Source organism: Pseudoalteromonas sp. NZS71_1, from assembly GCF_015864305.1.
GTDB classification, from domain to species: Bacteria; Pseudomonadota; Gammaproteobacteria; order Enterobacterales; family Alteromonadaceae; genus Pseudoalteromonas; species Pseudoalteromonas arctica.
This window is the reverse complement of record NZ_JADYXM010000001.1, coordinates 346,029-403,699: the sequence shown is the minus strand read 5'-3', so window position 1 is coordinate 403,699 and position 57,671 is coordinate 346,029. Positions and strand designations below refer to the sequence as shown.

50 protein-coding genes (2 of these 50 cut by a window edge) are annotated in these 57,671 nt (G+C 38.2%); 27 read left to right on the top strand and 23 right to left on the bottom strand.

Annotation, left to right across the window (positions count from 1 at the left end):
* From I6F43_RS01695 to I6F43_RS01670, 6 genes are all read right to left on the bottom strand, one after another.
* Positions 1 to 1,002 carry the 5' portion of a HupE/UreJ family protein gene (locus tag I6F43_RS01695; protein WP_197100649.1) on the bottom strand. Its footprint begins 111 nt before the window's first position, so only the first 1,002 of its 1,113 coding nucleotides appear in the window; it begins with the start codon at positions 1,000 to 1,002; its stop codon lies off the left edge, out of view.
* Positions 999 to 2,024, bottom strand: a complete 1,026-nt coding sequence (locus I6F43_RS01690; protein ID WP_197100647.1) for a hypothetical protein — start codon at positions 2,022 to 2,024, stop codon at positions 999 to 1,001. Before I6F43_RS01690 ends, I6F43_RS01695 begins: the two co-directional genes overlap by 4 nt.
* 53 nt (positions 2,025 to 2,077) lie before the next feature.
* Positions 2,078 to 2,587 carry an Ig-like domain-containing protein gene (locus I6F43_RS01685; RefSeq protein ID WP_024600513.1) on the bottom strand — a complete coding sequence of 170 codons (510 nt, stop codon included), beginning with the start codon at positions 2,585 to 2,587 and terminating at the stop codon, positions 2,078 to 2,080.
* A gap of 11 nt (positions 2,588 to 2,598) precedes the next feature.
* Entirely contained in the window at positions 2,599 to 4,191 is a 1,593-nt protein-coding gene (locus tag I6F43_RS01680) for a DUF4331 domain-containing protein (RefSeq protein ID WP_197100645.1), read from the bottom strand.
* Between the two features lie 157 nt (positions 4,192 to 4,348).
* The gene (locus I6F43_RS01675; protein ID WP_197100643.1) at positions 4,349 to 5,032 is read right to left on the bottom strand and encodes an anti-sigma factor; all 684 of its coding nucleotides are present in this window, start codon (positions 5,030 to 5,032) and stop codon (positions 4,349 to 4,351) included.
* Positions 5,029 to 5,553 carry a sigma-70 family RNA polymerase sigma factor gene (locus I6F43_RS01670; RefSeq protein ID WP_197100641.1) on the bottom strand — a complete coding sequence of 175 codons (525 nt, stop codon included), beginning with the start codon at positions 5,551 to 5,553 and terminating at the stop codon, positions 5,029 to 5,031. The genes I6F43_RS01675 and I6F43_RS01670 overlap by 4 nt, the downstream gene beginning before the upstream one ends.
* A gap of 349 nt (positions 5,554 to 5,902) precedes the next feature.
* Between I6F43_RS01670 and I6F43_RS01665 the strand changes: the two genes are divergently transcribed.
* The gene (locus tag I6F43_RS01665; protein ID WP_197100639.1) at positions 5,903 to 7,522 is read left to right on the top strand and encodes a diacylglycerol kinase family protein; all 1,620 of its coding nucleotides are present in this window, start codon (positions 5,903 to 5,905) and stop codon (positions 7,520 to 7,522) included.
* Positions 7,523 to 7,572: 50 nt separating this feature from the next.
* On the opposite strand, the gene I6F43_RS01660 is transcribed toward I6F43_RS01665, so the two are convergent.
* Positions 7,573 to 7,881 carry a VF530 family DNA-binding protein gene (locus I6F43_RS01660; RefSeq protein WP_165735918.1) on the bottom strand — a complete coding sequence of 103 codons (309 nt, stop codon included), beginning with the start codon at positions 7,879 to 7,881 and terminating at the stop codon, positions 7,573 to 7,575.
* Positions 7,882 to 7,935: 54 nt separating this feature from the next.
* Positions 7,936 to 8,238: a DUF1496 domain-containing protein gene (locus I6F43_RS01655; protein ID WP_008134362.1), complete on the bottom strand. Its 303-nt coding sequence runs from the start codon at positions 8,236 to 8,238 to the stop codon at positions 7,936 to 7,938.
* A 138-nt stretch (positions 8,239 to 8,376) separates the two neighbouring features.
* Here I6F43_RS01655 and I6F43_RS01650 point away from each other — a divergent pair, with 138 nt between their 5' ends.
* A complete protein-coding gene (locus tag I6F43_RS01650; RefSeq protein ID WP_007582405.1) occupies positions 8,377 to 8,610 on the top strand; it encodes a TIGR02647 family protein in 234 nt (77 codons plus the stop codon).
* Positions 8,611 to 8,621: 11 nt separating this feature from the next.
* Here I6F43_RS01650 and maiA read toward each other — a convergent pair whose 3' ends face one another.
* Both maiA and hmgA read right to left on the bottom strand, forming a co-directional pair.
* Entirely contained in the window at positions 8,622 to 9,251 is a 630-nt protein-coding gene (gene maiA / locus I6F43_RS01645; RefSeq protein WP_197100637.1) for a maleylacetoacetate isomerase, read from the bottom strand.
* 2 nt (positions 9,252 to 9,253) lie between these two features.
* Positions 9,254 to 10,555, bottom strand: coding sequence for a homogentisate 1,2-dioxygenase (gene hmgA, locus I6F43_RS01640; protein ID WP_197100635.1), 1,302 nt, complete (start codon positions 10,553 to 10,555; stop codon positions 9,254 to 9,256).
* A 151-nt stretch (positions 10,556 to 10,706) separates the two neighbouring features.
* On the opposite strand from hmgA, the gene I6F43_RS01635 reads away from it, so the two are divergent.
* Positions 10,707 to 11,138 (top strand): MarR family winged helix-turn-helix transcriptional regulator, encoded by a 432-nt coding sequence (locus I6F43_RS01635; RefSeq protein WP_197100634.1) that lies wholly within the window; start codon positions 10,707 to 10,709, stop codon positions 11,136 to 11,138.
* A gap of 52 nt (positions 11,139 to 11,190) precedes the next feature.
* Here the strand turns inward: I6F43_RS01635 and I6F43_RS01630 are convergent, their stop codons facing one another.
* The 3 genes from I6F43_RS01630 to I6F43_RS01620 form a co-directional block, all read right to left on the bottom strand.
* Positions 11,191 to 14,334 carry a TonB-dependent receptor gene (locus I6F43_RS01630; RefSeq protein ID WP_197100632.1) on the bottom strand — a complete coding sequence of 1,048 codons (3,144 nt, stop codon included), beginning with the start codon at positions 14,332 to 14,334 and terminating at the stop codon, positions 11,191 to 11,193.
* 336 nt (positions 14,335 to 14,670) lie between these two features.
* Positions 14,671 to 17,844 (bottom strand): TonB-dependent receptor, encoded by a 3,174-nt coding sequence (locus I6F43_RS01625; RefSeq protein WP_197100630.1) that lies wholly within the window; start codon positions 17,842 to 17,844, stop codon positions 14,671 to 14,673.
* Between the two features lie 43 nt (positions 17,845 to 17,887).
* Entirely contained in the window at positions 17,888 to 18,742 is an 855-nt protein-coding gene (locus I6F43_RS01620; protein ID WP_007582418.1) for a S1/P1 nuclease, read from the bottom strand.
* Between the two features lie 251 nt (positions 18,743 to 18,993).
* On the opposite strand from I6F43_RS01620, the gene I6F43_RS01615 reads away from it, so the two are divergent.
* Together I6F43_RS01615 and I6F43_RS01610 are read left to right on the top strand one after the other, a co-directional pair.
* Entirely contained in the window at positions 18,994 to 19,860 is an 867-nt protein-coding gene (locus I6F43_RS01615) for a hypothetical protein (protein ID WP_197100628.1), read from the top strand.
* A complete protein-coding gene (locus I6F43_RS01610) occupies positions 19,853 to 20,797 on the top strand; it encodes a hypothetical protein (protein WP_197100626.1) in 945 nt (314 codons plus the stop codon). Before I6F43_RS01615 ends, I6F43_RS01610 begins: the two co-directional genes overlap by 8 nt.
* 26 nt (positions 20,798 to 20,823) lie before the next feature.
* On the opposite strand, the gene ushA is transcribed toward I6F43_RS01610, so the two are convergent.
* Together ushA and I6F43_RS01600 are read right to left on the bottom strand one after the other, a co-directional pair.
* On the bottom strand, positions 20,824 to 22,455 hold the full coding sequence (gene ushA, locus I6F43_RS01605; RefSeq protein WP_121953579.1) for a bifunctional UDP-sugar hydrolase/5'-nucleotidase UshA: 1,632 nt from the start codon (positions 22,453 to 22,455) through the stop codon (positions 20,824 to 20,826).
* Between the two features lie 87 nt (positions 22,456 to 22,542).
* Complete coding sequence (locus I6F43_RS01600; protein ID WP_024591811.1) at positions 22,543 to 22,728, bottom strand: hypothetical protein; 186 nt, start codon at positions 22,726 to 22,728, stop codon at positions 22,543 to 22,545.
* A gap of 248 nt (positions 22,729 to 22,976) precedes the next feature.
* Here I6F43_RS01600 and I6F43_RS01595 point away from each other — a divergent pair, with 248 nt between their 5' ends.
* Positions 22,977 to 23,717, top strand: coding sequence for a peptidylprolyl isomerase (locus I6F43_RS01595; protein ID WP_101163565.1), 741 nt, complete (start codon positions 22,977 to 22,979; stop codon positions 23,715 to 23,717).
* 64 nt (positions 23,718 to 23,781) lie between these two features.
* On the opposite strand, the gene I6F43_RS01590 is transcribed toward I6F43_RS01595, so the two are convergent.
* Complete coding sequence (locus tag I6F43_RS01590; protein ID WP_024593147.1) at positions 23,782 to 24,198, bottom strand: MAPEG family protein; 417 nt, start codon at positions 24,196 to 24,198, stop codon at positions 23,782 to 23,784.
* A gap of 240 nt (positions 24,199 to 24,438) precedes the next feature.
* Here I6F43_RS01590 and I6F43_RS01585 point away from each other — a divergent pair, with 240 nt between their 5' ends.
* A complete protein-coding gene (locus I6F43_RS01585; protein WP_197100624.1) occupies positions 24,439 to 27,321 on the top strand; it encodes an insulinase family protein in 2,883 nt (960 codons plus the stop codon).
* A 248-nt stretch (positions 27,322 to 27,569) separates the two neighbouring features.
* On the opposite strand, the gene I6F43_RS01580 is transcribed toward I6F43_RS01585, so the two are convergent.
* From I6F43_RS01580 to I6F43_RS01565, 4 genes are all read right to left on the bottom strand, one after another.
* Positions 27,570 to 28,952: a Na+/H+ antiporter NhaC family protein gene (locus I6F43_RS01580; protein ID WP_024591807.1), complete on the bottom strand. Its 1,383-nt coding sequence runs from the start codon at positions 28,950 to 28,952 to the stop codon at positions 27,570 to 27,572.
* Positions 28,953 to 29,409: 457 nt separating this feature from the next.
* Entirely contained in the window at positions 29,410 to 30,018 is a 609-nt protein-coding gene (locus tag I6F43_RS01575) for a PqiC family protein (RefSeq protein WP_007582431.1), read from the bottom strand.
* Positions 30,018 to 31,673, bottom strand: a complete 1,656-nt coding sequence (gene pqiB, locus I6F43_RS01570) for an intermembrane transport protein PqiB (protein WP_007582433.1) — start codon at positions 31,671 to 31,673, stop codon at positions 30,018 to 30,020. The genes I6F43_RS01575 and pqiB overlap by 1 nt, the downstream gene beginning before the upstream one ends.
* Complete coding sequence (locus I6F43_RS01565) at positions 31,670 to 32,836, bottom strand: paraquat-inducible protein A (protein WP_010553945.1); 1,167 nt, start codon at positions 32,834 to 32,836, stop codon at positions 31,670 to 31,672. The genes pqiB and I6F43_RS01565 overlap by 4 nt, the downstream gene beginning before the upstream one ends.
* 164 nt (positions 32,837 to 33,000) lie before the next feature.
* On the opposite strand from I6F43_RS01565, the gene I6F43_RS01560 reads away from it, so the two are divergent.
* Positions 33,001 to 33,747, top strand: a complete 747-nt coding sequence (locus tag I6F43_RS01560; RefSeq protein WP_197100622.1) for a substrate-binding periplasmic protein — start codon at positions 33,001 to 33,003, stop codon at positions 33,745 to 33,747.
* Here I6F43_RS01560 and I6F43_RS01555 read toward each other — a convergent pair.
* Positions 33,736 to 34,551, bottom strand: a complete 816-nt coding sequence (locus I6F43_RS01555; protein ID WP_010553943.1) for a thioesterase family protein — start codon at positions 34,549 to 34,551, stop codon at positions 33,736 to 33,738. The genes I6F43_RS01560 and I6F43_RS01555 overlap by 12 nt on opposite strands.
* A gap of 239 nt (positions 34,552 to 34,790) precedes the next feature.
* On the opposite strand from I6F43_RS01555, the gene dnaK reads away from it, so the two are divergent.
* The 12 genes from dnaK to I6F43_RS01495 all read left to right on the top strand — a co-directional run bounded on the left by dnaK (position 34,791) and on the right by I6F43_RS01495 (position 47,955).
* The gene (gene dnaK / locus I6F43_RS01550; RefSeq protein WP_008171317.1) at positions 34,791 to 36,704 is read left to right on the top strand and encodes a molecular chaperone DnaK; all 1,914 of its coding nucleotides are present in this window, start codon (positions 34,791 to 34,793) and stop codon (positions 36,702 to 36,704) included.
* A 202-nt stretch (positions 36,705 to 36,906) separates the two neighbouring features.
* Positions 36,907 to 38,046, top strand: coding sequence for a molecular chaperone DnaJ (gene dnaJ / locus I6F43_RS01545; RefSeq protein ID WP_010553942.1), 1,140 nt, complete (start codon positions 36,907 to 36,909; stop codon positions 38,044 to 38,046).
* A 97-nt stretch (positions 38,047 to 38,143) separates the two neighbouring features.
* Positions 38,144 to 38,605, top strand: a complete 462-nt coding sequence (ybaK, locus tag I6F43_RS01540) for a Cys-tRNA(Pro) deacylase (RefSeq protein ID WP_197100620.1) — start codon at positions 38,144 to 38,146, stop codon at positions 38,603 to 38,605.
* A gap of 150 nt (positions 38,606 to 38,755) precedes the next feature.
* Complete coding sequence (locus I6F43_RS01535) at positions 38,756 to 39,160, top strand: DUF1761 domain-containing protein (protein WP_024591801.1); 405 nt, start codon at positions 38,756 to 38,758, stop codon at positions 39,158 to 39,160.
* A gap of 92 nt (positions 39,161 to 39,252) precedes the next feature.
* A complete protein-coding gene (locus tag I6F43_RS01530; RefSeq protein WP_197100615.1) occupies positions 39,253 to 39,621 on the top strand; it encodes a response regulator in 369 nt (122 codons plus the stop codon).
* A 143-nt stretch (positions 39,622 to 39,764) separates the two neighbouring features.
* The gene (locus I6F43_RS01525) at positions 39,765 to 40,016 is read left to right on the top strand and encodes a hypothetical protein (RefSeq protein WP_007585454.1); all 252 of its coding nucleotides are present in this window, start codon (positions 39,765 to 39,767) and stop codon (positions 40,014 to 40,016) included.
* 203 nt (positions 40,017 to 40,219) lie between these two features.
* On the top strand, positions 40,220 to 40,483 hold the full coding sequence (locus I6F43_RS01520; RefSeq protein ID WP_010553937.1) for a CBU_0592 family membrane protein: 264 nt from the start codon (positions 40,220 to 40,222) through the stop codon (positions 40,481 to 40,483).
* Positions 40,484 to 40,654: 171 nt separating this feature from the next.
* Positions 40,655 to 42,385, top strand: a complete 1,731-nt coding sequence (locus I6F43_RS01515; RefSeq protein ID WP_024591800.1) for a sensor histidine kinase — start codon at positions 40,655 to 40,657, stop codon at positions 42,383 to 42,385.
* Positions 42,378 to 43,742 (top strand): sigma-54-dependent transcriptional regulator, encoded by a 1,365-nt coding sequence (locus I6F43_RS01510; protein ID WP_024591799.1) that lies wholly within the window; start codon positions 42,378 to 42,380, stop codon positions 43,740 to 43,742. The genes I6F43_RS01515 and I6F43_RS01510 overlap by 8 nt, the downstream gene beginning before the upstream one ends.
* Positions 43,743 to 43,916: 174 nt before the next feature.
* Positions 43,917 to 44,873 (top strand): porin, encoded by a 957-nt coding sequence (locus I6F43_RS01505; RefSeq protein WP_024609207.1) that lies wholly within the window; start codon positions 43,917 to 43,919, stop codon positions 44,871 to 44,873.
* A 9-nt stretch (positions 44,874 to 44,882) separates the two neighbouring features.
* On the top strand, positions 44,883 to 46,358 hold the full coding sequence (locus tag I6F43_RS01500) for an SLC13 family permease (protein WP_024609206.1): 1,476 nt from the start codon (positions 44,883 to 44,885) through the stop codon (positions 46,356 to 46,358).
* 178 nt (positions 46,359 to 46,536) lie between these two features.
* Positions 46,537 to 47,955 (top strand): coniferyl aldehyde dehydrogenase, encoded by a 1,419-nt coding sequence (locus I6F43_RS01495; protein WP_197100614.1) that lies wholly within the window; start codon positions 46,537 to 46,539, stop codon positions 47,953 to 47,955.
* A gap of 148 nt (positions 47,956 to 48,103) precedes the next feature.
* Here I6F43_RS01495 and I6F43_RS01490 read toward each other — a convergent pair whose 3' ends face one another.
* Positions 48,104 to 48,829, bottom strand: coding sequence for a tetratricopeptide repeat protein (locus I6F43_RS01490; RefSeq protein ID WP_007582012.1), 726 nt, complete (start codon positions 48,827 to 48,829; stop codon positions 48,104 to 48,106).
* Between the two features lie 687 nt (positions 48,830 to 49,516).
* Here I6F43_RS01490 and I6F43_RS01485 point away from each other — a divergent pair.
* From I6F43_RS01485 to I6F43_RS01455, 7 genes are all read left to right on the top strand, one after another.
* Positions 49,517 to 50,380, top strand: a complete 864-nt coding sequence (locus I6F43_RS01485) for a DUF6279 family lipoprotein (protein ID WP_197100613.1) — start codon at positions 49,517 to 49,519, stop codon at positions 50,378 to 50,380.
* 85 nt (positions 50,381 to 50,465) lie between these two features.
* Positions 50,466 to 51,494, top strand: coding sequence for an XdhC family protein (locus tag I6F43_RS01480; RefSeq protein ID WP_197100612.1), 1,029 nt, complete (start codon positions 50,466 to 50,468; stop codon positions 51,492 to 51,494).
* Positions 51,488 to 52,081 (top strand): nucleotidyltransferase family protein, encoded by a 594-nt coding sequence (locus tag I6F43_RS01475; RefSeq protein ID WP_197100611.1) that lies wholly within the window; start codon positions 51,488 to 51,490, stop codon positions 52,079 to 52,081. The genes I6F43_RS01480 and I6F43_RS01475 overlap by 7 nt, the downstream gene beginning before the upstream one ends.
* A 199-nt stretch (positions 52,082 to 52,280) precedes the next feature.
* On the top strand, positions 52,281 to 52,769 hold the full coding sequence (locus tag I6F43_RS01470; RefSeq protein WP_007582016.1) for a (2Fe-2S)-binding protein: 489 nt from the start codon (positions 52,281 to 52,283) through the stop codon (positions 52,767 to 52,769).
* 12 nt (positions 52,770 to 52,781) lie between these two features.
* Entirely contained in the window at positions 52,782 to 55,073 is a 2,292-nt protein-coding gene (locus I6F43_RS01465) for a xanthine dehydrogenase family protein molybdopterin-binding subunit (RefSeq protein WP_121955117.1), read from the top strand.
* 186 nt (positions 55,074 to 55,259) lie between these two features.
* Positions 55,260 to 56,231, top strand: coding sequence for a GTP 3',8-cyclase MoaA (moaA, locus tag I6F43_RS01460; RefSeq protein WP_007582018.1), 972 nt, complete (start codon positions 55,260 to 55,262; stop codon positions 56,229 to 56,231).
* 169 nt (positions 56,232 to 56,400) lie between these two features.
* Complete coding sequence (locus I6F43_RS01455; protein ID WP_165783612.1) at positions 56,401 to 57,438, top strand: GGDEF domain-containing protein; 1,038 nt, start codon at positions 56,401 to 56,403, stop codon at positions 57,436 to 57,438.
* 10 nt (positions 57,439 to 57,448) lie between these two features.
* Here the strand turns inward: I6F43_RS01455 and I6F43_RS01450 are convergent, their stop codons facing one another.
* A protein-coding gene (locus I6F43_RS01450) for a LysR family transcriptional regulator (protein ID WP_197100610.1) crosses the window boundary here: on the bottom strand, positions 57,449 to 57,671 show its end. 716 nt of this gene lie beyond the right edge of the window; only the last 223 of its 939 coding nucleotides appear in the window; its start codon lies beyond the right edge, outside the window; the stop codon is at positions 57,449 to 57,451.

Genomic DNA, 57,671 nt, shown 5'->3' with positions numbered 1-57,671 from the left:
TAAGGCTACTAGTAAGATACTAAGTTGGCCGATTTCGACGCCTAAATTAAACGCCAATATACTAAGCAGTTGATAGTCGCTCGACAAGCCAAGTTCGCCAAGTACGCTCGCAAATCCCATCCCATGTAGTAAACCAAAAGCAAAAGTAAGCCAACCTAAACGAAGTACCAACGGCCACACATTATTTAATGCTGCAAATAAAACCGATATAGCAATTCCAAGCTCTACCCAGCGGCTATTTGGTGAGACTAAGCTCATAGCTGTTGCGGTAAGCGTAATAGAGTGCGCAAGTGTAAACGCGGTTACTATCCATGCTGTGTGTTTAATAATTTGTTTTTTAGAGCTAATACCTTGCCATGCTTTATCGCTGCGTTTTAAAACACAGGTAAGTAACAGGGCGATTAAAAATAAAATATGATCAATACCAATCCAAATATGTAAAACACCCTGATACACGTATTGATTAAACGTACTTAAATAACTTGTTTGCTCAAAGCTGAACGTTTGTTGTGCCTCGTTGATATTAAATACACGAGATACACCGTTTATATTTACGATGGATTTATGATTGGCATCGGTATTAAAAAAAGCAGAATACGAAAGAGAGATTGTTTCACTATCATTGCAGCTAAACAGCAGCGGAATAACCAAATAAGGCTGGTTAAAATGGTTATCTAGCTGATAGATACCTTCACTTTTTAAAAGGCATGATTGCGCGTTTTGCGTGATATTTAAATTTTCTTCAATGAAGTTATTAATTGAGCTGCGTTTTGCTTTTATTTCTGCCCACGAAATTTGCCCGTTTTTATCTAAATCCAGAGGCACTGCGTGCTCTAAGTCGGCTATATTAATTTGCCAAGTACCCGTGTATTGGTTTTTGTTGGTGTCGTTATTGTTCTCGCTATTTAAGGTTATATAACTTGTACTTAGTTGATGGGCAAAGCTGTAAGTTGAAAAAATGCACAGCATTAAAGTGAGTATAAATAGATAAGGCGTTTTCATAGTGTATCTCGTTGCATCGCTTTTGCTTGAATAAGTAATTGCTCATCGGTGCTCATTTTAGCCTGCTGCCAATTAATATGAGCCCAGTAAAGTGCTTTTTCGCGATTTGGTTGTACATCAAGGTAATATTTAGCTAAGTCACTTGCATGAAAAGAATCTTTGCGAAGCTCTCGTAGTGTAACTCTTTGCGCCATTGTATTTTGCCATTTTTTATCGCGTTTATTTAGTTTTTTTTCTGCGATTGAAAGTCTTAGCAAAATAGCATCCTCTAAATTACTTTTATCAGGAAGCAGTACGCTTAATGTGTTTAATACTTGTTGTGGTTGATTTAGAGCAATTTGAATATCGGCCCATAAAACAATAAGGCTCACAGGGGCTTGAACTAAATCTACACTTTGTAAGTGAGACATAGCTTGTTTGTAGTTACTTAGACGGTAGCTCATTTCACTTAAAACATGGTTTGTAGCTAAACTAGTTTGGTTATTGTTTATAATTTTAACTAATGTTTGGTAGCTGTCTAAAACACTTTCATGCTGGCTTTGTACGTCTAGCACACAAGTGCTAGCAGTAATGGTGCTTACTTGACCAATCAAGGCAACACAGTGTTGTTTTGCTTTTGTAAATTCACCTTGGGTCATCAATATATTGGCCAGCAACAAATGGCTATTACTGTGCTTTGGTTCGGTAATCAAAACGTTGTTGGCAACGTTAATTGCTTCGTCAAAAAGGTGCTCTTTTTGTAAAACACGAGCATATAAGTAACCAATTTGAGACGTGGGTGTTTGGTTATATAACTGAGCTAAGCGGGTTTTAAGTAGCCCTTGTAAGCGCTCTGTTTGGCCTGCATATTGGCTATTATTTACTAAAGTATTTATTTCGTCAACAGAGAGAGAGGCACTAAGTGTTGAATTGCTTGAGGCAATAACTGCGTCATCTTTTGGAGTATAAGGAGCCGCACTCACCGCGAAAGAGGTTAAGCAAATAGCAATAATAGTGAGGGGTTTAAGTACTGATAAATGCATTATAAATATCCTTTGAAAAAAGCCATCCGTGGCCTGTCAGCTTAATGACTTGGTTAGTTACCGCTTGTAGAAATTAATCCATCAACATCGGTATCAGTGTTTGTAAACACCCGACCATTAACAGTTAACGGCTCTGCATTTGGCGCTTGATTAAATGCATCGGTTGCAAATTGAGCAAAGTCAACTTGCAGCGCCTCAATTGTAATACTTACTGTTGCAGTAACTTGCGAATTAACGCCATCACTTACACCAAACATAAAGCTATCTGAACCTGTTGCTTCTTTATTAGGTGTATAAGTAAAGTTACCATCACTGTCAACATTAACAGTACCGAGCATTGGCTCGCTTGTTAACGAGTAAGTAAGTGAGTCGCCATCATTATCGCTTGCGTTAAGCATATCGGTAATGCTTACTTCAGTTTGTGTTGTTAGCATTGCATCGCTTGCTGTAGGTGCGGTGTTTACAACCGGTGTAGGTTGTTTTTTATCGTCATCGCTACTACATGCACCCAATGTTAATGCACTGAGGAGAACACAAATATGGGTAGTTTTTAAATTACGCATCAGTTAACTCCTTATTTAGATCCTGCAATAGGTGTTGCAAGGTATGGGAATGTTGAGTCCATCATTGTTGCATCAATAGGTGCGCCATCAGTGAATGGAACTGTACCCGTATTAGCATCCTCTGGTGTACAAAGACCTAAGTCAGTGTCTTCGCCATTTACAGGAATAGGGTGACATAAGCGACCCATCACAACGCGCAGTGCAATATCAACTACATCATCACCCGGGCGACGACCATTTGGGAAACCAGCTAAGTCATTGCCAGCTACACCAAATGCAGATTGATCAGCTTGTGCTGTTGCTGCAATGGCTGTGTTTAAACGCAGCATTTCTGAAGGTGTGACCGTTGCTTGTTGATTAACGCCTGCAAAACCCGTTAAAAATGCAGTGATTAAATCAGTACGCGGGAAGTTAGTGGGTGCCAAAGTTTCTAAGTTTGCGCCAAGAGTGGTATTAACAGCATCTTTAAACAAAATATTTAATAACTCTGGTAGTGCTGGGTGAGATACATAATCTAAAAATTGTGCATCGTCTTTAGGGTGCGCAGTAGAAAATGTGTCTTTGTCTTTAATGCCAATTACAAGCTCATTTACAAGCGGGCTACCTAGGCGTGAAACCTGAGTTAATGCACCACCGTTTACCGCATTATTAGCAAATTTAGCATTGGGGTTTAATACACGTGCTTGAGGTAAGCTTGCTGTTGTCCACGAACCTATTACGCCGTTACCTTCACCGACAATACAGCTTTTAGGTATTTCGATAGCGATTGATGTTACGTTTTTATCTGCAAGGTCGTCATTATCAGCTGATTGCGTTATACCACCTGGAAAACCACCGCCGTCACCAGCACCAGGGGCGCTATCACCTTCTACAGGTACATAGTTAACTAAATCAAATGTTTTACCTAGGTTAACTACAAACGGGTCTTTACGCTGTCCTACAAAAACTTGTGCCATGCTCTCACAGTTAGGAATTGAAACCTGATAAACAAATTGATCTGCATAAGTTTGATAATCACTCATCGATCCAAATGTTTTATCACCTACATAATCAAGCGGTTTAGAAAATGAGCTTGAGTTTGATGCAGTGTTATTTAATACCGTTGTTTCGCCAGTACGCTGCGCGCCGCTAATCATGCTCATTGTGTATGATTCGCTAAAATTTGCAGCGCTGTCATCACCGGCAGATACACCGCCTACATTTTTAAGCGGTACAGACACGGTGCGTTGATTACCTTCAGGTCCAACTGTTAATTGCACACCTTGGTTATCATTAGGAAGCATGCTTTTAAAGTTAAACGCAAATGTAATATCTTCAACAGCATCGCCGTCGTTATCTATATGAATGCTGTAGGTAGCATCTGGGTCCATTGCAAAGTAATTAGGACCGCCGTATGCATCTTGCAGCGGGATATAGTTAGCAATTAATGTTACAAAATCATCACGACCTTGCTCGTAACTATTAAATACATAAAAATCGGTTGAATCTAAAGTCGGGAAACGGCTTATATTTGGCGCTTCTCTGTGGCTAGATGCTTCACTTGGTGCACTTACAAATGTACTACATATTACTACTGCGAGTATTGATGGAGTTAAAGCTTTCATGACTTTGTCCTTTAGTTTTGATTGAAGTCATAGCTAATAACGGGGCAGGATTTAAATTGGATGCAAAAAAGTTAAATTAATTTTATATTTTGTTAAAAACTTAAATTGAGGATTGGCTGCTTTATACAAGCAGCCAATATTAGTCGTAATAGTAAGGTTATAAAAGTACTAGCTCTGTGGTGTATAACACCTCGGTCGGTGATCCATTTGGCGAGCCACCAATAGGTTCTAAACTTACTGCTAGCAATGCAATATCACTTGCGTTGAAGCGGTTATCTTTTAATAATGTTTTACTTCCTTGCTTGGGAAGTAAACCTAATGAAATAGGCGCATCTTGCCCTTTTAAAATCATCCAAAGCTCATAATCTTTATTTGTTTGAGCAACCAATTGGCTACTGGCTTTGATAGAAAGCCCTTTATCGTTAACATCAATAAACCATAATGATTGCTTATCTTGATTTTGGACCAAGGCAATTTGTTGCGTTTGAACAACATTATTAGAAGGTTGAATAATTAAAAAGGCTAAAACAATACACGCGGCTGTTGCAACAAAAGACCATGTACGCCAAATAGATGGCTTAGTATGTATAACCGTTTTACTTGTTTGTGGCCTGTTTTCAATGCGCTGTAGAATATTTACCCATACATCGTCATGTGGCGTTTGCGGTGTAATAGCACTCGCTAAGTTATTTAGGTTTTGCTCCCACATACTTGTTGCTTCACGTGCTTGGTTCGAACTAAGCAAAAGACGCTGAAAGCGCTTACGTGCAAGTCCTCTAAGTGTGCCAAGAACATACTGCCCAGCAAGTGCGTCTAATAATTCGGGTTTATTATAATTCATAATGTTAAACACCTTTGTAGCTGCATGAGCCCACGCCTGATCCAGCTTTTAACTGTACCTAATGGCGTTTCGATATGATCCACTAACTCGCTATGGCTCAGCCCTTTGTAATAAGCTAAGTGAATAGCTTGTTTTTGTTGCGGCTCAAGTTGTTCGATACAATTAACCAGTTTTGTTTCTTCGTCGTAATTAACGTCGATGCTTTCATTCTCATATTCGTCATCGCCTAACGACTGCTCTTTTCGTACTTTGTGATAGCGCAGCGAGTCGAGACTTCTATACCTAACTATACTTATCATCCAGCTTATAACAGTGCCTTTTGAAGCATTATACTCAGATGCGTTATGCCAAATTTTTATAAAAGCATCTTGTAATGCTTCCTCGGCATGGGCTCTATTTGTGAGCATGTTTAAACTAATAGCAAAAAGTTTGCCGCTAGTTTGCTGGTACAAACTCGAGAAAGCATTTTTGTCACCTTGTGCTGTTGCGCACAAAAGAGGGAGTAAATCATCGTTATCCATAGGGGTCCTGTTTTTCTTATTATCATTGAGTAAACGGTTGAGGGCGTGATTTGGATGCAAAAAATTTTAATTGATTTTTAGGTTAGCTGCTTTATACGTTAGTACAAGCAATAACCGATCAGTATTTGAAATTTAGACGTGTAAGTATAATTTATTCACATGTTTGTAAAAAATGCACAAAGAGCAGATTGCACTTAAATTTATTTATTATTAATATTATATATCAATAGCTTATGGTTTTAATTTGAATTTAAAATGCCGTTTATATGGCGTGATATTTGCAAAAGAGTACATAAAGCCGTTTAAATTAAAATTAGAAAATCGGAATTATTTACACAAAGGAGAGACTATGTGGGCTGCAATTGGTTATTCACTTTTAGCATTACTACTTATTTTTATTGGTTGGGAAGTAAACTCTGTTTACTTTGCTATTGTTTTTTATTGGACTGCGCTGTCACTTTTATTAGTGAGTACCGCATATATTTTTAATACAGCAAAAATATTTAGAAAACGTGAAAATGGAGTGATCCCATTTTATATACGTTGGGCGTTTGTGCCATTTTTATTTGGTGTGCAAATTTATAATGCCTGGTCGCGTAAGCATGACAAAGTACCGCCCATACAACAAATAAACGAAAATCTATTTTTAGCTTGCCGATTATTTCCCTCAGACATAGACACATTAAAAGATAACGGAATTACGGCGATTTTGGATGTGACGTGCGAGTTTGACGGTCTAGAGTGGAGTTCAACGCAAGAGAACTTTAATTACTTAAATATTCCGGTGCTTGATCATAGTGTCCCTTCACATTCGCAGCTGAATCAGGCTATTAATTGGATACATCACCATATAAAAGAAAATCGTCGCGTAGTTGTACATTGCGCCTTAGGCCGTGGGCGGTCTGTTTTTGTAATGGCGGCTTATTTATTGAGCCAAAACAAAAATGCAGATGTACATGAAGTACTTGCGCAAATAAAAGAAACCCGCGAAACCGCAAACTTAAATAAGCATCAACTTCGTCATTTAGCTAAGCGTCATAAAAAAGGCGAGTTGCTGATTAAAAACAAAGCTGTTTTAATTGCAAACCCTGTTTCGGGTACGCGATTATGGCAAGAAAAAGAGCATTTAATTGTTGCGCGGTTATCCGCCTATTACGATTTAACAGTATTGACTACTTCACAATACGTTAACGGTATTGAGCTTGCTAAACAAGCAATAGCGCAAAATCCGGATATTATTATCGCATGCGGGGGAGATGGTACAGTGGCCGAAGTTGCAAGCGTACTTGTAAATACACAATGTAAGCTAGGAATCATCCCAATGGGGACTGCAAACGCACTTGCGCATGTATTAATGGGTATAAGCTCTAAGTTTATTCCAGTAGAACAAGCCTGTGACCTAATTATAGATGGTCAAACAAGCACAATAGATACGGCTTATTGTAATAATGAATTAGTACTTTTATTAGCGGGTATTGGTTTTGAGCAATCAATGATTGAAAAAGCAGATAGAGAGTCAAAAAATAAATCGGGACAACTTGCCTATTTAAATGGTTTTTTTGAAGCTTTTGGCGAGCAAAAATCACAGCTACTTAATGTAAAACTCGACGATAATGAGCCCAAAGAAATATGCACAAATAGCTTTATTGTGGCTAACGCTGCGCCTTTTACAACATTATTGGCTCAAGGTGGTGGGCAGCCAGATCATAGTGACGGGCTTCTTGATGTAAATTGGCTAACACCAAATGACGAAAACTCAACCACAGTATTGAGTATTGCAGAGCTGATGTTTAGCAGCTTAACGCAAACACATTTAGCTATAAACTCGCACCATACAAATGCTAAAAGAGTCGAGGTTACAGGCGATGGTGAGCTTAAATACGTACTTGATGGTGAAATTAAAACTGCTCACAAACTCGTTATTACTGTTGAGCCGGCCTCATTAAAAGTGATTTGCAAAGAACAATAAATCGCGCTTGTTACAATCAAAAAAGGAGCTAAATTAGCTCCTTTTTTACATCATTTTTTAATTGATGGCCAAACAAACCCTGTTGTATCCGGCGCTTGAGAAGGTGTTTCTCTCGGTGCACTTTTTGGTCTACGAATAGGTTTATTATTTATAGTGTGAATATAAAGTGCTTCCACTTTATCGCGAGCCCAAGGCGTTTTACGCAAAAACTTTAAACTCGATTTAATGCTGGGTTGATCAGTAAAACATTTAATTTTTACTTGTTCGCCAAGTGTTCTCCAGCCAAGTCGCTGTTCTAACTCAACAAGTATTTGTTCTAACGTGACCCCATGTAAAGGGTTTTTAGGTTGATTATTCATAGCCATACTACTTATTTAAACTGCGTGCATTGTAGCTCAAATCAGCTTTTAGCGCTAATTCACAGTGATTGTTTTAGGAGCTGTTGGGTAAATAGCATTACCTTGCTTATCTATTTTAAGCCAAATTAGTTGGCTGTTACTGTGCTGGGGTGTTTTAGCACCGCACAAAAGTGTAAATGAGTGAATTTGTATTAATGCGCCTTCGCTATAGCGTTTGTTGTCGTACCAACAGTTAGATTCTTCATTTACAAACTGGTTTGCATCAATAATTGAATGGGTTTTAAGAGTTGTTGCTTCACTAAGTATTGAATACGATAAGCTGCTAAAACAAAAGCATAGAATTAAAAAGTTACGCATTAGAGGCCTTTAAATAGGGTGGGTTAAAAATAATACATTAAGCTAAAAAACGTGCTAGTGTAAAGTACACAAAGTGATTTTAATTATAAACTTAGTTACACACAGAACAACTCAGATTCAAATAAAAAGGTGCACACAATGCAATTTAATCAAACAATGATCGAAGAATTCACACTATTAGCAAAATTTCCTCGCGACAGTAAAATGCAGGGTATTAAATTACACTCAGACGCAGAACCAAGCTTACTTAGTGCAGCGCAACGTTTATTTGAAAAAGGGATTATAGATAGCCCAGATGGCGGATATTTAACTGATCTGGGCTTAGATTTAATTGAGCATATTACGGTTATTCATAGTGCGCTACAAAGTTAGACTAAATTAGTTTAATTTGCATCGGGTTGATTTTGCGGTGCAGCATCATTAAATGCAGCTAATTTATTACAATGTTCGTAAATGGCTGCAATTTTTGGATAAACGTTCATATTTACGTTAAAACGAAGTGCATTAAATACTTGCGGCACTAAACAAATGTCAGCAAGTGTTGGTTGGTTACCAAAACAGTAGTCATCATTTTTGTTTAGCATCAGTTCTATTTTTTCAAAACCAACTTCTATCCAATGTCGATACCACTTATTTTTAGCCTCGTCATTAACACCTAATTCGCTTGATAAATACTTCAGCACGCGTAAATTATTAACAGGATGAATATCGCAGGCAATGGCAAAGCTTAAATTTCTTATTTGTGCTTTTTGCCACGCAGTCCCTGTAATTAATGGCGATTGCGGATAAGTTTCATCAAGCCATTCCAGTATTGCAAGCGATTGCGCTAAAACACCATTATCGGTTTCAAGTGCAGGTAGTAACCCTTGGGGATTAGTTGCTAAGTATTCCTCCCCAAGCTGCTCCGATTTTAAAAGGTTAACAATAGCAAGTTCATGATCGATTACTTTTAAGTTAAGCGCTATACGCACTCTATAAGCCGCTGATGAGCGAAAGTAGCTGTATAATTTCATAATTAATCCTCTGCACCTGTAAATTGTTTTTTTATAGTACGCCAGCAATCGGTGTAATTTGGTTGGCGTTCTTTACCTTCAAGGGCATATTTTGTCGGTGAAATTATATAGCGCGACTCAAACATAAAAGCCAATGTGTTTTCGTATTTTTGTGGTGTAAGCTCAGCGTTTGAGGCTTTTTCAAATACGTCGGCTTCAGGTCCATGTGGCGACATACAATTGTGTAAACTTGCGCCACCAGGTACAAAACCATGCTCTTTTGCATCATATACACCCTCAATCAAGCCCATAAATTCGCTCATAATATTGCGGTGGTAGTACGGCGGGCGGAATGTATTTTCGGCTACCATCCAACGAGGTGGAAATATCACAAAATCGACATTTGCCATACCCTCAGTAGCCGAAGGAGAGGTTAGCACAGTGAATATAGATGGGTCGGGGTGATCAAAGCTCACTGTATTCATTACATTAAAACGCGATAAGTCGTATTTATAGGGGGAGCTATTACCCGTCCATGCAACAACATCAAAAGGTGAGTGTTTTATTTCACAGCTGAATAAATTACCGTTAAATTTAGAAACAAGCTCAAAGTCACCTTCTTTATCTTCAAAGGCAGCAACGGGATATTGAAAGTCTCTGTCGTTGGCATAACCATTGGCACCAACAGGTCCTCGCTCTGCAAGCTCTAACGCATGGCCGTAATTTTCACAAATATAACCACGGGCTGTATCGTCGATTAAATCAACAGAGAACTTAATTCCTCTGGGAATTACAGCAATTTCACCTGTTTTAATGCTTAACTTACCGCACTCGGTGTGAATTAATAACTCACCTTGCTGAGGGACGAACAATATTTCGCCATCGGCATTACAAAAGTAACGCCCTTGCATTGACTGATTAGCGACATATATATGAATGCCAATACCCGATTGCCCATTGGCACTGCCATTAGCTGCCATAGTTACTAACCCATCAATAAAATCAGTAGGCTGTGAAGGCATATCAATAGGGTTCCAACGTAGCATTGTTGGTGGTGTTATGGCTTCAGTAATTGGGGCTGTTCTTATTAAGCCGTTATCAATTGCTTGATAATCACCTTGCACTACCGATGGACGAAGGCGGTAAAACCAAGTACGACGATTTGAAGCACGCGGAGCCGTAAATGCAGTCGAACTAAATTGTTCGGTGTATAAATTGTATTTAACCTTTTGTGGGCTAAATTGTCCTATTGGTAATGCACCAGGTAGCGCTTGTGTTTCAAATTCATTCCCAAAACCTGTCATATAACTTAATTGTGTTGCCATTACTGACTCCTGTGAGAGGGGGTTAGTTTAATATTCTTTTTATTTCAGTTAAGATACTCTCAAGTGAGACTAATATCAAATGTGCAACTATGCACCTGCGTAAATATTAATGAACACCAAAGTAAACCTTACAAAACTGGGATAACCAAAAATGAAAATTGATTTAGCAACGTTTTTACCTTATCAATTAACGAATGTAGCAACACGTGTAAGTAACGACTTTGCCGAGGTTTATCAAACTAAGTACGGTTTAAATATTCCCCAGTGGCGAATACTTGCTAATTTAGCGCAGTATGGCCGAAGCAACGCAAAGGATTTATGCACGCAAGCAAATATGGACAAGTCGACAGTGTCGCGCGCGGTAAAAGTTTTAATAGATAAAGGTTTAGTGAGAAGTGAGCTAAATGAGCAAGACAAACGCGCAGCATTACTTGTGCTGAGCCAAGCAGGGCAAAGCTTATATGAAAATATAACGCCCGATGCACTGAATTGGGAAAAACAATTACTGAGCACTTTAACCAACGAAGAATACGAAGTGCTAGTGAGTATTTTTGAAAAGTTAAATAACAAATTAAAGGCATAAAAAAGCCCACCAAAGTGGGCTTTTAAAAGATGTTTTAGATTACAGCTCTAAATTAGAAAGTGTAACGAACACCTACACGCATTTGCCATACAGATGCACTATTTTCCGTAGTTGTACCTACGTTATTAGAGTTAAAACCAGAGTAAACGTAGCGGCCATCATCATCAATAGATGTTGAAATTACACGGTTGCCTACAAAAGAACCTTTCTTAAGTACGCCCCAGTCATCGTTTAACAGGTTTGTAAGGTTATCAATTACGAAGAATGCTTCACCTTTGTGACCTTCCATAAACCCAGGAAGCTCTTGCGTTAACTTAAAGTTAAATTTAACAAACCAATCTGCATTTTGTGAGTTACGTCCAGCAATTTCACCGCGCTCTAGACCTTCTGAAGCGATGAAATCATTGAATTCATTGATTTCAGCAGCACTCATGTCGTAAACAACGTTAGGATCGTTCTCAAGTGGTACGTATAACAATTGACGAGAGCCAAAACCGTAGTTATTAGTATCACCAAACGTATTATCGCTATTGTTAAACACATAGCTGTAAGGTAAACCTTTATATGCTTCACCGAACAAGTTAAAGCGAGTAGCAAAACCATCTACAAACTCATGACTATAACCAAGAGTCATAGTAAAACGATGTGGAATTTCGTAATCAGATGATGCAACACCAGGGTTACCTGGATCTGTTAATGCTAAATTACTGTAATTAGAATCAGCAACCGAACTCGTCATTGGGTTCACATCATCAGAATCTGTATATGCGTAACCAAAGCTAAAGTTAACACCATTATCGTACTGTTTACTAATGCCTAATGAGATAACTGATGAATCACCGCTATCACCGCTCACATTTGTAAGTAAGTAGTCACGTGAGCGAGTATCACCCGGATTTAGAGTATCATCTTTACCTTCGTATAGAGGGCGCCCATCAAATGTCGTTTCACCAGAATTAACTAAACCAAGATCTACTAAGGTAGCCGCATCATTCTTTTTAGAATATAAGTAATCAAGTGAAATTACATACTCATTTTCAGTAGTGTAAGTAGCACCTAAAGAGTATTTCCACTCTGATGGTAATTCAAAATCAGAAGCTACAGCATTTACATTAGAATCACCTGATCCAATTTCTGTTCCAGCTATAGTATCAAATTGAGACTGTGGTACTTCGTAACCTGGAGCTCCACCGTTTACATTTGGTGTATTGAATAGATCTACACCACGAATTTGAGAGGTAATTTGCGTAATACCGTCATTCGAGTAAGAGTTAGACAACCAAACATTTGGGTTACCACCTGAGAATAAACCAGCACCTGCACGTACTTCAAGCTCATCTGTTGCATACCACTGAAAACCTACACGAGGTTGGATTAAATCAATACCATCAAATGTACTCTGGTTACTGAAGCCATAGCGAGCAGTATAGTTTTCATTAAGATTTGGTTTATCATCACTAGTATATTTATCGTAGCGAAGGCCAAATGTTAAGCTGGCATCAATATCGGTAAAGCTATATTCATCTTGGACGTATAAAGTGTGTTGAGCATATTCGAAACTTGCTGCAACATCATTTGGATCATTTGTAGTCGCTGCATTGTTGTAGTAAACACGTGCAGCTTGTCCGTTTTCAAAATCTTCTACAGAATCAAAACGCCATTCACCTTCAGTATGCTGTACAAATAAATTAAATACTTCAAGATTTTCATACTCATAACCTGCAGTTATTGTATGTTGATCTAGGTAATAAGTACCCGCAAATTTAGCAGTCGTTGTATCGTAGTTCAAATCGTTAGATTGACGTGAGTCATCTGGACCAATATAAATTGTGCCACCGTTTTCAGTACTGATTTGCATTTCACCAAAGCTACTTGCTGCATCCAAAGATTCAACGCGAGCATCTAGTTCAGATTTACCAATACGCACTTCAGTAGAGAAGTCATCTGACCAATCAGAATAAAGAGAAGCTACTATTGATGTAAACTCAGCACCTTGCTCATAAAAGTGGTTAGATAATGAAAGCTCATCATTGTCAGCATCTGATTGAGAGATTGTGAATGCATCGTTGTAGTTATAAATGATGTTAGCACGATGACTTTCGTTGATGTTCCAATCTAATTTAACAAGAATTTTTTCATCTTCAATCGGTGAACTTGATGGCATGCCACCAGCGTCATAGTTGTAAAGAGACTGTGAGGCAGTTTGAACTCGAGAAAGGTCATCAGCAGTAACACTACCACTTGTTAGGCCGCCGTAGTTAAACTGTTGAACACCTTCAAGTTTTTCATATGAAGTAAATAAAAATAGTTTGTCTTCGATTAATGGTAAGCCAACATTAAAGCCGTAGCGCTTTTCTGTATAATTACCTGCATCGTAATCTTCGCCTTCAATTGAATCACCTTGCATAGAGTCATTTGTGTAATCGAAGAATACACCGCCATGTAATTCATTACCGCCAGATTTCGTTACAGCATTGATGTTACACGATGTAAAACCACCGTATTGAACGTCAAATGGTGCAAGTTCAGCTGAAACTTGTTCAATTGAATCGAAAGAAAATGGAGCATTTATTGTCGGGTAACCATTTGAGCTTAAGCCGAAGTTATCGTTCATACGAACGCCGTCTAGCGTTAAGCTGTTGTAGCGAGGGTTACCACCACCACAGTTAATTGAACCACGGCTATCATCTATTGTGATACGCGGGTCGATACGAATAATATCTTTTAAATCACGGTTAATAGCAGGTTGGTTCTCAAGATCTGTAAGTGTAAATGTAGACGCCGGACCAGTACCACCAGACATTGCGCTGATTGGTGCGCCAGAAACTACAATTTGTTCCATGCTTGATTGTGACTCAAGAGAAACGTTTACTGGGTAGTCGTTACCAATATTAAGAATAATGTTATTGAATTCTTGGTCTGCATATACATCTGAATCAACAATTACTTTATAAGGACCGCCAACTCGCAGGCCTTTAGCTGTGAAATAACCAGCGTCATTTACTTCCGTTGTTTTTACTGATCCAGAAGGTACGTGTAAAATTGTTACTTTAGTGCCGGCTGCTGGGTTGCCGTTAGGCCCCATTACTTGACCTTTAATTGCAGAGGTCGTTTCGTTAGCCATTGCAGCGCCACTTACACCAACACATGCTGCAATAGCAAGTGAAAGAGCTGTTTTGCGTAATTGAGTTTTCATTTAATTTTCCCGTGTAGTTATTAATTAAATTTTTATATTTTTATTTTAAAATTTTGCAAAATAAACAGTTGAAGTTCATTTATTCAAAATCCGTTACTAGTGTACCTTATTTATTCGTTACAAATAAAATACAACTGCAATATATTTTTAATAAATAGTACTATTTTTGTCTATTTGAGTGTTTTTTCGAGCAATAACTCTATATCGGGGTATATATTACGTGGGCTTTATGACAAACATGTGAAATTGGGGTATGAAAAACAAAAAACCCATTACAATTTTGCAATGGGTTTTGTTAACAAATAACTTAATGTGTTATTACTTACCTATTAAGACTTAAAACTTGTAGCTAATACCAACTTTAGCCTGCCAAGCTGATGACGATGAACTGATTTGCGAGTAATTACGCACATCCGCACCACCAAAGCTGTTGTCTATTTTATATCTACCTTGGTCATCAAGACCACCAAAGTCATAAATAGTTTGGTTAGAGTAACCTAAGCGTTTTTCTACACCCCAATCGCTGTTTAGAAGGTTTGCGAAATTATCAATCATTAGATAAACCTCACCAGTGTGACCTTCAGCAAAGCCAGGTATTTCTTGCTTAATGCTAACATCCATTGTAGTAACCCAAGGTTGCGTTGCTGTATTTTTACCTAAGATCCCACCACGTTGAGATATACCAGCACGCTCTAATAACGGTTCTAACTCAGCCCAAGTCATTTTAGAATCAGCCCAATTTACATTCGGATCATCAGCACCTGTAGGGATATAAGGTAAGTAAGCACCATTAGTGAATAAAGAGCTAGTATCACCTAAGTCTTCATCTTTATACATATTCATTGTGTAACTAAATGGGCGACCTGAACGGCGTTCAAAATAAACATTGAACTTGGTTGCATATCCTTCAAAAAATTCAGTGTTATACGCTAAGTTAATTTTAAAGCTGTGCTCAACTTCGTAAAAGCCACGTGCTGCAATATCTTCATTACGATTTACTGTAATATTGTGCTTATAGTTACCTTCTGCCTGAGAAGCTGAACCTGCTGATGATTCTGTAACATCTTGGTGAGCATAGCTTGCCGATACAAACAGGCCATTGTCCCATTGTTTAGCAATACCCGTTGAAATAATAATTGAACGACCATCATCCGATGAATTAGTCATTTCTATGTCAACATTATCGCCACTGTAAATACTTTGATTGATAACACGTTCGCCGTCCGCTGCTAAGCCTACTGGGTTAATAGACGAATTATGCCATACCGCTTCATTCTCTTTTTTATGGTAAGCAATTTCTGCTTGCCATTTAAAGCCATCACCTAATAGTTCAGAATCAAACTCATATTCAAAACCTATTTGGGTGCGAATGCTTGAAGGCAATTTAAAATCAGGGTCGATATAAGCAACGCTACCAGCACCTTGCTCTAATGTATTTTTTATTTCATCAGGAACCTGAGTAATATCAGCTGTGTTATTTGCATAGTAATCATTAATTACATCGTTTTGTGCTGATACTAAAGTAATGCCATCACTTTGGAATGAATTGTTATACCAAACATTTGGAATGCCGCCTTGGAAACGACCAATACCACCATTAATAGTAAGCGCTTCTGTTACGTAGTACTTAAAGCCAACACGAGGAAGTATAATGTCCAGGCCATCAAGATTTTCTTGGTTAGTAAAGCCATACGTATTAGCAAAGTTTTCATTTAGAGTTGGTTTATCATCAGATGATAAGCGCTCATAACGAACACCTGCTGTAACTTCTAAATCATCACCTACATAAAAAGTATCTTCTATGTAAAGCGCTAGCTGGTTACGCCTTACATCATATGCTGTATCAGCTGAATCATTAGTGTAAGCATTTTGATAAGAGAAATCATAAGAACCAATTTCACGGTTTTCAAAATTTTCTAAGCTATCAAATTTCCACGTTCCAAGAGAGTTTTGAGCAAACAAGTTATATAAACGAAGTGACTCGTACTGAGCTCCAAAGTTTATTTCATGCTCATCCATTAAATACGTAGCGTCTAACGTAAAAGTTAGGTTTTGTGTTTCTGAACGGTTTGCATGGCGGTATTGATCTGTACCAAAGTTGTAAGAAGGACCATTTCGACCGTCTTCCTCAACAGTAATGCTTCCTAAGTTAGAGCGAGTTGCGCTATCAGAAGTAACATCTTTATACGACACACCAATTTCTGTTGAAAAGTTTTCGCTCCAATCAGAGTAAAGTTTAGATGAAAAGTTATTAAACTTAGTTACGTATGCATAAGTGCTTGAAACTAAGGCTATATTATCACCGCCAGTGCTAGAGTTACGCTCATCTTGGTCGTCTTGCCATTGATAAGTGAAATCTAAACGATGGTCATCACTTGCGTTCCAGCTTAATTTAACAAGCAAGTTTTTGTTTGTATCTTCTGGCGCACCGGCTAATGAATCAGTTAAGCCGTATTCATTATTTAAGATAGAAATGAAACGATTATAGTTAGCTTCAGAAGTATTAAATTCATTTGAAGCACCAGAACCGTCAAAGCCGTAATCTAGATCTAATTCACTTGACCATTCTGCATAGTTAACAAAATAAAACAGTTCATCTTCAATAATCGCTCCACCGACATTAAAACCAAATCTTTCTTCAGTTTTAATCGGCTCTACTTTATTTGTAGAGTAAGTTTTATGACCTAGCTCATCAAGATCGTCTTCTTGTACAATATTATCAACATCGCCAGCTATCTCAGGAGTAGATATTTCATAAAAGCCAGAGAATTTAAACTCATTCGTACCAGACTTTGTTACTGCGTTAATAGTACCGCCACCAAAGTTACCTTTAGAAGCTGAGAAAGGAGATACATCAACAGAAACTTGTTCAATAGCATCAAGTGCTACAGGAGGCTGAGAAGTAGGGTAGCCACCAAAGTTCAAGCCAAAGTCATCATTTTGACCAATACCGTCAACTGTTAAACCGTTGGTACGAGGGTTACTACCTGCAAACGTTAGCTCACCATTACCATTAATACTGGCAAGTGGGTTTAAGCGCGCAATATCTTTAATGTCGCGATTAAAGCTTGGCATATTTTCAATAGTGTCAGAGCCAAATGTACTGCTAGAGCCACCTGATTGTTGAACAATCTTATAACCAGACACTTCAATTTTTTCGATGTTTAGCGGAGCAAGCTGCGAGCTTAAACGGTAAGTTTCACTAAGGTTCAAGTATATATTTTCAACAGTGGTATCGTTAAACGTATCAGAATCAATGATAACCATGTAAGGACCACCTACACGTAAACCATTAGCGATAAACGTACCACTTTCGTTTGTAGTTAGTTCGCTAATAGTACCTGTTGGTTGGTGAATTACTTTGATTTTAACGTTTGCAGCACTGCCACCTGAAGGCGTTGTAATTTTACCACGCATTGCAGATGAAGTATCAGCAGCCATTGCGCTTGTAGAAACACCTAGAGCTAAAATTACCGCTCCAGTTAATTTCGAAAGGCGAAGCTTAGTCATAATGTTGATTTCCCGTGTGTAGGTTATATAAATTTAATACAGTTTATTTGTCAGTCGTCATTTTAAGTGCCGTTTCTAACTCTTTTGCAGAAGGGTCAAATAGGGCATTTAGTAATCCAGCTAATCGAATACCCGCTTGTTGTAAGCGCGTCTTTATAATTGGAGTATTGTTATATATGTAGCTATAACCAATTTCGTTGTTGGTATATTTATAAATTTTTGTGGCTAAATTATGAGATTCTTCAACCCATGTCATAGGTGAGCTTTGTAAATACTCAGCAATTAACTCGCTGTTATTTGTATCAATAAATTGTGCGTACTCAGTAAACGATAAATTCTCGTTCTCAACTAACTTTGTATCCCAAAGGCTGTGAAGATTTGTTTCTTCGTTAAAAAATGAAACCTTAATACGGTTGCCACCTCTATCTTCACTTCGACCAGCATGAAATGGTTGGTGACTGTCGCCCACCAAATGTACTAAAAAACGTAAACTGAACTGTTTAGCATCTAAGGTGCTATTTTTATCAGTGAGCGTTTGCATTGAATAGTGAATGCCTTCTAGGATATTACTTACAGATTCTTTGTTTTTAGTGTGATCGTGATTGAAGCTGAAAGATTTTCCTGGTGCTGCATTAATATAATGCCAACGAGATGATTGCTTTTGCCAAAACTCGCCAGGGGCAGAGCGCATTTCATCAGGCCACGTTGATATTTGTGCAAGTGATTCACCATCAAGGTAGGGTTGTATTGCCGCTTTAGTTGTTTCGCTTATATGAGATTCTGCAATCTTACCTACAATGCGGTGGCCATTTTGACCCCAAGCATGTGAGTCAGTGCTTGTAAATATTGCACTAATCAAAAGCGCAGAAGATATCGAGTACTTTATATTGCTATGCATTAGAACTTCCTTAATGAATATTTCATGGCGTTGCTATAGGCTAATGCGGTCAATTGTCCTTACTTTTGGTGTTGATAGGAAGGACTCATTAAAATTCATAGTTTCTTATTCACATTACTTTTAAATCAATAGTTTATGTTTAACAGGTAAAATTACTTGTTGTAATAAGTAAGCGAAATTGTTCAAATGCACTATATAGTCTATTTTTGAGTGGCATTGCTTTGAATTTTAAAAATATCGTGTTGCACAAAATGTTAATTGTTACATTTTTGTTTCTATTGTTGGTCGTTACGTGGGTTTGCGGTCAAGTTAGTGTATACAATGATGAATTACACTTTCCAGTTATGATCGAAACCTCAACAGAGTGTCAAACAACTGCAACAAGTAACAAAGGCCAATTAATTGTTTTTACGCAATCAAAAAAAATAGCTAAGTTATTAACACAAAAGTTATGCTCTGATAACGTGGTGACTAAGCAATATGGCTCTGTAAAAGGGTATTGGGGGTATAGAACGGCAGACAGCTTTGAGTTTGTGGGTAAAGGAATTGCTGACTTGATTTTGGCTAAAAACAATATTATGGCAGCCTTTAAAGCAGAGTCGACCTATAACTACCAGCCCGTTGTTGGCTTTTCTGACTACACGGCTTTTTTTATATCTTCTAAAGAAAAACCTAGAGTTACTAAACAATACTTTTTAGATAAGCGCATAGGTTTGCTTGATTATCCGACCAGCCGATCAGGGCATATTTTACCAAAGCAAACGTTTAAAGAGTTGGATATTAATTTAGCCAATTTGAAAATCACTTATGCTAGCTCTCATAACGAATTACGTGATTTACTCGCTAATGGAAAAGTAGATATTATTGCTTCGTTTTGGAAAGAGAGCGACGAAAAACGTTTTTCAAAAAACTATATTACGCCATTGAGTAATAATATTTCTGGAACAAGATGGTATTTAAAAATGCAGCAAAACAACACTGATTTATTATGCGCAGTGCAGGAAAATTTGCTTGATATGTCTAAAGATCAAAGTTTGCATTACTATCAAAACGTCCAGCCATTTTGGCGCTGTGGCGCCAGCTTAGTAGGCTTAAAAGAGGAGGCTGGTGATGAGTAAGTATAAGCAATTACTTGTTATTATAAGTTTGTTTTTTATTTTGTCGTCTGTCTTTTATATTTCTGTAACTCAAAAAAGCCAGCAAGTAGCTAAACAAAAAATTACGCAGATAGAAAGGCAAATAGCACTCGACTTACCCTTACTCGATTTATCGAATGAGCTGCTAAAGCATTCAGGTAATAAAGATGCAGTTAACAGCTACATTAAAACTTTAAACAGCTACATTAATTCGAACGAGCTCAAAGTTGTTGCTATTGCACCAAAAAGCGAAATGGTAACACCTGTAAACTCACACCAAATAATACGTAGTTTGAGCACTAATAATGGGCTCGTATTAGTTGTATTTAACGTCCAACAAACCCACTTTACATTGAGTCATTTTATTTACTATTTTATATTTTTAGTATTAAGTGTGTTGATTAGTTTTTGGGTGAAATTTGCGTTTATTAAACAGAGCAATAAGCAGTTTAATAATGCACAGCATCAATCAATTGCAGAGCCTACGCCGCTGATACTTATTGTTGACCTTAATGATAAAACATTATCAAGTAGTTGTAATACAGAACAAAAAATGTTTTTAGCCAATAAGCCATTGTGCTTTTATTTAGCACTTGTAGAGTATTGTACAAATAACGATGATGTAGCGCTTAGTCATAATAAAGATGTGCCAGAGGAGCTGCTAGAGCTTGCTAACAAGTATTTTTATAGGTTGGTCGAACTCGGCCATACAGTTAGAAAAAGGCCTAACTTTAATAATAGCCTAGAAAAAACCCTGAGCGAAGTACGTGCTGCATTAGATGAAGTACTCAGCGAGTATCCCGAAGAAAAAGAGTTATATTATCCACCTAAAGCATACGGGGAGGGTTCTCGCTCTCGTCTGCATAGTTATGGGCTGGCAAATATTAAAAAGGGCAGTATTGAAATAATAGGAAAGTAACAAGGTTACTTTCCTATTATTAGAGGCTATTTAGGAGTAAATTCAGCCGTTTTAAGAGGGCTGTTTTTTGATATAAAATCTTGAAGTGCTTGGGCATCTGTTTCGTCTGTACTAACAAAGCCTTTTTTATTTGTAAGCGCAGGATAGCCATCACCGCCTGATGCGTTATAGCTATTTAAGCTCATACGGTAAGTTTTATTTTTGTTCAAAGGTTGGCCGTTAATAACAACATTAACTAACTGATTATTTTTACGCTCAAACGATAGTTTATGGTATTGCAAATAAGCGCCAGCATCCGGTGGGAAGCTGGTTACTGTATTTAAATAGTCCCATAAATCACTGCCTTGCCAATCCATGTAAGTAATACGATTTTTAAAAGGATGTACTTTTAAAATATCTTTATAGCTCACTTCACCAGCCTCTATTGAGCTGCGAATACCACCACCACTTATTAGTCCAAAGTCTGCACCCACTACATCCATTTGAGCTTGAATAATTACGCGTGCAAGATTTGTTTGTTGGTAGCGAACTTTGTTTCTGTCACCTTCTAAGCGAGCATCTACTTCACCAATGGTACCTTCAATTTGTTTAGCGCCTTTAGCTTGGTATACCGCTAAATAAGATTCAAGTTTTGAGTCTGGTTTAATGTACTCGTTTGCTAATACTTCTTTAGTTGAGCCATCAGCTTGTACTTTATCTACATACAAATTAACTGGCATCAGTTTGTAGTCTAGTAACGTTAATTTTCCGTTTTCAAGCTTAAACTCAGCTTTACCAACATACTTACCCCATTCATGGGCTTGCATAATGTAAGTACCGTTTTGTTGGTCTGGTTTACAGGCAAGACCTGGTTTAAAGCTATCGTCATTTACATTTGTATCGCTCATACATACAGGTTCTTGAGAGTGGCCACCAATGATCATATCAAGGGTGTTTGCAGGAAGTGAGCGAGCGAGTGTTACATCACCGGGTGCGTTAATACCAAAGCTAGCATCAACATAATGACCCATATGAGTCAGGGCGATTGTAATGTCAGGGTTATACTTAGCTTTTATTTCTTTAGCTAGTTTTGCTGTAACGTCAACAGGGTCTTTAAACTCTAAGTGCCCAATATACTGAGGATTACCAATTTTAGCTGTGTCGGTTGTTGTTAAACCAATAACAGCAATAGTTAATCCATTCTTTTTGAATATTTTATAGCTATCAAACGCGTGTTCGCCTGACTCTTTTTCAAATATATTGGCTGATAGAAAAGGAAAGTTCACCCATTTTTGCTGTTGCTTCAATACATCAATAGGGTTGTCGAATTCGTGATTACCCAATGCCATTGCATCGTAACCAATCAGCGACATTCCTTTAAAGTCAGGCTCTGCTTTTTGTAAGTCTGACTCAGGAATACCTGTATTTATATCACCACCAGAGAGTAGTAATACTGCATGACCTTGCTTTTGAGCTTTATTGCGTAAAGAGTCAATTAACGTTTTGCGAGCGGCCATACCGTATTCGCCTTTTTCGTTTTGCCAAAAACGCCCGTGGTTATCATTAGTATGAAGAACAGTTAAATATTTAGTCGGGGTAGCGCTAAACACGGATTCAGGAGCAGGAGATGTGCATCCGAGTACACTAAAAATAACCGAAAATAAAATAATTATACGCATAAAATACCTATGGATTAAGGTCTACTTAATTTATCAGGCAGCTAGTTTAAACTAGTTCTATGCTAAAAAAACGTACTTATTTACATTTTATTTGGAAGGGGCTGTTAATTGGTTTGTGGCAGCACGTTCACGACGCTTCAACTCCGTATTCGCATACTCTCGCTTGTGGTGATTAGTACCTATCATCCAGGTTAAAAAGCTTGCTGGCAGTTTTGTATAGGGTTCGCCTTTGTGTAAACCAAAGTCGCAAATTGCATGTTTAGTGTGTGGCATTATAAGATCCTGTTGTTTTGTGTTTTTTAAAGGTAACAAAAAGTAGCCATACTCTTAAGATGATTTAATTTTAAATAATTAGATTTATATAGCTAAAAAGAATATAAATAATGGTATATGTAATTAATTTGTTATCAACACGGTCTAATTTGTATCAACTCGCACTTTAGAATCGATTTTGATCGCCTATGGCATTAATGTGTTAACGCATTAACAATTATCTAAAAATATAACAACAGGAATACAACATGAAAAAACTTTTACTTGGCTCAGTACTCGCCGCAGCAAGCTTTACAAGTGCTGCCACTATTGTCGAAATGAACACGAGCCAAGGTGTCATAGAAATTAACTTGTTTGATCAACAAACACCTAAAACAGTTGCAAATTTTTTAAGTTACGTTCAAGACGATTCATATAACGAAACAGTAATTCACCGCTCTGTTAGTAACTTTGTTATTCAAGGGGGAGGATTTACATTTTCTGACTCGCTAGATGCGATTACCACAAAGCCTGCTGTAGAAAATGAGCCTGTTTTTTCTAATGTTAAGGGCACCATTGCGATGGCTAAACTATCGGGTGATGCTAATAGCGCAACAAGCCAGTGGTTTTTTAATATTACAGACAATAGTGCAGCACTTGATACGCAAAACGGTGGCTTTACTGTGTTTGGACAAATTACTGCAGCAAGCCAATCAACGTTAGATAAAATTGCAGCATTAGTACACTGTGGTGAAACACCCGTTGTTGGTATTACTGCTGAACAATGTGCAAGCACTGATGTAACAATTAGCAGTGCTAATTTAGTGACTATTCAAAACGTGGCGGTAATGGATGATGATCCTAATTCAGCCGCAGGTCTTACTGTTACTGAAAATACGCTAATTGATTCTGACACATCAACAGATTCAGGTAGCAGTTCTGGCGGCGGATTAATTTGGCTTTTAGGTGCTTTTTTACTTGCGGTTCCTCGTTTAAAACGTGCTAAATAATTAAAATTAACGGTAATGTGGATGGCGTAAACCAGCCGCCCACATTATTATTAAACTTTGCTGTTTAAAGTAATACTCGCCAAACCATCGCAAGCCAAATTGAAAACACACAAGCACAACCTAGTAAAAACACTTTAAAACGTGCTCGTACGTTATTTTCACCTAAATGAATAACACTATGCACAATACGTGTTGCTACAAATAAACAGGCCAGTATAGCCACAAGTGTACTGGCGCTATTTAGCTGTAGTGCAAGTAAACACCCCGCGTAAAAAAGCACAGGTATTTCAAACTGATTTGAAAAGTTTCTATCTGCAACCCTAATAGTGTCGCCAGCCTTATCTAATTGCATTGTTTTAAAATCGCTTAAATCTAATTGTTTGTTTTTAGCTGCTGCAAAGCGCCTTTTACCCATAATGAGCATGACAACCAGTGAAAGCGTAACTTGTGCAAACATGGCAAGTATGATGATTTTTTCCATTGTTTTTCCTTATTATTATTTAGAATTTGCGTATTTTTTGATATTGAATGATTTTTAATCTCGCAAGGTTGGCCAGACTCCCAACTAATATCCGATTATGAAGACATTTTTCACAATGTGTTACACAAAATAGCGTTATTTTGTAGAAAGTTATTAATTGAAAATGTTAGTTTAGCTTAACTATATTGCTTTGAATTGGCGCACGCTATTTTGCGCAATACTTTTTAATGGAAAACAAAAATGAAAAAGATTATTGGTTTTAGTGCTATCGCACTTGCAGTTTTAAGTGGTTGTTCAAATACTGCTTCGGTTTCAGTGGCGCCTCAGGCCTCTTTACTATCAGATACGTTAGTCGTAAGTCCTAACGATAACCGCGAATATAAAACACTTAAGCTGGCAAACGACATTGAAGTTATTTTAGTGTCTGATCCGAGCGCGGAAAAATCGGCAGCGGCACTAAGTGTAGGTGTAGGTTTACTACACGACCCGATGTCGCAACAGGGTATGGCGCATTATTTAGAGCACATGCTGTTTTTAGGCACAGATCGCTACCCAGACACAAAAGGGTATTCTGATTTTATGACCAAAAATGGTGGCGCGCACAATGCTTACACGTGGCTCGATATTACTAATTACATGTTTAAAATTAATAACGACGCGTTTGATGAAGGGCTAGACCGTTTTGCTGACTTTTTCAAAGCGCCTAAGTTATACCCAGAATACACAGACAAAGAAAAAAATGCAGTAAATGCAGAGTGGTCAATGCGCCGCGAAATGGACTTTTTTGGACAATTTAAACTCGCGCGTAAAATGATGGGCGATCACCCAGCTAATCGCTTTTTAATTGGTAACCTAGAAACCCTTGGCGATAAAGAAAACAGTTCACTTCATAAAGAAACGGTTGATTTTTATAATAAATACTACTCTTCAAATATTATGAAAGTTGCGCTTATTTCTAATTTATCTATTGCTGAAATGGAGCAAAAAGCACAAAAATACTTTGCTGATATAAAAAATAAAAACATCGAAAAACCAACAGTAACTGCAAAACTTGATTTTGATAACGCTGGCGGAAAACGCGTGTTTTATGCACCAAATGAAGATGTAAAACAGCTACAACTTGATTTCACCATTGCTAATAATAATAGCGAATTTGCCCTTAAACCAAACCGATTTGTAGCGTATTTACTAAGTAATGAAATGCCGGGCAGCCCAGCGCAACTGCTTCGCGACAAAGGGTGGGTATCTCAGTTGTCAGCTTCAGCTGCACCAAATCAATATGGTAACTACGGGTCATTAAACGTAAACGCAGAGCTTACAGATGAAGGCATGAAAAATCGTGATGAAATAGTTGCGACTATTATGCAGTACATCGATTTAATTAAAAAAGAGGGCGTTGATAGCAAGTACTTCAACGAAATTCGTACTTCCCTTAATAACCAGTTTAAGTTTTTAGAAAAAGGTGATGAGTTTAATTATGTAAGTTCACTTACACAAAGCATGCAAGACTATCCGTTAAATCACGCTATTAATGCACCTTACTATTATGCAAAATTTGACGCTGATGCTGTAAATAAAGTACTTGAGCAGTTAAATGCCGATACTCTTCGTATTTGGTATGTATCGCAGCAAGAAGAGACAGACTCACAACTACACTTTTACGACGGTAAATATCGCATCAGTGACATTAGCGAACAAGAGATTGCAAGCTGGAAAAAACCAAGCGAATTTAAGTTAGCACTACCGACTGTAAACAATTTATTGCCTGAAAATTTTGCAATAAAAACTCAAGCATTTAAAGAGCAAAAACACCCTGAGCTTGCTTACGATAAAAATGGTGTAAAAGTATGGCGCCAAGCAAGTCAAAAATTTGCAGAGCAGCCAAAAGGGCTTGTTGAAGTTTATATAAATACTCAACCAGGTTTGAACGATATTAAAGCAGAAGTACTTTATTCTGTTTGGGCTGATTTATACAATATTCAACAAAGTCAGTTAAGTACCGAAGCAGCAATCGCTGGTATGAGTGTAAGCCTTGCGCCGAGTAATGGTCTCGTTTTATCTATGAGTGGTTTTACAGATAAACAAGATGTATTGCTTAAACAAGCTTTAACCGGATTAAAAGCCGATGAAACAGCACAAGCATTTAGCCAAGCAGTTGATCGCTTTAAACGTAATTTACTAAACCAACAAAAACAGTTTCCGTATGCACAAGCATTTGGCGAGTATTCAAAACTAACGCGTACAGGTGGTTTTGATACAGACGCGCTTATTAAAGCCGCTGACTCAGTGAGTGTTGCCGACTTAGCACAATTAAAAACAGCTACGTTTGCACAAAACGATTTACGCGTATTTAGTTACGGTAACTACAATCAGCAAGATATAGACGCGATTGCAGACGAATTAAGTGCAACGCTACCAAGCAACCATAAACGCAGTGAATTTGCGCGAAGCAAAGCATGGTTGCCACAACCGGGCGAAACGCTGGTACTGCAAAAAGATATTGATGTAGCCGATGTAGCGGTGGTTGATATGACCGTTCACCCTGTTGCGGGTTACAAACAAAAAGCAGAAGCGGCTGTATTACAAAGCCACTTTAGAACAGTTGCGTTTGATAAAATGCGTACTGAGGAGCAACTTGCATACGCAGTAGGTGCCTTAGCTCGCCCAATTGAAGATTACTCAGCAATTGGTTTGTATATTCAAACACCAGTTAAAGGACCAAAAGAAATACAAGCTCGTTTTGATAAGTTTAAAAAAGAATACGCAGTTGAACTTGATAACATGAGCGAAGAGACTTTTGAGCAGCTTAAAAATTCAACCCTAGTATCGCTTAAAGAGCAGCCTAAAAATTTAAGTGACGAAATGAGCCCACTTATAAACGATTGGTACCGTGAAAACTTTACCTTTGATTCTAAGCAAAAGCTGATTGATGAAGTTGAAAAAGTAACGCTTGCAGATATAAAAGACTACTACAAGCAAACAATGCTTAATCCTAATGCGGCACGTTTAAATGTGCAATTACGTGGTACTAAGTTTATAGAAAGTGACTTTGCCGATTTACCAAATCAAACTAAAATCACAACGCTTGATGCCTATTACAATGGTATTAAACTACAAAAATAAGCTTTATTTATATAGCTAAAAATAAACCCCAATGTATTGCTATATTGGGGTTTATTATTTATCTCACTATATTTACTAATAATACCAATTCGCTTAATTAAGTGATCTATTTTGAGGATGGAAAAACGTGTTGATAGCTAGGCAAAAAATTCGCTATTTAGTTGTTCTAAATGAAAATTTTTTAACGCAGGTAGCGACACGTTTAGCCCCGCAAAATGATTAAGTATTATTGCGGATTGGTATAATATTTAAGCCATTATTAAAAAGCCTATAACAGCTAATGCCGCAGCAATTAGCGTGTAAGGCAATTGTGTAACGGCATGGCTCATTAAATTACAACCAGAGCCTTGCGCTGCGAGCACCGTTGAATCTGAGTAAAAACACGCTTGGCTACCAAAAGAAGAAGCCGATAATAGCGCACCAATGACCAGTGGTATGTTTGCATCAACCGCATTTGCCAGTGGCATAACAATCGGAATTGATACAGCAAAAATACCCCAACTCGACCCTGTTGCAAACGCTAAAATAGCCATTGAAATAAATACCACGGCTGGTAAATATGCTGCGGTCATATAAGGGCTTAAGCTACCAATAACAAACTGAGGCAAACCAATTAAGTCGCATACGTCTTTGAATATAAACGCCGCTATAACAGTACCAATAGCGGGGATCATACTTTTAAAGCCATCAAGCATGCGCTCAATCATTTCACTTACGCTCATTAATTTTTGTAGCGCATAAAACGGGAGAGTGACCGCCATTGTTGCTAGTAAGCCTTTGTATACGTCTATTTCAAAGTAAACAGTAAATGCGATTAGTAAAATAATCGGCACTAAAAAGTTACGTAATTTACCTTTAGGATCAGCGTCTTCAAAGTTTTCTTCAGCTGCTTTTACTGCGTATTCATCTGCCGTTTGAACGTTGTTGTATTGAGCTGGATCGACTTGAGCTTGCTCAATTTGCGCCATTTGTTCTGCTTTTTTCATTGGACCAATCGCAGGAATAACACCCAACACAACAAGTAAAACAACAAGCACCGCAAACCACGCGTAAAACATGTACGGAATAGCTTGAATATAAACAGCAATACCTTTGCCTTCTTCAGCAATACCGTTATCTACCAATAAGCCACTAAAAAATACCGCCCAGGTAGATAAAGGGACAAGCACACAAATTGGTGCAGCAGTAGAGTCAACAACATAGGCAAGCATTTCGCGGCTAACTTTAAATTTATCGGTAATGCGTTTCATGGTCTCACCCACAGTAAGCGCATTTAAGTAGTCATCAATAAAAATAACCACACCTAAACAAAAGGTCATGAACAACGATGAACGCTTACCTTTGGTGTACTTAAGAGCTAACTTGCCAAAAGCTGATGCACCACCTGTACGCACTAATAGTGCGATAAGTGCGCCAAAACCACCACATACAAGTATTAGCCAGCCGATGGTTTCGTCTGTCATTACTTTTAGCGATGTACTCGCAAAGTTAGTAAGTACCTGTGCAGGATCGGCTATAACTAAACCAACTAAAGCACCAATAAGTAAAGATAAAATAGGGCGGCGTAATACAACAGCCAATACAACCACCACTAACGGTGGTAGTAAACTCAACGCAGAAGGTTCAAGCATTTAAGTATTCACAAAATTAAAAGCATGCATAAAAATTAAATTAATTTTCAAGCCGCTTATACAAAAACAAAGAAGATGATAAGTTTGTTGTTAAATCATTTTCCAAGTCACTGCTTTTGTACGCGTGGGAGGGGCACATAAACAGTTATGTTAAATAGCTGTTTAAATGAAACGCGTTGGCTTTGGCGCCAGACGGTGCAAGGAGTGCAAACCGCTATTGTTGTGCCTGTAAAAACATCGGCGCAAAAATAATCCGCTTTTTAATTTCAGTCAACAAAAATTTACATGTTTGATAAAATTTTATTAGAGGCGGTTTAATAGAGTGCTTTGTAGCGTTAATTCCTTGATGTAAAGAGATGCCATTCATCAACTTAAAAAATTATTGAAGAAGCAGCAAAAAGTAAGATTCGACGGTAATTGATGATAAAACCGCCGTAATTATATTTTCACTTAATGATTAAAGTCTTGCTTGTTCTATTTGTTTTGCAACATTTAGGTTTATATTTAGCCATGTTGCTTCAAGCGTTGAAACTAAACCGTCGTATCCATCATCATCGATAGGCACTAGGTTTGAAAAATTATGAATACTTATAAGACGTCGGCCTGTTTCAGGGTGTGTGTAATATAAACGCCAAAGCCCTGAAATATCAGCGTTACCTTCCATATCGCCATTAAAGTGGTGAATTTCGTATTCAAGCTCATAAAACGTTTGCTGATCGAGTTCAGTAATGACCGGTAAGCCCTTTATTACCATCCAATTTGGCATAGCATTAAAAAGAGTTTGCTGGGCTGTTGCAGTGAGCATTACATCCGGCGATTCGCCCCACAGGTTGTAATTTGCGGCATGAATTTGGTTGCTATCTATTTTCATAGCAATACCCAAATTATTTAAAGCGCCTCTAAGTACAACAGTTTGTATTCTTAATTGTGCGTCTGTGTCTGTCACATTTCGAGACGAGGCACCAATAGGCTGCTCAAACTGGTAATACTGTGTCGCAGTTTGTATTGATGAACTACAACCTGCCAATAGTAATAATAAACTTGCAGTTAAAAATAACGATTTCATTATTGCTTCCTTGGTTTTGGATCTGCTGGTAATGATTTATCAAAAATTAGCATATTAGGTTGCTCGTTTAATCCGCGAGTTAGAGGCTGTAGGCCCTCACTTAAACGTTTAAACTCTTTTAATGTTTGCTGTATTTGATGATGAAGTTCAGAACCTGCTTGGTAACTGGCCATGGTTTTATCAAATTGGCGCATAGTTACTTCAAACTGCTCCATACTTTTTGTCATCTTTTCGAAGTTACGATTAAAGTCGCCTGGTAAGTTTTGTGTATCTTTTTGGCTTAGCAGCTCTCGCATTTCATTAGCAAGCGCTCGGTAATCGGTAAATGTGGCTTGCATTTGTTCTAAGCTATCTTCAACTTTTAAGTTATTTACCTTATTAAGTACGTCAGAGACTTGGTCTGCTAATACGGTTATGCCGCTAGAAATACTCGGAAAAACATCATACTGCACAAGTTTACCTAGGTGCGCTTGCGGTGCATCTGGGTATATATCAAAATCAACGTACACTGCACCCGTTAATAAATTACCAGGCTTTAATGAAGCGCGCATACCACTTTCAATCCAGCCTTTTAAACTACCTTGCCAATACTCTTTAGCTGAGGCACTGTCGTGATACAAGCGTCCGTATTCTACTTTTATAAGCACCGGAACCGCCGTATTATGGTTTCTAAAGTGGGCAGGTTTACCGTCAATAATTACATTGGCAGGGGTTTCAACAACAGTACCTACACGCATACCTCTATATTCGACAGGAGCACCTGTGCGTAGTCCTCGAACTGATTGTTCAAATTCAATGAGGTAGTAATCAAAATCGTAAAAGCGCTCTTCTAGCGCCTCTTTATAGCTTTGGCTTAATGAAAAGCTATGTCCGTCTTGTGCTATTTCACCCGGGGCCTGTTGTTCAGGTAAGCCAACCGAAATGCCGCCTTTTAAAAGTTTACTTAAAGAGCCCGTATTAATATTGATGCCATCGGCAGATAGGTCAATTTCAATCCCTGCGTTCACCCAAAAAATAGAGTTCATGGTGATGAGATTTTGATAAGGTTCTTTAATAAATACGCCGTACTTCATTGCCTGGTTTTCCCAATCAAAAGTGGCGGTTTCTATTTGACCTATTTTGTAATTTTTGAAAAATATACCGGTACTCACATCAAGCACTTCAGCGTTGTAACTCATTAATTTGAAACGGCCACCTTTCACATCTTTACCAATGAGGGCGGGTTCGTCTTGTAATTTAAAACGCTCTTTTAGCTCTTTACTTTCACCGGGTGAAAACTCTAAATATACACCAGACAATAGCGTGCTCATTCCGCTAATACCCGTTTCATCAATGCGTGGTTTTACGACCCAAATTTTGGCATCATCAGTTAATAAGTTATTGTAGTTTTTGTCTATTTGCGCACGGGCAATAACGCTGTCTTGGGTGTCTGATAGTCGAACATGATCAATTTGACCTATTTTTACACTGCGCACTTTTATTTCAGTTTTACCTGCAATAATGCCCTCAGCTTGTGGCATTTCGATAAAAATTGTAGGGCCTTTATTAGCTTGGTATTGGTATAACATCCACATGCCCACTAACAGCGCAATTGCCGGAATGATCCAGATAGCGGAAATTTTCGGTTCTTTTGTTATTTCGGCAGTTTCGGTCATGCTTTGTTCTCTGATTTTTTGTTTTTAGGGGAATCCCACAACAAGCGTGGGTCAAAGGCATGGGCAGCCATCATTTGGCATATTACCATAACTGTAAAAAATACAATGCCTAATCCTGGTGTTACTGACATTAAATTACCCAGTTGAACTAAGGCAACTAAAATAGCAACCACGAATACGTCTATCATCGACCATTTTCCAATAAACTCAGTCAGTTGATAAATTCGGGTGTAACTTTTTGTATGTCTATTGGCAGGTCTCGTTACCATAAAGCATAAAAAGCTCAACACAAAAGCTTTAGCAAGTGGCACCACAACGCTGGCTAAAAATATAATAGCGGCAATAGGGTAGGAGCCACTTTTCCAAAGAGTAATAACACCACCAATTAAAGTTGAAGGCGATTCATCCCCAAGACTAGTGGTATGCATAATAGGCAACACATTAGCTGGAATATAACAAACAACAGAGGTAATTAGCCAAGCTGCTGCTTTTTGTACGCTATAAGGATTTCTGACGTGTGTTTTTGTATGGCAACGCTGACAAATATTACCGGTACATAGTTGATGGCACACATGGCAGGCTTTAATATTTTCATCTATTGCACGTTTAGCATGTTCTGCGCCTTCGAGTACTTTTACAGGCTTTATTTGAGCCCATAAGCGTGGGCGATTTAAGTGAACAAGCGCAGCTATGTATAAAATAACAAACCCCACATAAGCCCAAAAACTCGTGCCAAAGCTAATATCAGCCAGCGACATGATTTTAACCATACTAACAAGTACGCCAATTAAAAATATTTCCGACATAATCCACGGTTCTAACGCAAGGGTGAACTTTAGTAGTCGCCTTGCTATGCCCTCTGGTAATGTTTTTAAAAGCCCAAGATGCAAAGGAATTAAAATAAGAAGCAAACCCATAGGCAGAGCAATAATGCTCAAATCGATAAATAAGCCAAGCAGTTCACTATCGTAATTAAATAAAATCCGAGCCGCGTCGGGCAGAGTAATAGTTTGAGTAATACCACTACTGCTAAAAGAAATAAAAGGGTAAAACATACTGCTCAGCAGCATTAATAGTGCGCTAAAGCTTAGTGCAACTATACGACTATCGTGATTAACATCGGCTTCGCAAAGTTTATGGTGGCAATGTGGGCATATCGCCATTTGTTTTGCGATTATGCGAGGTATATCTATGATCAGATCGCAGCAGGGGCATACAGTTTGCAATTTAATACCAAGCAAGAAGAATATTTCTTCAATTTTGCTATATTTAATACATTAATACAACGCGTTCTGCCATCAAGCTGTTCGTTATATAAAGGAATCGTGTGAAATATTATTTTTACTACATATTAGTGTGGCTCTTTGTTTGCTCGCAAAATGCTGTGGCTATTAATAAAGAGCGAGAGGTAATGATCGCTGCCAGCGCATCAATTCCACCCTATGTTTTTGTAAAAACGGACTCGGGTATACACCTAAATTTAATAAAAGCCGCGTTAAAGGCCAATGGATTTACTAATATTAATGTGCAATATATGTCGAATAAACGGGCTGAGCATCAATTACATAATAAAGGAGTAGATATACTTTTAAATTATGCTGGAGGAATTAGTGCGGGTATTTATCCAAGTAAAACGGTACTTAGTTATGAAAATGTAGCTATTACACTCAAGCGAAATAAATATAACATTGATAAAATAGAAGACATGTTTAATAAAAACGTTCTTGCTTTTCAAAATGCAACGGCATATCTGCCTCCTATATTTAAAAGGAATGTTAAACACTTTAGCTCATATCAAGAGGTTATTAATCAAAAAGCGCAGGTAGATAAGCTGTTAAAAGGTTGGGTTGATGTAATTGTGTTAGATAAGCGTATTTTTTACTATTACTACAATCAACATAAATCCCCCGAAGCTGTACAAATTTACACATTATTTCCAAAAGCAGATCGACCTGCTTATTTTAATAACCTCGTTTTAGCTACTGAGTTTGATATTGGTTTGGCGCTCATCAAGCAAAATGGTACTTATAAAAGGATTGTTGATGAAGGCCAAACCCATTCATCAATCAAATAAAGCCACTGTTTGACGTGTAAGCGCTATTAGCTCACCCGACTGCGACCATATACAGCCATCCTCTAAACCGTAACCATCTTTTGAATGATGAGTGATTGCTTCAAAGCCAAGCCATTCTCCAGGTGTTAAGTTTGGCTCTTGCACAAATTCTAAATACCACGACATGCTACTTGCAGGAGCGGGTTGTTTAAACATTTGTAAAAGTGTTGGCGGCCATGCATCGGTCAATGCAATAACATGAGCCTCTGTAATTTGCTCTGGGGTGTGCTTAAAGCGCATCCAGCCACCTAAGTGAGAGGTTTCTGCACTACTAAATGGCATACCCCCTTGCTGTGGGCATAAATCAACATGCTGAAAAAATTCAGGCATCTGACCTTTTATAAAAGGTAATGTATGGCGCTCATCTACTGGCTTTAAACCCAAAGACTTCGAAACAGGCACATTAATACCCGACTCTCTACTTTTAGCAAAACACGCTTGTACAATTACGCACACTTGTTCATTTTGAATCGCTTTGGCGAGTACCTGTGTACTGCTTTTACCTTGGCGCAGTATTTCAATTGATAAAGAAAAAGGAGTATCGGCAAGTAATGGTCCTACAAAATTAGTACTGAGTGAAAGTAAGCGACGATCATCCGTTACCTTACCTCTGATTGCTTGATACAACAGTGCGGCTGAAAGCCCACCAAAAGCAGTTCTGCCTTGGCACCAGTTTTCTGGAAATTGCATTGTACTATTTAATTGTTCTGTATTTTCGGCTTGACCAATTTTTTCCGCTTGTTGAAGTAGTTGCTCAAAATGCATGAAGATGTCCTTTTGTAGTGCGATTTAATAAATTTATAACACAATCAAACTAGTCAGACCAGTAATTAAAAGCGTCCCTGGCGGTGTAAAAATCACCATTCCTTACAATTATTAGGGTTATTTTGTAAATAAATCACAAAAAATGAATTTTTTTTCATTTTTACAGTTGAAATAAGTTTGGAGCAACCCTATTTACTAGTCATCGAACGTTTAACGAATATTGAAGTTGGAGAGATTTCATGGGTAAAATTATTGGAATAGATTTAGGTACTACAAACTCTTGTGTTGCAGTACTTGATGGTGGCAAAGCACGTGTTATTGAAAACGCGGAAGGCGATCGCACAACCCCGTCTATTATTGCTTACACGCAAGACGGCGAAACATTAGTAGGTCAATCTGCTAAGCGTCAAGCGGTTACTAACCCGACAAACACATTATTTGCAATTAAGCGTTTAATTGGTCGTCGTTTTGAAGACGAAGAAGTACAACGCGATATCGGCATCATGCCGTTTAAAATTGTTAAAGCTGATAACGGCGATGCATGGGTAGAAGCGGGCGGCGAAAAACGCGCTGCACCACAAATTTCTGCTGAAGTACTGAAAAAAATGAAGAAAACAGCTGAAGACTTCTTAGGTGAAGAAGTAACTGAAGCCGTAATCACAGTACCTGCATACTTTAATGATTCACAACGTCAAGCTACGAAAGATGCTGGTCGTATTGCGGGTCTTGAAGTTAAACGTATTATCAATGAGCCAACTGCTGCGGCACTTGCTTACGGTATGGATAAAAACCGTGGCGAAAACGTGGTTGCAGTATATGACTTAGGTGGCGGTACTTTCGATTTATCAATCATTGAAATTGATGAAGTTGAAGGCGAGCACACATTTGAAGTACTAGCTACAAACGGCGACACTCACTTAGGTGGTGAAGATTTCGATAACCGTGTAATCAACTACCTAGTAGCTGAATTTAAGAAAGATCAAGGCTTAGACCTTAAAAATGATCCACTTGCAATGCAACGTGTTAAAGAAGCTGCTGAAAAAGCAAAAATTGAACTTTCATCTGCACAGTCTACAGAAGTAAATCTTCCGTATGTAACTGCCGATGCATCTGGTCCTAAGCACATGAATGTGAAACTAACACGTGCTAAGCTTGAGTCACTAGTTGAAGATTTAGTAACTAAAACAATTGAGCCACTTAAACGTGCACTTGCTGATGCTGATTTATCAGTAAGCGACATCAACGACATTATTCTTGTTGGTGGTCAAACACGTATGCCTTTAGTACAAAAAATCGTTGCAGAGTTCTTCGGTAAAGAGCCTCGTAAAGATGTTAACCCTGATGAAGCAGTAGCCGTAGGCGCAGCGATTCAAGGTGGTGTACTTGCTGGTGACGTTAAAGATGTACTATTACTAGATGTTTCTCCATTATCTCTAGGTATTGAGACAATGGGTTCAGTAATGACTGCATTGATTGAGAAAAACACGACGATTCCTACTAAGAAATCGCAAACGTTCTCAACAGCTGAAGATAATCAATCTGCTGTAACAATTCATGTACTTCAAGGTGAGCGTAAACGTTCAAGTGACAATAAGTCTCTAGGTCAATTTAACCTAGAAGGTATTCGTCCAGCACAACGTGGTACACCACAAATCGAAGTAACATTTGATGTTGATGCCGATGGTATCTTACATGTATCTGCAAAAGATAAAGATACAGGTAAAGAGCAAAAAATTACGATTCAGGCATCTTCAGGCTTAAGCGATGACGAAATTGAAGCGATGGTTCGTGATGCAGAAGCACATGCTGAAGACGATAAAAAGTTTGAAGAACTTGTAGCTGCTCGTAACCAAGCTGACGCTTTAGTTCACGGTACACGTAAGCAAATTGAAGAAGCTGGCGATGCATTACCAAACGAAGACAAAGAAGCAATTGAAGCTGCTGTTGTAGATTTAGAAGCTGCAATTAAGAGCGACAATAAAGAAGAGATTGAAGCTAAAACTCAAGCTCTTGCTGAAAAGTCTCAAAAACTAATGGAAATTGCTCAAGCGAAAGCACAGCAAGGTTCAGCAGACGCAGGCGAACAACAGTCAACTAAGCAAGACGACGACGTTGTTGATGCAGAGTTCGAAGAAGTGAAAGACGACAAGTAATTGTTGCTACCGCTTCTCGCTAGCCAAAAACACTTAACTCAGTTAGGTGTTTAGGTTAGGATGAACAATTGAGGCGCGCGAGCAATAGCTTGTCGCGCCTTTTGCATGTATTCAAGGTTTAAAAATTCAATGATAAATCGATGCGATTTATCGATTTATCCTGCAGCTTACGCTGTAAACAGAAAAGAGTAGTGTGATAGATATGTCAAAACGCGATTATTACGAAGTCCTCGGCGTAAGCAAAGATGCGAGTGAGCGAGACATAAAAAAAGCGTATAAACGCTTAGCGATGAAATATCATCCAGATCGTACCGCAGGCGATAAAGATCTCGAAATAAAATTTAAAGAAGTTAAAGAAGCGTACGAAATACTAACCGACGATCAAAAACGTCAAATGTATGACCAACATGGTCATGCAGCCTTTGAACAAGGTGGTGGCGGTGGTCACGGTGGTTTTGGTGGCGGACATGGCGACTTTGGTGATGTATTTGGTGACGTATTTGGCGATATTTTTGGTGGCGGCGGTGGTCGACGCCAATCTCGTCAACAACGTGGATCTGATTTACGTTACAACATGGACTTAAGTTTAGAAGAAGCTGTTCGTGGTAAAGAAGTTGAAATTAAAGTACCTACATGGGTTGGTTGTGAGCCATGTGATGGCAGTGGTGCTAAAGCGGGTTCTAAACCTAAAACATGTACTACATGTCATGGTGCTGGCCAAGTGCAAATGCGCCAAGGTTTCTTTGCTGTTCAGCAAACGTGTCCAACGTGTCAGGGACAAGGTCAAATTATTTCAGACCCTTGTAACAGTTGTCATGGACAAGGTCGCGTAGAAAAAACTAAAACGCTTTCAGTTAAAATTCCAGCTGGCGTTGATACAGGCGACCGTATCCGTTTAACGGGTGAAGGCGAAGCCGGAATGCATGGCGCGCCATCGGGCGACTTGTATGTGCAAGTATCGGTTCGTGAACATGAAATATTTGTACGTGAAGCGAATAATTTATATTGTGAAGTACCAATTAGCTTTACTACAGCAGGCCTAGGTGGCGAAATTCAGGTGCCAACACTTGATGGTCGTGCAAAACTTAAAATACCGTCTGAAACTCAAACGGGCAAAATGTTCCGTATGCGTGGCAAAGGTGTTAAGTCTGTACGCAGTGGTGCCCAAGGCGATCTAATTTGTAAAGTGGTAATCGAAACGCCAGTTAATCTTAACGAGCGTCAACGTGAACTACTTCAAGAGTTAGATGAAAGCATGGGCACAGATAGCTCTAAAAACCGTCCTAAAGAGCAAGGCTTTTTTGACGGTGTTAAAAAGTTTTTTGATGATTTAACTAAATAAATTTAAATTATTATGAACAAAAAAACGACGCTTTTAGCGTCGTTTTTTTTGCTTTAAACTTAATTTTTGTTACTGTGAATAAAAAAGATGAAACAGCATGACACCAGCAATAGATCTACTTAAAAAGCAAAAAAAAACCTTTGAAGTACTCAGTTATGAGCACGATAAGAATAATAGCCACTACGGGCTTGAAGCCGTTGAAAAGTTAAATTTAGACAGTGCACAAGTATTTAAAACCATAGTACTTGAAACACATGAAGGGCAACTGATTGTTGCTGTAACGCCTGTATCTCAACAAGTTAATTTAAAACAGTTAGCTAAATTATGTGGGGCTAAAAAAGTAATTCTGGCTGCCCCACAAAAAGTACAAGTTAGTACCGGTTATATTTTAGGAGGGGTGAGTCCGCTTGGACAAAAAAAACGTCTAGCTACGTTTATTCATAGCAGTGCTTCTCTCTTTGACACTATTTATGTGAGCGCCGGAAAAAGAGGCTTAGAAATAGCACTCTCGCCAACTGATTTAGCCTTATTGACCAATGCAAAATTTGGCGATTTATAAATTTTATTTTTATAATTACCTTCTATACAAAAAATTAATTTAAGTTAGGCCATTTGCTCAATCCCCTATTTATAACTACATTGGGAGTATCTTTATACCGTTAATATTTAATACCAAACGGTATTACACTTTTTGTATATGGCTGTTTGTATGAACCTTTTAGATGTAGATTATTTTGCGATACTAGTGGCTGCACTGTCTTCTTTTATGCTTGGCGGTATATGGTATTCAAAAGCTCTCTTTAAAAATGCCTGGCTAGAAAGTATTGGCTTAACTGATCTGGATTTACAATCGGCTAACCCTAAGTTGATATTTGGTGGCAGTTTTTTTTTAGTTTTTATAGCGGCTTTAATGCTATCTCTTTTTTTAGGTAAGGATGCAAGCGTAGGTGAAAGTATAGGAACCGGCTTTGTGATCGGCTTTTTTTGGATCAGTAGTTCATTTGGATTGAGTTATATATTTGAGCAACGCCCTCTAAAGCTTTTTTTAATTAACGGGGGGTACCATATTTTACAATTTTCGTTAATGGGGCTCATTTTAGGGATATGGCCGTAAGATTTAAATAATCAGCAAATCCAAATTTGATCCTTATCTACGAGTAGAGTAGTTTTATATAATCCCATTTATACAATTTGGTAAAGAAACTAATGAAAATATTAGTTGTTGATGATATGCCACTCATGCGACACGTATTAATTAATATGCTTAGAAAACTAGAGTATAGCAATATCGTTGAAGCAACTGATGGATTGCAAGCTTTGGTATTTCTGCGCAACCAGCATTTCGATTTGGTTATTACTGACCTTCATATGCCAAAAATGGATGGAGTTAGTTTACTTACTAACATTCGAAAAGATAAAGAACTCGCTGATATTCCCGTTTTAATGGTTACTTGTGAAGACAGTACAGATAAAGTTAAGCAAGTTATTGCAGCTAAAGTATCAGGATTTATAGTCAAACCTTTTAATATGAATGTATTGTCATCTCAGTTAAACCGCTTCTTTTTTAGAGATTAGGTTATATTCCTCATAACCAATAATTTATTATGAGCTAGCTTGAACGAACATACCGCACAAAAATTCTAAAACCCAGTTGTCACCTTTACCTATCTAAACTGATATCATAGTCAATAACTCTTCATATAATACAGCAGAACTTAATGGCGAAACCTAATAAAAAAGGCCCTACTAAAACGGTTGATATTTTTTGCTCTGCTTGTAAAGCCTCTTTATTTAAATATCGAAAAGGGGGGAAAGGAGCATTAGTTAAGTGCTTTAAAGAGCGTATTAGCCAAGACTTTACAACTGAGGCTTGTATTTGCCCTAACTGTAGCCGGCCATTTGCCCGAGAAGCGATTATTCGCGGTGCGCCTGCCTATAAAATAATTGGCGGCAAAGTAACCTTTAAATAAGGTATATGAAGTAATACTAAACCGCAATAATACTTAATTAAGCGAATAAGTATAAAGCCTTGTGCATGCGGACATATGGCCTTGTTAGAATTTACCATATTGATAGAATCGCCCGGTTTGCTGTTTCAATGAATGAAAAAATACCCTCCCCATGGATCGGGCCAGTTTATTGGGTTATTTAAAAATGGATAAAGGATAGTTTCGTGATAGCACTCTTATTTGACATCATAGGCATGACAGGTACTTTTTTAGTAGTTGGTTCATTTTTTTTACTGCAGCTAGGTAAAACATCTCCAGCTAGCTTAACGTATAATATGATGAATTTAACAGGGGCAATTTTACTGTTAATTAGCCTTTGTTATAACTTTAATTTAGCGAGCTTTGTAATCGAAATATTTTGGATTGCAGCGTCGTTAATTGGCTTATATAAATATGTTAAAAATAGATCAACATTAGCTACAAATTAATTGTTTTTTTAATTTAATGCTAAACAGATCGCTGTAAACATAGTTGTTTACGGCGATTTTTGTTTTTAAACACTTTAAAACTGTTGTTAACAAAAAGTTTATATCTCTGCTAGAGATTAGCCGTTACACTAGCGCCCTAAAATTTTCTTGGCTATTTTTTGCGAGTTCTTCATGTTTTCTTTTTCTAAAAAAATCATTACTGTTTGTGTGTTACTCGTACTTATATTAGTTGTTACGTTTTGGCTTGGTCGCTCTCATGATGTTGAGCAAGCAACCTACCAGGCTGAGCGCCAAGTTACGCAATTAAATAACTATATTGATACTGAGCTTGCTCGTTTTTCTGCTATTCCCCAGTTACTTACCTATAACTCGTTAATGATAGACTTTGTAGATGCGCAGCCACAGCACTATAACGCTATTAATAACTACCTTGCTGATATTCAACAAGCTAGCGGTGCCTCGGATATTTTTGTTCTAAATACTCAAGGCGAAGTTATTGCCAGTAGTAATTGGCAAGCAGATTATACTTTTTTAGGTAGCAACTTTGCGTTTAGACCTTATTTCAAACGTGCATTTGCAGGCGAAAAAGTAGCGTACTTTGCATTAGGCATGCGCTCTAAAGAGCGTGGTATTTACTTTTCACAAGCAGTATATCGCGACAATAAAGCCATTGGTGTTGTTGTGTTAAAAGTGAATGTAAGTAAATTTGAGGATGACAGAGAGCTTCTAAATACTTCAAAGGGTAGTCACTTTTTTTTGCAGCTTGCAGATGAGGTAATTGCAATGTCAGATATGCAAATGTGGCGATTAAACAGCTTCACTGAGCTTGATATAACGATGCGCAGAGATATTAAATCTCGTCGGGCTTATTTAGATCATCAGCCTTTGTATATAAAGCAGTTTCAATTTTCTAATGAAGGTATTAAACATTTAAAAATAGATAAAAAACTTTACGTAATGTCGCAAAGACCTTTACGATATTTTAATGCCACAATGAACGTACTCGTTGATATAACAAAAGTTAATTCAGCTCAACTGCCTCGCTTATTTTGGGTATTTATTATCTGTAGCTTAGTTATTATTATTAGTTATATTTTATTAACTCGGTTTGCGGGTTATAAAAAGCTGGTGTACTCCAGACATAGCCTTGAACTTGAAGTCCTTGAGCGCACTCAGGCTTTGGAAAAAGTACAAACGGCTTTAGTGCAGTCTGCAAAGCTTGCGACAATAGGACAGCTAAGTGCAGGAATTAACCACGAAATAAACCAGCCGCTCAGTGCTATTAATACTTATTTAGCTTCGGCAAAGCGTTTATTAGCTAAAGGAAATACTTCAGCACTTGGTGAAAGCTTAGTAGTGATTGAGGGATTAGTTAATCGAGTGCACCAAATTGTAGGTCAGTTAAAGCATTTTAGTAAACCTTCCAAAATGCAGCTCAGACCTTACCCTCTTGCAGGGCTTGTTAATAACGCATTAATGATTTCTAGCGCGCAGTTAAAGCAAGATAACGTACAAGTAGAGCCACCTCAATTTGATGAAACAGTCGTTGTGTGGGTCGATTCGCTTAAATTTGAACAAGTACTCGTTAATTTAATTACTAATGCTAGCCAAGCTATGAATGGCGCAATTATTCGTAACTTAAGTTTTCAGCTGGAGTGTTTTGAAGAGCGCGTAAAACTGTCGATTTTAGATACTGGCTCTGGTATTGAGCAACATGCATTTGGTAATTTATTTGAACCTTTTTATAGTACTAAATCAAGTAAAGGTTTAGGCCTTGGTTTATCTATATCAAAACAAATAATAGATTCGTTTAATGGTTGTTTGAGCGCGCACAATCGAGTTGAAGGCGGGGCTGAATTTATAATTAGCCTCTCTAACAGGCAGGAAAATAAAGATGATTGACAGCTCTCCATGTAATCACATAATAGTCATTGATGATGAAGCAATGATCAGAGACTCTTTAAAGCAATTGCTCACTCTCGAAGGATACACCGTTGATTGCTTTAATGACGCAAGTACCGCTCTTAGCAAACTCAATAGGCGCTTTGCTGGAGTTGTGCTGAGCGATATAAATATGCCGAACATGGATGGCTTAACGCTTTTAGAGCAAATAACGGCTTTTGATAGTGAGCTCCCTGTAATATTTTTAACTGGTTACGCTGATGTATCGATAGCAGTTAAAGCGATGCAATTAGGTGCGTATGATTTATTTGAAAAACCAGTTAACGAACATCTTCTTGATTGCATAGCACGAGCGTGCGACAAACGAAGCCTTGTTATGGAGAACCGCGCATTAAAAGTAGCTGTACAGAAAACCTCAGCCCCAGGTGTACGCATACTAGGTGACACACCTAAAATGCAACACATGATGCACTTATTAAACACAATTATAGATACCCCAACCGATGTAATGATTGAAGGTGAAACTGGCACAGGTAAAGAACTTGTAGCGCGGTATCTACATGATCAGAGTAATCGCTCTAGCTGTAATTTTGTTGCTATTAATTGTGGCGCAGTACCAGAGCAGTTAATAGAAAGCGAATTGTTTGGTGCAGCAAGTGGTGCATATACAGGGGCTACTCAAAGTCGAAAAGGTAAGTTTGAATATGCACAAGGTGGTACGGTCTTTTTAGATGAAATAGAAAGCACTCCAATGGCACTGCAAGTTAAGTTATTACGCGTATTAGAAGAGCGAAAAGTAACACCTGTAGGCGATAACAAAGCAATTGATTTAAACATCAGAATTGTTGCAGCTACAAAAGTAGACTTACTTGCGTTAGTTGAAAAGGGTGATTTTAGAGCTGATTTATATTACAGACTTAGTTTGGTTAACGTTAATATTCCGCCATTACGAGAGCGAAAAGCTGACATATTACTTTTGTTTAAACACTTTAGCTCTATTGCTGCAACTCGCTATCATAAGCCGCCGGCGGCAGTAAATTACGAAATACAACAGCGGTTAGTTGCCTATGACTGGCCGGGCAATGTGAGAGAGCTAAGAAATCAAGCAGAGCGAGCTGTATTACTTGGTGCCGAACTTGCCTTTGCTGAAGTTAAAACACAACAATTAGGTGGCTTATCTCCCGATTTAAGCTTATCTGAAAAAGTCTCTTTTTATGAGCAGTCACTTATTGAGTACGCGCTTGAGCAAAACCACGGCAGTATTAAAAACACCATGGAAACACTGCAAATTGCTCGAAAAACACTTTACGATAAAATGAGTAAATACAATCTTAATAGAGATATGTTTACTGACTAAATGTGTGGGTTTGGTGACAAGACCCACTTTCTTATGTGTGGTAATTCACACGCTTTTATTTAAATTAAACGACTTATTTTAGTAAGCTATTGAAATAGATTGCTTTTATACACTTGGCAGTAAAGTTGCCTTATTAGCGCTACAACAAGTAGATTCTAATAATTAGGGCACACGATGACAAAAACTACACACACCTGTATTTTATTTCTATCCTATGGTTGCTTAGCTACATTTTCACACACATCTTTTGCTGCAGAGTACGCTGTATACGGTAAAGCCGAAGTACAAATTGCCAGTACTGATACGGGCATAATGCGTTATGCCGAAGAGGGTACTCAAATTGAAGCGCCATACTCGCGTATTGGTATTAAGGGCGATCATAAACTTAACGAATATTTAAGTGCTGTTTTTAAATATGAGGTACAAGTTAAAGGTTTTGAAGAAGATGATACGCAAGAGCCTTTTACTGCACGTAATACTTACTTAGGTTTAAAAGGTGCTTTTGGTGAAGTTGTTGTAGGTCGTAACGACACTCGCTTTAAATACTCTGAAGGTAAACTCGATAACTTTAACGAAACTCAAGCCGATATGGCACAGGTTATTGCAGGTCAAGACCGCCTCGGTGACACAATAACTTACACCTCAAACTATTGGCATAATACGCAGTTTTCATTTACTTATGCGCCAAAAGATGACAATAAAGACGATAAAGCAGGCTTTGCTGCTACGCTTATTTATGGCGACCGTAATTTAAAAAGTACTTCATATTATGTGTCGTTCAGTCATGTAGATTCACTTAACAATGTAAAAGCAAGCCGCCTTGTTGGTGTTTATAAGTTCGAACAATTACAACTTGGTGCGTTATACCAACATTCAGAATCAGTAGATGGCACAAAGTCGGGCAATGGTTACGTATTAAGTGCCAGTTATACACTTGATAAGTGGGTGCCAAAAATTCAATTTGGTAAAGATGACTCAACTCTTCGTCAAGCATCTGAGGCAACGCAATGGAGCACAGGCCTTGATTATGTATTTGATAAGCAAACTACAGCTTATCTTTTATATACCGATCTTAATTTAGAAGAACAAGACGACAGCAGTGTTGCGCTTGGTCTTAAATACAAGTTTTAGAGGCTAGCCATGACAGATAATATATTGACGCAAGAACCAGATAAGAACAGACATTTTCAATGGCTTTTTTTAGTACTGGGCCCTTTAGTAATGCTATTAACATGTTTACTTGATCCGCCAACAGGAATGTCGGTTGCGGCATTTAAAACCGCAGGTATAGCGTTTTGGATGGCATCGTGGTGGGTAAGTGAAGTTGTACCAATTCCGGCAACTGCATTGCTACCACTGGTAATATCACCACTGGCTGACATAGCAGCAATAAAAAGTGTGGCTGCGCCATATGCACACCCGTTAATCTTTTTATTTTTAGGCGGATTTTTAATCTCTATCGCTATGGAGCGATGGGGGTTACATAAACGTATAGCGCTTAGCACCATGTTATATGCGGGTAAAAAACCAAGTTTACAAATTTTAGCTATGATGCTTGTTACTGCATTTTTATCTATGTGGATGTCTAATACTGCGACAGCCGTAATGATGTTGCCTATTGCACTTTCAATTACCAATTTGGTTAAGCAATCAGACCCAAGTAATGAAGGGTTTGGCAAAGCATTGCTACTATCAATTGCTTATGGTGCAAGCATTGGTGGTATTGCTACTTTAATTGGTACACCGCCTAATGCATTAATGGCTGCATACCTATCTGACAGTTACCAAATTGAAATAGGCTTTGCTCAGTGGATGATTGTAGGCGTACCACTGTCTTTAAGTATGCTTATTATTAGTTGGGTTTGGCTTACCAAATTTGCGTATAAAGTAGATGCTAATGTTAAAAACGATCAAAAAATTGATACCAAAGCGGTATTTTCTGAACAGTTAAAAAAGCTTGGAATAATGCAACGCGCAGAAAAAGGCGTATTGTTTGTATTTGTGCTTGCTGCACTTTGCTGGATATTTAGACCTTTATTGGGTGATATAACAGGTCTTAAAATTTCAGATACTACAATTGCAATTGCTGCTGCATTACTGCTGTTTGTAATGCCTGCTAATAAAGGCAGTGATGAGCGTATTCTTGATTGGCAAAACGCCTCACAAGTGCCTTGGGGCGTATTGCTATTGTTTGGGGGCGGACTTACGCTTGCATCTCAAATTAAATCGTCAGGTCTTGCCGAGTTTATTGCTCACATGATTGAAGGCGCAAGTGCGATTCCTCTTGTTATGAGCGTACTTGTTGTGGTTGCTTTAATTACATTTTTAACTGAAATTACAAGCAATACAGCAACCGCTGCAGGTTTCTTACCGTTATTAGGTCCTGTTGCTGAATCGATAACAGGTTCACCCCTTGTATGGGTTATTCCTGCTGCTATTGCGTGTAGTTGCGCATTTATGATGCCTGTAGCAACACCACCAAACGCTATTGTGTTTGGCTCAGGGCAAATTCAAATGCGCGACATGATAAGAGCCGGCTTTGTGCTAAATATTGTCGCCATTGTATTAATTACGCTAGTGACAATGACTATCGCAGCGCAAGTATTTGGCTTTTAAAGCTGTACTAAATTAGTTCCAACCAGTAGCTTTGTTTATATTTACAGTTTTAAACAAAGCTACTCTTTATACTTATTTATATTGCTCAAGAAGCTCTTTTTTAGATAATTAGTGTTATTGCTCGAAAAACAGAACAAGGTTATAGTCTGCGGTAACTTTAAAAATTGAGTAATCTATTTTGAGCACCGACACATCACAGGCAATGCCTTTAATTCCCCTATTTGATGAATTGCAAAAAAGCTTTCTCGAAACACCTTACTTGCCAATTGATAAACGTCTCGTTTTATTAAAAAAACTCCGTGTACGTATTGTTGAACTTGAGCAAGAGCTAGTGGATGCTGCTTCAAAAGACTTTGGTTACAGAACCGCTTTCGATACTCTACTTGGCGATATATTGCCTACGGTTCAAACACTCGCGCACATTATCAAAAAGCTACCAAAATGGGCAAAGCCAAGTAATCGCTCTGTAGGTTTAAGTTTGTGGCCTTCAAAAGTAAGTGTTAATTACCAACCTAAAGGTGTGGTTGGTATTATTGCACCGTGGAATTACCCGATTCAGTTAGCGTTAGTACCTGTGCTTACCGCCATAGCTGCCGGTAATAGAGTTATGCTCAAATTAAGCGAGTTTACACCTCACACAAACGCCGTTATCGAAAAAATATTTAAAGACGACATGCAAGCGCATTGCAAAATAATACAAGGCGGTAGCGACGTAGCCGCGCAGTTTTCATCACTACCATTTGCTCATTTATTATTTACGGGGTCATCGGCCGTTGGTAAATTAGTAATGGCTTCAGCGAGCCGTAATTTAACACCAGTAACGCTTGAACTCGGTGGTAAATCGCCAGTTATTATTACGCAAAATGCCGATATTAAAAAAGCGGCGCAAGCTTTACTGTTTGGAAAAATGGCCAACGCAGGGCAAATATGCGTTGCTCCCGACTACGTATTTGTACCCAAAGCGCTTGAGCATCAGCTGGTTCAGCAATTATGCGAGCTTTATAAAAAGCACTTTAAAGACGGTGTTGAAGGTAAAAACTTAACCTCTATTATTAGCGATGCACACTATAAACGTTTAGCAACCTACTTAGAGCAAGCACAAGAGCTTGGCGCAAACATTATTAAGCCACTTGAGCAAAACCAGCAAGATGAGCAAAAACATCGTATGGGGCTGCATTTAGTGACTCAAGTAACTGACGAAATGCAGCTAATGCAAGATGAGCTATTTGGCCCAATACTACCAATAATGAGTTATGACACGCTCGACAGCGCAATTGACTATATTAAAGCCCATCACCACCCGTTAGCGCTTTATATTTTAGGGCAAGATAAGCACGCTCAAGAATACATTATGAAGCAAACAATCAGTGGCACTGTGGCAATAAACGATACGTTAGTGCAAGTAACTGCTGACGATGCCCCTTTTGGTGGTGTAGGGCATTCAGGAATGGGGCATTATCATGGCATAGAAGGGTTTTTAACGTTTAGCCATGCTAAAAATACGTTAGTATCGGGCTCGTTTAATCCTCGTATTGTTATGCTGCTAAAACAAAGCAAACTTCTTATTAAGCTACTAAAGTGGCTTTACATAAAATAAGAGTGTGTTGATTTGGTAAAGTTGAATAGATTTTGAATCTGCTAAATCAAGATATATTAAAAAGGCTGAATTACGTTATGTAATTCAGCCTTTTTTAGATTAGTTTCAAACTAAGGTTAAGGTCTTAAACTCTTAATAGTCTTAAACTTTAAAATAAGCGACCTTCGCCAGCATAGGTACCCACTTGTATTTTTGCATAAATGGCATCGGCTTTTTCTTTAGCTTCTTCAATTTCTTTAGGCAGCATTTTACGCTCATCAAGTTTGCGGCTATGACTCGCTTGCATATTGCCGTTGTACTCAGCGATAGTATTCCAAATGTACGACTTTTCTAAATCTTTTGGCATACCTAGCCCTTCAAAATACATGAGGGCTAAATTGAATTGTGCTAAAGAGTAATTGTTTGCAGCTGCTTTTTCGTACCAGTTGCGTGCCGCTTCATAATCTCGCGTAACGCCCACGCCATTGGAATACATTACACCTAAATTAAACTGAGCCGCAGGCAGGTTTTTATTGGCTGCTTTTTCAAATAAGGTAACAGCCATTTGGTGATCAAGCTTTACGCCTTTACCTTCGTCGTATAAAACAGCTAACGCAAACATTGAATCCGGATGGTTCTTTTTAACGCCTTGTTGATAAAGCGCAGCTGCTTTGCGGTAATCGCGTGTTACACCGTATCCACCTTCGTATAATTTAGCTAGTTCGTAAATTCCTGGCGCAAAACCTTTATCGGCAAGGTATTGAAATTCTTTTAGGGCGACTGCAAATTCACCTTCGTTAGCTGCTCTTATGCCATCTTCTAATGTTGCATGAGCGAAAGGGCTGGCAAGTAAAACGCCAGCAAGAACGAGTGCTTTCAAATTAAACTGTGACATATTAATGTCTCCAATTAGTAATAGTTACGATAGGTTTTAGGGCCAGTATATCTTGCCGCGATTAAATAGCGCCTAAATAGAACAAGTTTTAATCCCGAAAGGTAAACAGACTTTAGTTAAATGCTAAATTATTAAATTTTTGCACTATTTGTGCATTTTAAACGTTTAATACTCAATGTATTTAAGTAGAGACTAAATCGGTTATTATAAATAGATGCAAAAAAGGGTGTCTACTGTTATGTTTTACGCCAGCTTTAGCGCAAACGCAAGGCGATACCTTATCAGATCGTGCGTATAAAATGTAAATAATAGCGCGGTGGACTTTTAAGGTAAGTAAACGAGTTTAAGAAGTGTAAGATACAGATTTTATAGAAAATTTAAAGAAATAAAAAAAGCCCGTTAGGGCTTTTTTGAGTCATATTAACCGTCACTAATATGAGCAATGTAGCAAGTAAATGTGATATTTGATGTTATTACTTGGGTCGAGTAAGTAATAACACGAAGCGGCACGCTCTTCTTTTAATGTGTCAGCATCCTTGCTGAATATTCTTCCGTAGGCACTGAGGTCGTTACACTGTGTTTGTGCGAACGATTATCAGTTAGATCTAAATGCAAGTCAACACTTAAATGATAATTATTATCAAATGAGTTTTGAGCTTTGCCACAATCTAAATAATAGAGAAGGTTATGCTTAATAATTTCAAAGCAAAAAAACTAAAACAGATATGCCTTGCTGTAAGTATGTTGTTTTTATGTAGTTGTTCGGCATCTTTTACTTACAATAATTTGAGTTGGCTTTCATCGTTTTGGGTTGACGATTATGTTGATTTAAATAAAAAGCAAAATACACAGCTAAAAAACATAATTACAACAACACAAAATTGGCACCGAACTACCCAGTTACCCGCCTACAGACAAGACATACAAAATATAAAAGTATTGTTTAACCAAACATTGGAGGCTAAACAATTAAAAACACAGGTTGTGCTTGCAAAACAACATTGGCAGAACCTACTTGGGTACGCAAAACTGCCTTTAGCTGAGCTTGGAGCAACCTTATCAAGTGAGCAAAGAGGTGAGCTTTTAGACAATATCCAAATAAAAATTAACGACGAACGCGAAGAGTTTAACGAACAAACCCCGCTTGAGCGAAAAAGTGAGCGTTTGGAAGAGCAATTTGAATACTACGAGCAGTGGATAGGCAAGCTTAATAAACAACAAAAAGCGCTGATTAAATCAACTAATGAACAACATCGAGACTCAGGAGCGCTGTGGTTAGAGTACAAGAAAAACCGTTTGAATGCAGCCAAACAGGTATTTAAAAATGCTGAAATTACAAAAAAAGAATTTATAAATCAGTTAAGTACAGTTATTGAAGAGCGCGAACTTTATATGAGCGACGCACTATTGAAAAGCAATGAAGCAAACTTAAATTTATATATAAATTTACTCTACGAATTAAACCTAACTCTAAATGATAAACAACGCCAAAGCGTTAATGATCAATTTGATGAGTTAATTGAGACCTTAAACGATATAATAGAAAACTAAATTGTGCGTGAATTATTAAGTTTTAAATTAGCTGTTTAGGCTGGTTTGTTTTTAAACGCAAAAAATGCTTTTTAAAGGGCAATATATGGTTACAGATTTGAAAAGTATCTTAAACACTTGGTATCTCAATAGGGATAACCAAGAATGGGTTTTAGCTACTTTGTACAAAATTGAAGGCTCTAGCTACAGAAAACTAGGGGCTATGATGCTTATTTCGAGCCTAGGCGAGCGCTTGGGGATGCTTTCGGGAGGCTGTTTAGAAGCTGACATACAGCGCCACGCTAAACAAGTAATGAGTACTTTAACCAGTAAAACCATTAGTTATGATGCCACCGATGAAGACGATTTAACATTTCAACTTGGCATTGGTTGTGGGGGTATAGTACATATTTTACTGCAGCCTATTCATAAGGCTAATGACTATTTACAGTTAGAGCTTGTATCTAAAGCACTTAATGAGAATAAACCAGGGCGATATCTTCAACAAGTAAGCCCCATTTTGCCAGCCGGTAGTGGTGTATTTACGCAAAATGATGAGTTGCATGGTTTATCAATGAACCGCAAAGCGCAGTTGGTAGAATTACAAGGCGCTACGTGCTTGCAAACCTCTATTTATCCACCGCCCCATCTATTAATAGTAGGTGGTGGCGCTGATGCAGTTCCGGTTTATACATTTGCCAAACAACTTGGTTGGAGTGTAACTGTATGGGATACACGTGCTGCCAATGCAAAAAGGCAATATTTTAAAAATGCTGATGCTATTTTGCGCTTCACACCGAGTGAGTTAAAAGAATATTGCATAACTAATAAAGTAGATGCTGCTATTTTAATGGCTCACAGCGTTGAACTTGACGCCAGTACGTTGGCTCAATTTAAAGATGTTCCTTTTAAATACATAGGGTTATTGGGTCCTAAGCACAGACGTGAACAAGTTTTAGAGCACGCAAATACGCGAGTATCACAAATTAAGGCTCCTGTTTTTGGGCCTGTCGGTTTAAATTTAGGCGGCGACTCGCCAGAGAGTATTGCACTATCGCTGATCAGTGAAATACATGCAGTGCTGTGTGACAAAAATGCCCAATCGCTAAGCCATTGGGGGCAAGAGGCGTGCTAATTGCAAAAGTTGTTTTAGCCGCAGGTCAATCATCTCGCTTTAACGGCTGTAAATTAACGGCTGATATCGGGTTTGGCAAAACAATGATTGAGCATGCAGTAAATACACTTCAAGCACTTGATGACACACCTGTATATGTAGTTACCGGGGCATGGCATAAAGAAGTATCACAAGCACTGGCAGGTTATAAAAACATAGAGCTCATTGAGAACAAGCAATGGAGCCAAGGTTTAGGTAATTCAATCGCGATAGCTTCTCAAACAGTGTTTAAAAATAAGTCCTTTGATGGGGTTTTATTTATGCTCGCGGATCAGGTTGAGCTAAAAGTAGCGCACTTAAGTGAGCTAATTACTGGTTTTACACGTAATCCATCGCGCTGGTGCGCGAACTATGGCGAGCGTTTAGGCGTACCCGCTATATTCCCAGCAGTTGATTTATCTCAGCTTGCAAGCTTAACTTCAGATAGAGGTGCACAGCAATTACTGCGCTCCAGCAGTGAGGTCGTCAATACAATTAGTTTACGTAGTGCGAGTTTAGACATAGATACTCAAAAGCAGCTAAGTAATTTTATAGCTAAAAATGAGTGAAAAAGTAGTAGTAGGGCAAAATAAGTTTTAGCTGCGCTAACGCTTTAGTGCAGTGGTTATGGTATTTAGCTGTTAATGTAGCTGATGCGGTAACTATATGTGTTATGGATTAGTAGTTACAACAATCTTAACTGTTATAACCTGCGTTTAAATTAAATAATTTAAACGCGGGTTATAAAGCTTAATCAAGGGGCAAGCTATGGTGACGTTTACAATTAATGGCAAGGTGGTTGAATCACACGCAAGTGAAGATACACCATTGTTATGGGTTATTCGTGATGAAATTGGATTAAAAGGTACGAAGTTTGGTTGCGGTATTGCAATGTGTGGTGCGTGTACGGTGCATTTAGATGGGCAAGCAACTCGCTCATGTGTTTTACCAATTGGCGCAATTGCAGGAAAAAACATTACCACAATTGAAGGGCTTAATAACGAACACCCACTTCAAAAAGCATGGGTTGAAGAGCAAGTACCACAGTGCGGTTACTGTCAATCGGGGCAAATAATGCAAGCTGCTACATTACTAGCAGCTAACCCAAGTCCTTCAGATGAAGAAATAGTAAGCCATATGAATGGTAACTATTGTCGCTGTATGGCTTATAAACGTATTAAAACTGCTATTCAACGCGCTGCAGATGAGTCACAAAGTGTAGTAAATATATTTGATCCAAATGCACAAGACGCTTAACTGGAGCCGATAATGAAAAAATTATTTCAAAAAAATAGCGAAACCGTTAATTTAAATCGTCGCTCATTTATGATTGGCACTGCTAGCGCAGGCTTAGTCATGGCGTTTGCCCCTGCGTTATTTTCGGGTTCGGTCAGTGCAAAAGAATCAATTGCGCAACAAGCTTTTTCACCCACTATTTGGTGGACTATGAGCACCGACGGCGCCGTAGAAGTAAGTATTGCAAAAGCTGAAATGGGTCAACATATTGGTACTGCTCTTGCGCGCATTGTGGCTGATGAGCTTGAATGTGATTGGGATAAAGTATCAATTACCTACGTAGATACCCATGAAAAATGGGGCTTTATGGTAACGGGTGGTTCGTGGTCTGTATTTCAAAGCTTCAAGCCATTATCTCAAGCCGGCGCTGCGGGTCGAATTGCATTAATAGAAGCCGGAGCTAAAATGCTCGGCGTGCCTGCAGACAAATGTCGTGCTGAAAAGGGCTATATTATTGCAGGCGAAAAATCGGTTAGTTATGCTGACATAGTTAAAAAAGGCGAGTTTAATCGTACATTTACCAGTGATGAAGTTGCAAACCTTCCACTAAAACCTGCTAATAAACGTCATTTAACTGGGCTTAAACAAGACTTTAAAGCGCTTGATATACCAGCCAAAACAAATGGTACAGCAGTATATGGGATAGATGTAGAAGTTGAAGGCATGCTGTACGCGCGACCAGTAATACCGCCAACCCGTTATGGCAGCACAGTAACAAACGTTGACGATAGTGCAGCAAAAGCTATTAAAGGTTACAAAGGCTATGAAATTTTAAATGACCCTAGTAACACAGTGCAAGGCTGGGTTGTTGTATTAGCTGATAGTTACCCAAGTGCCATTAAAGCAGTAGATGCTTTAAAGGTGAGTTACAAAAAGGGTGAGTCAGCAAATATATCTGAAGCTGATATTCAAAAAGAAGGTAAGCGATTATGCGAGCAACGCGACTCGGGTACTTTATTTGTTGATCAAGGCGATATAAAGAAAACCCAAGCAGACGCCAGTGAGTCGTTAGAATCAATGTATACCACAGCGACAGCAAGTCATTATCAGCTAGAGCCATTAAATGCGGTTGCAGAATTTAAAGACGGAAATTGGATTATTCATACTGGTAACCAATGGCAGTCACTTACGTTACCTGCGCTTGCTAAAGCACTCGAAATAGAACAAAACAAAGTAATTATTCGTCCTTATTATTTAGGTGGTGGTTTTGGTCGTCGATTATTTGGTGACTGGACTGTACCTGCAGCTCTAACCGCAAAAGCAGTAGGTAAACCAGTAAAACTGGTATTTACACGAGCAGACGATAGTTTATTCGATCAGTCTCGTTCTGCATCTGCTGCAAAAATGACGGCGTCGTTTGATAAAAACGGTACTTTTACTGGTTTAGAGCATGCATTTGCTGCAGGTTGGCCTACTAAAGCAATGGCACCTGGGTTTTTATCACCGGGTGTTGATGGTAAAGGTAAATTTGATGCATTTTCGGCATCGGGCGCCGATCATTGGTATAGCATGAGCAGTCATCGTGCACGCGCTATTAATAACGAAGTTGCACAAAGCACCTTTACTCCAGGTTGGTTACGTTCAGTAGGGCCAGGTTGGATTGCTTGGAGCCTTGAGTCGTTTATTGATGAAATTGCCCATAAGCAAGGCAAAGATCCAGTTCAATTTAGAATTGAAATGTTAGATGGTAAAGGCAAGCAAGCGGGTAAAGCACCTGAGAGCGTTGGTGGAGCACTGCGCTTACGTAATGTGCTTAAAACGGTGTCTGACAAAGTAGCTTCTGTTAAATTAGCTAAAGATGAGGGCATTGGTTTTTCTGTAAGCTCAGGGCAAGAACGTACTATGCCAGCATGGCTTGCAACCGCAGCGCATGTTCACGTTAACCGTGATAGTGGTAAAATAACGCTTAAAAAGCTTTATGTTGTTGTAGATGCGGGCTTAATAGTTCACCCAGATGGCGCATTGGCGCAAATTGAAGGGTCGTTACTATGGGGCAGCAGCCTTGCATTGCATGAATCAAATACGTATAAAGATGGACAGGTATCAGCGACTAACTTTAATACTTATTTACCGCTAAGAATGCAAGATGTGCCAGATATTGACATTGAATTTTTACAAAGTGATGAGTTTCCAGTTGGTTTAGGCGAACCTGGCGTTATAGGGGTTGCTCCTGCGATTGGTAATGCTGTATTTAATGCAGTAGGCGTGCGTTTACGTGACCTACCAATGAAGCCAAGCGAACTTAAAAAAGGCTTAGAAGCGTAAAACAAAAATAACTAAAGGGGTATGCTTTATGCTGCTCCTTTAAGTTATTAAATATATTTATGTAATTATTATTTATGTATCAATAAGTAGCGTTGTTTATACTAATTCGCTTAATTAAATGATTAAGTATTATTGCAAATTGGTATTAGGTTGTTATTACTTGTTGATATTAGTTAAGGTTTATTTATGCTAATCGACCCAACAGGGCGAGAGTTTAGTTACTTACGTTTGTCTATTACTGATGTATGTAATTTTAAGTGTGTTTATTGTTTACCAGATGGTTATCAGGGCGGTCATGACCGTGGTTTTCTCACAATTGATGAAATTAGCAACACGCTTAAAGCGTTTGCACACCATGGTATCGAAAAAGTAAGGATCACTGGCGGAGAGCCAACCCTTAGAAAAGATTTTATAGATGTTGTTCGCGCGGCAAAAGATGTCGCGGGCATAAAAAAAATTGCAATGACTACCAATGGTTTTTCTCTTCATAAGAATATTCATGACTGGGTAGATGCAGGCTTAAACGCCATTAATGTAAGCATTGATAGTTTAGATTCGCGCATGTTTAACACCATTACTGGGCATGACAAATTTACCTCAGTAATGAAAGGCATTGATACTGCGCTTGAAACGGGTATTGATTCGGTAAAAATAAACAGCGTGCTGATGAAGCAATACAACGCAAAAGAGTTTGATACATTTTTAAATTGGGTTAAACACCGTCCAGTTACCATCCGCTTTATAGAATTGATGCAAACAAACGACAACAAAGCCTTTTTTGATGCTAATCATGTTTCTGGGCAAGTTTTAAAAACTCAGTTATTACAAACGGGTTGGCAGCAAGTTGCGCGTAGTGCATCAGCAGGGCCTGCTCAAGAGTTTGCTCATCCTGATTATCAAGGCAGAATTGGTTTGATCATGCCTTACAGCAACGACTTTTGTAGTACCTGCAACCGATTAAGGGTTACAGCAAAAGGGAACCTGCACTTGTGTTTGTTTTCTGAAGAGGGTATTTCGCTAAGAGAATATATGAACGACAGTTCAAACAGCGAATTAATGGCATTGTTATCTCGTTATATTAAAACCAAAAAGCCAACTCACCTTTTACACCAAGGTAATACAGGTATTACTACTAATTTATCCATGTTAGGTGGCTAGTTGTTAAAGCCACTTAGTGATACTAAAGCATCAAACGTGTTTCTGAAATACACTACATTATCCCTAAAATGTAAATAACTGGTTGTATCTACATGGTTTTATATCAACAAAGCTTGTTAAATTGTATTTTCACGTTAAACTTACTTTTTATTTTTATTAAGTGATTAGAATGGATATCGCGGCTCTTAATAGCACTAAATCATTAAGAAAGGACGTCCTGAGAGGGATGTGTCTTTGTTTTGGTTTTTTATCGGTAGGATTTGCGGGATTTAATTTAACTGTAAATAACTTTCCATTGCTTGGCTATATCGAAATCTGTTTTTCTATTTATTGTATATTTACTTATATTTCACTTATACGCCGTCCACTACAGTTTTGGCAATCCCTAATAATGTGTGTACTTATAACGCTAATTGTTATTTTAGGTACATCCTTAGCATCGCCTCGTAATGGTGTGTTTGTATGGTCATTTGCATTACCTATTTTGTACTACCTGTTATTAGGTAAACAATATGGTGTAATTTTCTCTGCAAATTTATTAGTTATCCAAGTGTTTATTTTAGGGAGTAAGTCTACACTTGCCCCCTTTGAAACTTTTAACTTATCCCTTAATCTACTCTGTGCTTATTTTAGTATTTGGGCGATTTCTCATGTTTTTGAAGGAAGTCGTTCACACTTTTCAAGGCGACTTAAAAATTTAGCGTTACTTGACCCATTAACGGGTGCAGGTAATCGCCTTTCAATGAACCACTACTTTGAAGTAGAACTACAAGATAAGTCACAGTTATATTTGTTTTTACTCGATTTAGACTTTTTTAAGCAGATAAATGATGAGCATGGCCATGGTGTCGGTGACCAAGTACTTATCGAAGTGGCCACTTTACTAAGAGTTGTGCTTGGTAGAGGGTATGTATTTAGAGTAGGCGGAGAAGAGTTTGCTTTATTTAGCTCTTTTGAAAATGATGAGGCTGCACTTAGTACCGCTGAACAAATAAGAGCACGTTTTGAAAATACCACATTTGACATTGACGGCCTTGCAATCAATGTTACAACCAGTATTGGTGTGGCAAAATTTAAAAGTACTAATTCATTGGAAAGCTTTGTAAACCAAGCAGATAAACAGTTATACAAAGCAAAACAATTTGGCCGCAATAAAGTGTATTGTAAGTTTAAAAAAGAACATGACTATGAAACGGTAGTTGCTTAAGCAGGATTACTTAATACATTAGCTCAAAATTGGGGATCCCGTTTTCCCAAATCGGTTTATCTTTTCCTAAATGCTCGCGCACAGCATCAAAAAACAACCGGGTCCTCACTGGTAAATCTCGGTGCGGATATACGGCATACATCGCACTAAACTCCATCAGTTTTACATCGGTCAATAAAGGCACTAGCTTACCTTGTATTATTTCATCACCAATAATAAATGCAGGGGCAACA

Coding starts and splice junctions, on each gene's coding strand:
- I6F43_RS01690 (WP_197100647.1), bottom strand. CDS start 2,024: ATGCATTTATCAGTACTTAAACCCCTCACTATTATTGCTATTTGCTTA.
- I6F43_RS01685 (WP_024600513.1), bottom strand. CDS start 2,587: ATGCGTAATTTAAAAACTACCCATATTTGTGTTCTCCTCAGTGCATTA.
- I6F43_RS01680 (WP_197100645.1), bottom strand. CDS start 4,191: ATGAAAGCTTTAACTCCATCAATACTCGCAGTAGTAATATGTAGTACA.
- I6F43_RS01675 (WP_197100643.1), bottom strand. CDS start 5,032: ATGAATTATAATAAACCCGAATTATTAGACGCACTTGCTGGGCAGTAT.
- I6F43_RS01670 (WP_197100641.1), bottom strand. CDS start 5,553: ATGGATAACGATGATTTACTCCCTCTTTTGTGCGCAACAGCACAAGGT.
- I6F43_RS01665 (WP_197100639.1), top strand. CDS start 5,903: ATGTGGGCTGCAATTGGTTATTCACTTTTAGCATTACTACTTATTTTT.
- I6F43_RS01660 (WP_165735918.1), bottom strand. CDS start 7,881: ATGAATAATCAACCTAAAAACCCTTTACATGGGGTCACGTTAGAACAA.
- I6F43_RS01655 (WP_008134362.1), bottom strand. CDS start 8,238: ATGCGTAACTTTTTAATTCTATGCTTTTGTTTTAGCAGCTTATCGTAT.
- I6F43_RS01650 (WP_007582405.1), top strand. CDS start 8,377: ATGCAATTTAATCAAACAATGATCGAAGAATTCACACTATTAGCAAAA.
- maiA (WP_197100637.1), bottom strand. CDS start 9,251: ATGAAATTATACAGCTACTTTCGCTCATCAGCGGCTTATAGAGTGCGT.
- hmgA (WP_197100635.1), bottom strand. CDS start 10,555: ATGGCAACACAATTAAGTTATATGACAGGTTTTGGGAATGAATTTGAA.
- I6F43_RS01635 (WP_197100634.1), top strand. CDS start 10,707: ATGAAAATTGATTTAGCAACGTTTTTACCTTATCAATTAACGAATGTA.
- I6F43_RS01630 (WP_197100632.1), bottom strand. CDS start 14,334: ATGAAAACTCAATTACGCAAAACAGCTCTTTCACTTGCTATTGCAGCA.
- I6F43_RS01625 (WP_197100630.1), bottom strand. CDS start 17,844: ATGACTAAGCTTCGCCTTTCGAAATTAACTGGAGCGGTAATTTTAGCT.
- I6F43_RS01620 (WP_007582418.1), bottom strand. CDS start 18,742: ATGCATAGCAATATAAAGTACTCGATATCTTCTGCGCTTTTGATTAGT.
- I6F43_RS01615 (WP_197100628.1), top strand. CDS start 18,994: ATGTTAATTGTTACATTTTTGTTTCTATTGTTGGTCGTTACGTGGGTT.
- I6F43_RS01610 (WP_197100626.1), top strand. CDS start 19,853: ATGAGTAAGTATAAGCAATTACTTGTTATTATAAGTTTGTTTTTTATT.
- ushA (WP_121953579.1), bottom strand. CDS start 22,455: ATGCGTATAATTATTTTATTTTCGGTTATTTTTAGTGTACTCGGATGC.
- I6F43_RS01600 (WP_024591811.1), bottom strand. CDS start 22,728: ATGCCACACACTAAACATGCAATTTGCGACTTTGGTTTACACAAAGGC.
- I6F43_RS01595 (WP_101163565.1), top strand. CDS start 22,977: ATGAAAAAACTTTTACTTGGCTCAGTACTCGCCGCAGCAAGCTTTACA.
- I6F43_RS01590 (WP_024593147.1), bottom strand. CDS start 24,198: ATGGAAAAAATCATCATACTTGCCATGTTTGCACAAGTTACGCTTTCA.
- I6F43_RS01585 (WP_197100624.1), top strand. CDS start 24,439: ATGAAAAAGATTATTGGTTTTAGTGCTATCGCACTTGCAGTTTTAAGT.
- I6F43_RS01580 (WP_024591807.1), bottom strand. CDS start 28,952: ATGCTTGAACCTTCTGCGTTGAGTTTACTACCACCGTTAGTGGTGGTT.
- I6F43_RS01575 (WP_007582431.1), bottom strand. CDS start 30,018: ATGAAATCGTTATTTTTAACTGCAAGTTTATTATTACTATTGGCAGGT.
- pqiB (WP_007582433.1), bottom strand. CDS start 31,673: ATGACCGAAACTGCCGAAATAACAAAAGAACCGAAAATTTCCGCTATC.
- I6F43_RS01565 (WP_010553945.1), bottom strand. CDS start 32,836: ATGGCGATATGCCCACATTGCCACCATAAACTTTGCGAAGCCGATGTT.
- I6F43_RS01555 (WP_010553943.1), bottom strand. CDS start 34,551: ATGCATTTTGAGCAACTACTTCAACAAGCGGAAAAAATTGGTCAAGCC.
- dnaK (WP_008171317.1), top strand. CDS start 34,791: ATGGGTAAAATTATTGGAATAGATTTAGGTACTACAAACTCTTGTGTT.
- dnaJ (WP_010553942.1), top strand. CDS start 36,907: ATGTCAAAACGCGATTATTACGAAGTCCTCGGCGTAAGCAAAGATGCG.
- ybaK (WP_197100620.1), top strand. CDS start 38,144: ATGACACCAGCAATAGATCTACTTAAAAAGCAAAAAAAAACCTTTGAA.
- I6F43_RS01535 (WP_024591801.1), top strand. CDS start 38,756: ATGAACCTTTTAGATGTAGATTATTTTGCGATACTAGTGGCTGCACTG.
- I6F43_RS01530 (WP_197100615.1), top strand. CDS start 39,253: ATGAAAATATTAGTTGTTGATGATATGCCACTCATGCGACACGTATTA.
- I6F43_RS01525 (WP_007585454.1), top strand. CDS start 39,765: ATGGCGAAACCTAATAAAAAAGGCCCTACTAAAACGGTTGATATTTTT.
- I6F43_RS01515 (WP_024591800.1), top strand. CDS start 40,655: ATGTTTTCTTTTTCTAAAAAAATCATTACTGTTTGTGTGTTACTCGTA.
- I6F43_RS01510 (WP_024591799.1), top strand. CDS start 42,378: ATGATTGACAGCTCTCCATGTAATCACATAATAGTCATTGATGATGAA.
- I6F43_RS01505 (WP_024609207.1), top strand. CDS start 43,917: ATGACAAAAACTACACACACCTGTATTTTATTTCTATCCTATGGTTGC.
- I6F43_RS01500 (WP_024609206.1), top strand. CDS start 44,883: ATGACAGATAATATATTGACGCAAGAACCAGATAAGAACAGACATTTT.
- I6F43_RS01490 (WP_007582012.1), bottom strand. CDS start 48,829: ATGTCACAGTTTAATTTGAAAGCACTCGTTCTTGCTGGCGTTTTACTT.
- I6F43_RS01485 (WP_197100613.1), top strand. CDS start 49,517: ATGCTTAATAATTTCAAAGCAAAAAAACTAAAACAGATATGCCTTGCT.
- I6F43_RS01480 (WP_197100612.1), top strand. CDS start 50,466: ATGGTTACAGATTTGAAAAGTATCTTAAACACTTGGTATCTCAATAGG.
- I6F43_RS01470 (WP_007582016.1), top strand. CDS start 52,281: ATGGTGACGTTTACAATTAATGGCAAGGTGGTTGAATCACACGCAAGT.
- I6F43_RS01465 (WP_121955117.1), top strand. CDS start 52,782: ATGAAAAAATTATTTCAAAAAAATAGCGAAACCGTTAATTTAAATCGT.
- moaA (WP_007582018.1), top strand. CDS start 55,260: ATGCTAATCGACCCAACAGGGCGAGAGTTTAGTTACTTACGTTTGTCT.
- I6F43_RS01455 (WP_165783612.1), top strand. CDS start 56,401: ATGGATATCGCGGCTCTTAATAGCACTAAATCATTAAGAAAGGACGTC.